At 63.0% G+C, this 41092-nt stretch carries 27 protein-coding genes and 4 pseudogenes; 5 read left to right on the top strand and 26 right to left on the bottom strand.

Annotation, left to right across the window (positions count from 1 at the left end):
- Window positions 1-267: 267 nt before the first annotated feature.
- The 7 genes from X739_RS138105 to tagH (X739_RS138135) form a co-directional block, all read right to left on the bottom strand.
- Window positions 268-2685, bottom strand: coding sequence for a M23 family metallopeptidase (locus tag X739_RS138105; protein ID WP_023796351.1), 2418 nt, complete (start codon window positions 2683-2685; stop codon window positions 268-270).
- A complete protein-coding gene (locus X739_RS138110; RefSeq protein WP_023772850.1) occupies window positions 2682-3092 on the bottom strand; it encodes a DUF1036 domain-containing protein in 411 nt (136 codons plus the stop codon). Before X739_RS138110 ends, X739_RS138105 begins: the two co-directional genes overlap by 4 nt.
- A gap of 108 nt (window positions 3093-3200) precedes the next feature.
- Entirely contained in the window at window positions 3201-5774 is a 2574-nt protein-coding gene (locus X739_RS138115; RefSeq protein WP_023772851.1) for a serine/threonine-protein kinase, read from the bottom strand.
- Entirely contained in the window at window positions 5761-6516 is a 756-nt protein-coding gene (locus tag X739_RS138120; protein WP_245273969.1) for a protein phosphatase 2C domain-containing protein, read from the bottom strand. The genes X739_RS138115 and X739_RS138120 overlap by 14 nt, the downstream gene beginning before the upstream one ends.
- 195 nt (window positions 6517-6711) lie before the next feature.
- Window positions 6712-10275, bottom strand: a complete 3564-nt coding sequence (gene tssM, locus X739_RS138125) for a type VI secretion system membrane subunit TssM (RefSeq protein ID WP_023796350.1) — start codon at window positions 10273-10275, stop codon at window positions 6712-6714.
- A gap of 22 nt (window positions 10276-10297) precedes the next feature.
- The gene (gene tssL, locus X739_RS138130; protein WP_023783690.1) at window positions 10298-11782 is read right to left on the bottom strand and encodes a type VI secretion system protein TssL, long form; all 1485 of its coding nucleotides are present in this window, start codon (window positions 11780-11782) and stop codon (window positions 10298-10300) included.
- A gap of 294 nt (window positions 11783-12076) precedes the next feature.
- Window positions 12077-13126 carry a type VI secretion system-associated FHA domain protein TagH gene (gene tagH, locus X739_RS138135; protein WP_023772856.1) on the bottom strand — a complete coding sequence of 350 codons (1050 nt, stop codon included), beginning with the start codon at window positions 13124-13126 and terminating at the stop codon, window positions 12077-12079.
- Here tagH (X739_RS138135) and tssI (X739_RS1000000167385) point away from each other — a divergent pair.
- From tssI (X739_RS1000000167385) to X739_RS138150, 4 genes and pseudogenes are all read left to right on the top strand, one after another.
- Window positions 13077-14378: pseudogene (gene tssI, locus X739_RS1000000167385) on the top strand (type VI secretion system tip protein TssI/VgrG); the annotation flags it as partial. The gene tagH (X739_RS138135) and the pseudogene tssI (X739_RS1000000167385) overlap by 50 nt on opposite strands.
- A 16-nt stretch (window positions 14379-14394) precedes the next feature.
- Window positions 14395-15873: pseudogene (tssI, locus tag X739_RS138140) on the top strand (type VI secretion system tip protein TssI/VgrG); the annotation flags it as partial.
- 7 nt (window positions 15874-15880) lie between these two features.
- On the top strand, window positions 15881-16306 hold the full coding sequence (locus tag X739_RS138145; protein ID WP_031252571.1) for a DUF6484 domain-containing protein: 426 nt from the start codon (window positions 15881-15883) through the stop codon (window positions 16304-16306).
- 7 nt (window positions 16307-16313) lie between these two features.
- Window positions 16314-17480, top strand: coding sequence for a hypothetical protein (locus X739_RS138150; RefSeq protein ID WP_023796346.1), 1167 nt, complete (start codon window positions 16314-16316; stop codon window positions 17478-17480).
- Window positions 17481-17498: 18 nt separating this feature from the next.
- Here the strand turns inward: X739_RS138150 and X739_RS138155 are convergent, their stop codons facing one another.
- From X739_RS138155 to tssA, 18 genes are read right to left on the bottom strand one after another with little or no spacing between them, the layout of a single operon-like run.
- Window positions 17499-18542, bottom strand: coding sequence for a hypothetical protein (locus tag X739_RS138155; RefSeq protein ID WP_031252569.1), 1044 nt, complete (start codon window positions 18540-18542; stop codon window positions 17499-17501).
- Window positions 18539-19627 (bottom strand): DUF2169 domain-containing protein, encoded by a 1089-nt coding sequence (locus tag X739_RS138160; protein ID WP_023796344.1) that lies wholly within the window; start codon window positions 19625-19627, stop codon window positions 18539-18541. Before X739_RS138160 ends, X739_RS138155 begins: the two co-directional genes overlap by 4 nt.
- A 3-nt stretch (window positions 19628-19630) precedes the next feature.
- Window positions 19631-20071, bottom strand: coding sequence for a hypothetical protein (locus tag X739_RS138165; protein ID WP_156940030.1), 441 nt, complete (start codon window positions 20069-20071; stop codon window positions 19631-19633).
- Between the two features lie 47 nt (window positions 20072-20118).
- A complete protein-coding gene (locus X739_RS0135980) occupies window positions 20119-20520 on the bottom strand; it encodes a hypothetical protein (RefSeq protein WP_031252567.1) in 402 nt (133 codons plus the stop codon).
- 11 nt (window positions 20521-20531) lie between these two features.
- Window positions 20532-21371 (bottom strand): PAAR-like domain-containing protein, encoded by an 840-nt coding sequence (locus tag X739_RS1000000167380; RefSeq protein ID WP_023796341.1) that lies wholly within the window; start codon window positions 21369-21371, stop codon window positions 20532-20534.
- Between the two features lie 3 nt (window positions 21372-21374).
- The gene (gene tagF, locus X739_RS1000000167375; protein WP_023796340.1) at window positions 21375-21899 is read right to left on the bottom strand and encodes a type VI secretion system-associated protein TagF; all 525 of its coding nucleotides are present in this window, start codon (window positions 21897-21899) and stop codon (window positions 21375-21377) included.
- Complete coding sequence (gene tssM / locus X739_RS138170) at window positions 21896-25432, bottom strand: type VI secretion system membrane subunit TssM (protein WP_023796339.1); 3537 nt, start codon at window positions 25430-25432, stop codon at window positions 21896-21898. The genes tagF and tssM (X739_RS138170) overlap by 4 nt, the downstream gene beginning before the upstream one ends.
- 1 nt (window position 25433) lies before the next feature.
- The gene (gene icmH / locus X739_RS138175; RefSeq protein ID WP_023796338.1) at window positions 25434-26756 is read right to left on the bottom strand and encodes a type IVB secretion system protein IcmH/DotU; all 1323 of its coding nucleotides are present in this window, start codon (window positions 26754-26756) and stop codon (window positions 25434-25436) included.
- A 4-nt stretch (window positions 26757-26760) separates the two neighbouring features.
- On the bottom strand, window positions 26761-28095 hold the full coding sequence (tssK, locus tag X739_RS138180) for a type VI secretion system baseplate subunit TssK (protein ID WP_023772867.1): 1335 nt from the start codon (window positions 28093-28095) through the stop codon (window positions 26761-26763).
- 40 nt (window positions 28096-28135) lie between these two features.
- On the bottom strand, window positions 28136-28588 hold the full coding sequence (gene tssJ / locus X739_RS138185) for a type VI secretion system lipoprotein TssJ (RefSeq protein ID WP_023772868.1): 453 nt from the start codon (window positions 28586-28588) through the stop codon (window positions 28136-28138).
- Window positions 28589-28591: 3 nt separating this feature from the next.
- Window positions 28592-30061 (bottom strand): type VI secretion system-associated FHA domain protein TagH, encoded by a 1470-nt coding sequence (gene tagH / locus X739_RS138190; protein WP_031252564.1) that lies wholly within the window; start codon window positions 30059-30061, stop codon window positions 28592-28594.
- Window positions 30058-31161, bottom strand: a complete 1104-nt coding sequence (tssG, locus tag X739_RS138195; RefSeq protein ID WP_023772870.1) for a type VI secretion system baseplate subunit TssG — start codon at window positions 31159-31161, stop codon at window positions 30058-30060. The genes tagH (X739_RS138190) and tssG overlap by 4 nt, the downstream gene beginning before the upstream one ends.
- Window positions 31125-32999: a type VI secretion system baseplate subunit TssF gene (gene tssF / locus X739_RS138200; protein WP_023772871.1), complete on the bottom strand. Its 1875-nt coding sequence runs from the start codon at window positions 32997-32999 to the stop codon at window positions 31125-31127. Before tssF ends, tssG begins: the two co-directional genes overlap by 37 nt.
- 1 nt (window position 33000) lies before the next feature.
- Entirely contained in the window at window positions 33001-33756 is a 756-nt protein-coding gene (gene tssE, locus X739_RS138205; protein ID WP_023796336.1) for a type VI secretion system baseplate subunit TssE, read from the bottom strand.
- Window positions 33743-34198: an Hcp family type VI secretion system effector gene (locus X739_RS138210; RefSeq protein ID WP_023767750.1), complete on the bottom strand. Its 456-nt coding sequence runs from the start codon at window positions 34196-34198 to the stop codon at window positions 33743-33745. The genes tssE and X739_RS138210 overlap by 14 nt, the downstream gene beginning before the upstream one ends.
- A gap of 48 nt (window positions 34199-34246) precedes the next feature.
- Entirely contained in the window at window positions 34247-35752 is a 1506-nt protein-coding gene (gene tssC, locus X739_RS138215) for a type VI secretion system contractile sheath large subunit (RefSeq protein ID WP_023772873.1), read from the bottom strand.
- Between the two features lie 3 nt (window positions 35753-35755).
- A complete protein-coding gene (gene tssB / locus X739_RS138220; RefSeq protein WP_023772874.1) occupies window positions 35756-36295 on the bottom strand; it encodes a type VI secretion system contractile sheath small subunit in 540 nt (179 codons plus the stop codon).
- Between the two features lie 6 nt (window positions 36296-36301).
- A complete protein-coding gene (tssA, locus tag X739_RS138225; protein WP_023796335.1) occupies window positions 36302-37474 on the bottom strand; it encodes a type VI secretion system protein TssA in 1173 nt (390 codons plus the stop codon).
- A gap of 332 nt (window positions 37475-37806) precedes the next feature.
- On the opposite strand from tssA, the pseudogene tssH reads away from it, so the two are divergent.
- Window positions 37807-40727 (top strand): annotated as a pseudogene (gene tssH, locus X739_RS01000000166785) (type VI secretion system ATPase TssH).
- Between the two features lie 212 nt (window positions 40728-40939).
- Here tssH and X739_RS1000000170940 read toward each other — a convergent pair.
- Window positions 40940-41092: pseudogene (locus X739_RS1000000170940) on the bottom strand (capsular biosynthesis protein CpsI); the annotation flags it as partial.

Below are 41092 nucleotides of genomic sequence, written 5' to 3'. Positions count from 1 at the left end.
CAACATCCCCGAGCTTTGGGACGCAATCCGCGACGCCTTGCCACGCTTCACCGCCGAGGAGTGCTCAAACTACTTCTGCGCCGCAGGATACGAGCCTGAGTGATCAGATTCTGCTCTAGGTTTCGTCAGCGACTGCGTCGCCTGTGCCAAAATTAGCTCCTGAGCGTATGTGATCTTGACCGCGGTTTTGGTTCACAAAAGTCCCCAAAAAAGCTGGCATAGGCAACACCAAAAGTGGCTGACAGACTGATGTCGTGACGGGCAGGTTCAAAGCGTGGTCTGAATCGAGCTGATGAGGGCGGTGACGGCCTGCTTGTATTTCTGGAACTCCGCCGATGTCTGACGGATCTCCGTGGTCGCTGGTGGCGGGGTGGCGTCGGTGGCCACACGGCTCAGCTTCTGGCCCATCTTCCTTTCGGCCCAGTCCACCACATAACTGGCTGTCTTGCCGGTGAGAAACGGGTTGGCCTGGATGACGGCCGACCCCAGCACGGCGCTTAGTTGCGCCGAACCCGACGCCGACAGCACCTGATGCGCGCCTTCCATGCCCAGGAAATGGCAGAGATAGAGCCGGCCGGCAGTGATCTGGTGACCGCGCGCCCGCAGATAGGCTTCGCCTTCGCGCGCCAGATTGCGCACCATCTCACGCGAGATCGTGGCGTCGTAGCGCAAAGCCAAGAGGTCGGCGGTCGACAGTGTGCGCGCAAGCTCCGGACGGTAGGTATTCATCATCCGGATCCAGGTCTTGGTTATGAACTGGCCAGCGCCGGTCGCTGAAGAATTCGGGTTCTTGGCGCGGGCGCTGCCGCCACTTTCGACATGAACGATACGCTCAGTCAGCGTTTCGACGGCAACATCGCCGGAATCGCCAGAATTGCCAGTATCATAGGTGGCGACCGTGGTGACCGTCCCCAGCGGATCGATCGCCTCGCCGTTCTGGTAGAGTTCGAAATGCAGGTGTGGGCCGGTCGAAAGCCCGGTGGTGCCGATATAACCAATGACGTCGCCGGCCCTCACCTTGGTGCCGACGCCGCTCGCGATGGAGAATTTTTGCATATGCGCGTAGCGCGTCTCGCGCCCGTTCGCATGCGAAATCTTCACCAGATTGCCATAGCTGCCGCCATCGCCTTGGAAGCTGATCTCGCCGTCGAAGGCCGCCATGATCGGCGTGCCGACAGGGGCTGCCCAGTCGACACCCTTGTGGATACGAACGACGCCGAGGATCGGGTGCTTGCGTGGGCCGAAGGTCGAGGTCATGACCCCGTTCACCGGCGTGACCATGCCGTTGGCGACAGTCAGCGAACGCACCTCGTCATTGCCGGTGACGCAGGCGAACTGGCCGTCGCTCTGCTGGAAGACGAAACAGTCGATGGTCTTCTCACCGCCCTGGACGCCAACATAAAGGACCCGCCCGGCCGTCTCGTCCTTGCCGCGCGGCGTCTGCGAGTAGATCAGCACCAGGCGCTGGTCCTCGCTGGCGAAAGCGTCGAGGTCCTGTCCTCGCGATAGGTACATGATCGCCTCGCCGATGACGCCGGTTGGAACCTTGTTGCGCGCAGCCGTCGAATAGATCGCGTCGAGCAGGCGGTATTGCCGCTTGGGCCCGCCTTGATCGGTGCCGGAATAGTTGAACAGGTCCTCGCGAACCCAGGGATCGACACCCGACACGAACGCGCCCGCGGCGTTGCGCGTCAGCGTGCCGACAAAGACGTTCTTGGCGTAGATCGACACCTGCATGAGCGACATCGTCGTCGTCTCGCGGTTCGGCCGGAATCCGCGCATGGCAATGACATAACCCGGTTCCAGACCGTCCCGGTTGAAGAGCGTCTTCAGCGCTTCACCGGCCAGCTTGGCGTCGTCGGCGGAGAAATGCGCGTCGACGGCGACGCTGTCCAGGCTGCGGTCGTTGAGGATCTTCACGAATGTGTCTTCGGTCGCCTCGAAGCGCTGGTACTCGCTGGTCTCGGTCGTGACGGTCGTATTGTTCTCTATCTGGGTCTTCTTGAAGGCGGGCAGCGCTGCCTCGCCCTGATCGATGGTCTCTCCCCATCCTGCCTCCGGGTCGTCGGCATCCGGCTTGGGCATCGAGCCGGCCGGGGCTTCGCTCGCATCGGGTGCCGCCAGGTCATTATCCAGGTCGCCCTGCTGGTCGTCCGGTGCCGCCGCCGGGGCAGGCGGAGCGGTCTGGTCAGTGGGTGCGGCGGCCGCCGGAGATGTCGGAGCGGTGCGCCGCTGTGCCTGAAAGAACGCGAAGTCCTCCTGCGTCGACGGGATCGTCGTCATGAACTTTTCGCTGGCACTCAGCATCACGTCGGAGCGGATCTCGATCTGCGGCGAGGCGCCGGAACTGTCGAGCTCGGCCGGGCGCACTACTGCATGGCCCTTGCTTGCCGTGTCGGCATCGGGCGCAAGCGTGATCCACATCGGGTCTCCCGCCAGATCGATAATGGCCGGCACATAGACGGATGCATCGGCCGGCACGTCGTCCGCGCCTTCGACCGCGTGCAACTCCTCGTCTTCGTCGCCGAACGACCAATAGTCCGCCGTGAGGTAGAAACCGGCGGCGATCGAAAGCAGGACAATTACAGCGAAACCGGCAATGAGCCTGCGCCAAAGCGTGCGCCTGCGCAGCGCGGCGCGCGCCTTCTTTTTCTCTCTGAAGCTGGTGTCGATACTGTGCGTCACGGATTGCTTCCGGTCAGAAAGAAGGTCCACCGCACCTGTTCAAGCGTATCGACTTCGAGAAATTGCGCCGCGATATGGCCGCGCTGCCAGCATTCGTCGATGCCGCGGATCGAAAAACGCCGCCGCTCGATGCACATCTCGGTCGACCCGGTGAGGATCGCATGGCCAAAGACGTCCGTCGCGTAGATGTAGATGTAGCGGTTTGTCAGTTCCTCGCGGATGACGTTCACGCATTGATTTGCGCCAATAGTCCACCAGCCGTCGGTCTGGTCGGCATTGTCGACCTTCTGGCCGACGGTGAGATTGACGACATCGAGTGTCTGGTTGCAGACCGTGAATTCGGCGTGTGCTTCGCTGGACGCCAGCACGGCCAGCAATGCCGCTCCCGCTATGACGGCAAGCTTCATCCGGCCTGTCAGGGCGAGCAGGGCTCGAGCTGGATCGCGCTGCCTTACGGGCAAGCCGGCAGACGAGTGAGGCAAACGCGCGTGGCGGAGTTCCATCGGGCGCTCATGCTATCCGCCGAGCCGAAAGTACTTGGCAGTGGCTGAAAATTGCGATCCGTCGGTTTCGATCTCTTCGAGAATTTTGGGCAGCAGCACCGCAGCCGGCGTCGGCGTCGAGAACGCTGCCGCCTGGATATCCTGTGGCCCCGTGATCACCATGATGATCTGCGGCACGGCCTTCCCGGCGACCTTGTCGGCGGCGCCGAGGCCAATCGGGATGCTGAAGGTAGCCTTGTCGGATTGTGCGACGATGCGGTCGTCGAGATTGAACACCATGCCCTTGTGATCGATCAGCAGCACGCTGGAAATCAGCCCCCCGTGCGTCACTAGCGTGCCGCTGATCGGCGTACCATCGGGCACCGATGTCCGGTCGAGAACAAGCTGCGGCTTGTCGGCCGCGGTCTGCCCCAGAAAGCGCAGAAAGTTAGTGACTTCGCATTGGCTCGGCTCGATGAGGCGGACGCTGATGTCCGGCTCGACATGGAATTTAGCCTGGAAATCACCCAGCATCCGTTCGAATGGCTGGACCGCCGGACCAAAACCTTCGATCGCGGCGGCCTTGTCGGTTGACGACGTCATGTTGGCGTAGAAACAGTCGCCGCCGCCGAAGTCGCGAACCCAGGAGACACGTTGCGCGATGTCGTCGACGACCGGGGGTATCGCCGGTTTGGGCACGTTCAAGGCGACGACGGCCTGGTCCGGCTTTTTGGCCGGCGGTGACGAGGCGTTTTGGCCTTCGGCGTTCGCGGCATCCGCCTGGCTCGCAGAGGGCGTTGGTACGACCGCCTTGGGCACCGCCGGCTGGTTGATCCGCGGCTCGGGCTTTACGGCCTCCACAGTCTTCGGCTGGGTCGGCGGCGGCGTTGAGACCTTCTCGGCTGGCGGGGTCGGAGCTGTCGCCTCAGGTGCCGGAGCCAACGTTTGATTGTTGCTGGCCATCGTATCCGGCTGGGTTGCCGGCGCTGTCTTTTCCGAAGGCTGCGCGTCCGTTGCGGAAGGCTTCAGGGGGGCCTGGGTTTGCGAGGGAGCAATGGGCTTCGCTGGCTCGGGCGCTCGTACCGGCTTTGCATCTGCCTGGCTTTCAGCCGGCGGCGCGCTCCCCTCTGTTTGCGGTTGCGCTTCCATTGCCGGCGGCTTCGGGGGTTCCGAGGCCGGCGAGGGGGCTTCGGCGGGCTTGGCCGGCCGCGGCTTTTGAGCTGCCTCTGCTGCTGGTTGATTTTCGGCCGGCGCTACGTTGGCTTCCGGCTGCTCTGGCGGAACCGGCCTTGCCGGCTGCAGGTCGTTCGCGACTTTGTCCGCCGCGATAGGCTTTGACGTTTCCGCTGCAGGATTTGGTGGTTCGGGTGAAGGCGATGTCTTGCCGGCGGACGGCGTCGCCGGCGTCATGAAGCCGCTCAGATAAAGGCCCGCACCTGAGGCGACAGTCAACGCCGCCAAGACAGCGATCGCGATGGTTCGGGCCTTCATGGATTTTCCAGGTAGATCCGCCGCGACGCGCGCACGCGACGGCTGGGCGACCGGCGAAGGCTGCGGTTCGGACAAATGCGCGGGCCGGACATGCGGGACGAAGCGTTGCTCGCCCGGGCCCGTTGCCACAGGCGCGCTCTGTCCGGCGACATTGAATGGCTGGGGCTGTGCCCGGGGATCAGGAACAAGGGTATGTCCCGCCGCTGGCAAAGCCGGCCGGTCGCGAGGTATCCTGGATGGCGGCGGCGTTGTTGCTTCGTCTTCGTCGCGCGTCATCCTGGCGATATCAGCCATGCTGACCGGCCGGTCTTGCGGATCCGGCTGCAGCATGGCTTCGACAGTGTCGCGAAAATCGTCGTCGATGTCTGAGAGATCAGGAACGGTGCGGCGCTTTTCGATGATCTCGTACTGCGATCCGCTCATGTCGATCGGCTTTCCGCGCAGAGCGGCAGCCAGCACCAGCCCAAGGCTGTAGATGTCGGACTGTTCACTGACGTCGCCGCTGTACAGCCCCAGCTGTTCGGGCGAAACATAGTTGTATTTTCCGGCGAACTTTCCGCCGATCAGCGTCTCCCCGCCTACGGTCGCAGATCGCGCTATACCGAAATCGATGATCTTTGCGCGGTCGACCCGGCCCCCCGGAAGGATAATATTGTCGGGCGAGAGGTCGCGATGGATTGCTCCCGCTTGATGCACGGCGCTCAGGCCGGATGCGAGGCGATGGCAGAGCTTGCGCACCTCTTCCGTCGGCATCGGCCCACGCCGCATGATGTCGTACAGCGACTCGCCGTCAACGAATTCCATGGCAAGGTAGGGACGGCCGATTCCGGGATCGATGGTGAAGACGTGGTATCGCACCACCGCGTCATGCGACAAATGGTTGAGGATCGAGGCCTCCTTGCGGAACAAGGACAAGATCGTCTGGTCACGGGCAAACTCGGGCAGGACGATCTTGATCGCGACATGGTCGCCGGTCTGGATGTTGTGGCCGCGATAGACCTCGCCCATGCCGCCGAATGCGATCCGCTCGTCAAGTTCGTAGATGCCGCTGAGCTGCGTACCGACGGCGGTGTTGGCCACCTGCGGCGATATTCGCGTCTTGTCATCGGCGCTCATCAGCCTCGGCCCTCCGCTCTGGACAGATCAGGGTGGATGATTGTCCATTGCGCCCGTTTCCGATCTTTACCAGCACAATGGTGACATTGTCCGTTCCGCCTCGCGCCAGAACCGTTTCCAGCAGGTTTTCTCCGGCCGCCTGAGGTGTTGCCGACACCACAGCGGCCTCGATCTCGGCGTCGGTGACATGTGCCGTCAGCCCATCGGTGGCCAGCACGAAAATGTCTCCCGGCTTCAGTTCGCCCTGCTGGAAATCGATGACGAAGTCGTCACTGACGCCGACCGCATGCGTGATGACATTGCGGCGTGGCCAGGTGAGCGCCTCGGCCGCGCTGATCATGCCTCGATCCAAGAGTTCCTGCACTTCGGTGTGGTCCTTCGAAATCTGTGAGATCGCGGCGTTGCGGATCAGATAAACCCGGCTGTCGCCCGCCCACAGGCAGGCAAACCGTCCGTCCATCGCCAGCAGGGCGGCGACCGTCGAGCCGATGGTTATGCCGCGCGATTCCGATATGCTGCGGATTTCGGCATTTGCCCGGCTCAGCCTGTCCTCGAAACGCGCCCGAAGGTCCGGAGCCGAGCTTGCGATGCCGATCGTGGCTAGATGGTCGACAATGCTGGCTGAGGCGACCTCTCCGGCCTCATGCCCTCCCATTCCGTCGGCCACCACCCAAAGGCCGGTACGTGGCTCAAGCAGATAGCTGTCCTCATTGTGCTCGCGCACACAGCCTTTGTGGCTCACGCCGAAACTCTCAAAGGGAAGGGCGACATCGCTCAACTTGCCACCAAGCGCTTCTTAGGCGTCCTCTGCGGCGCGCTCCCAGGCACTCGCTCGCGCCACTTTGCCACAGGCTCGGCCATTAGAGTATCGAAATTAAGGTCTGGGCGCCCGCGGCTCATAAAGGGTGTCACCGCGCTGAAGAGTTCGAAGCCCATCTCAAAATGCCTTCGGACAGCTGAATCCGGAAAGTGCGGCAAGCAAGAAGGGGTTGGGGCCGGAACCAGTCTGGATCGTATAGGCGACGTCCCGCCCGCCGATTACGAAGCGTGCTTCGACATTGCTGTCGTTGCCGGTGACGGTTGCCTTGTCCAGCAGCCGCTTCAGCGCCCACGGCCCCTCGAACTTGATGGCGGATTCGCGGCCCGGCATTTCCGGCGTCAGGCTCAAGCTGGCGGACCCTGAGGCCGTGCCGCTCGGCCAGGTCACGGTGCTTGGGGCGTTGCCCGCTTGGCTGCTCTGGACGGTCTGACCATCGACGTCGAGCACTGCCGCATCGGCATCGCCATGCAGTGAGAACGGCGTGAAGATGATGCTGATCGCGGGCGCCGAACCGCCCTGGGGAAAGAACGCGCTGCGGATTTCGGCCGCCTGCTGGAAGCTTTTCAGCGTCGATTTCGACAGGTCGCGGCCGAAGCGCGCATCCTGCTTCCAGCTCCAGTCCTGACTGCTCATGTCGATCAGCGATGCGAGATTTTGCGCGAAGAACCGGTCCATCAGCCCGCCCGGAGCGAACAATTTCGCGAAATCCGCCATCGCCATGTCCTCGGCGCCATTACCGGAGAACGGATAGCGGCCGTTGACGACGGCCTCGCACGGAGCCGTGACCGTCTGGTCGAGCATCTGGTTCAAATTGGCCACCGACGTCTCGGCGACGTTGCCTTCGAACTCGTCCGCCGTCGCATTGACCATTCTGGCGAGTGGTTTGGGCAGTCGCGAGGAATTGGCACGAAGGGTGGCGATCTGCAGCTGCAGATTGGCGTTGACGCGTTCCGTCTGCGAAGGCACGTCGGCAGCCAGTTGCAGGCTCTGGTAGATGTCGCGGAAATTCTGGGTCAAGGCATCGATCGGGCGGCGTCCGGCAGGGCCGCTCACCAGGGCCTGGAACGACCTGAACTGCGCTTCGATGTTGGCCCCGGGGCTCTGGTTTTGCGCTGCTGCCGATCCCGTGCCGGCACGGCTTTGCGATTTTCCGGTGGTGATTTGTATGCCGATGCGAGCCAGACCCTTGGCCATCCTTGCTGCGTCTGGAGACTGGCCCTGAACCGTGCCTCCTTCAACCCCGGTGCTCGTGTCTTGTCCGGAAGCAGCGTCGCGCGTCAGCACTGTTTCGTCGGCGATCGCCGTAAACAGCTGTTCGATCGGCGAGGTGGGCGAGGCGACGGCGGAAAGCACGACATAGTGCGGCTTGTCCTTCAGCATCGCTTTGAATTTCAACCCGTCGAGAACGCTGTTCCACGCTAGTGCGAACTCCTTGCCGTAACGATCGAGAAGTTCGGTGCCGAGCTTGAGCAACTCCTGATCGATGCCGCCTTGCTCACCGCCGCCGCCAAGCACCCATTGGTCGTCGACGAGCATCTGCGCAATGTGTGAGAGCTGTCCGAGATAAAAATGGTTGAAGCCGTTCCAGCTATAGAGGCCGGGAACACGCAGGCCCGACAGATCGCCGCCATCGACACGCTCGAACAGCAGCCGCGCTTCCGGGCCGCCTTTGACGGAAACGGAAAAATCATCCAGCGCTGCCGAATTAACCGCGGACTTGATCAATGCGGAGGCGCGGTCGGTAAGGCTCATGCGCCCGAGCGAGCGCTGAGCGGCTTCGATGAGCGGCTGGTTGAGTTCGAAAACCGGATCATAGGCGTCGTCCAGAGCAAGCATGGCCCGCAAATGCTTTTCGAGCTGCTCGCGTCCTTCTCGGTTGTTTTCGCCTGGATAGCGGTTTTGTTCCCAATCCTGCTTCATCCACGAAACGATCAACGCGTCGTCGACCTTCGGTGCCTTGCCGCCAAGCATCAGATAGATTTTCAACGGCTCGTAGAGCGCGGCGGGATCGGCCATCTTGGCTTGGATCGTCCGCTCGGCCTGGATCAGCAGGCGTGATCGCAACATGCGTTCCAGGGCCTGCCGGTAGGCTGTCTTCGATGCCGAAAGCAGTCGCTCCCGCTGGCTGAGGCCGAGTGTCTCCTCGATCGGTGTCGGCGCGTCGCCAGTTTCGAACCCGGCCGGAAGATTGCGCAGCTGATCGAGCGGGCCAATGACGTTTTCGAGATCGACATCGGTCACCTCCGTGCTTTTGAGCAGTGTGTCCGCCGTCGTACGATACTGGCCCATGGCCTGCGTGGTGGAGGCGATCAGCGACCGGTTGGCGGTGAAGCTCAGGGCGAGCGTTCCGAGAGCCGCCGCGGCGATCAACGCGATGACGCCAAGTCCGGCAAACCGGGCGATCGCCACACGCCTTACCGCCAATTTGTCGTACGAAACCCATCCGGATTCGGCAAAAATGACGCCAGTCAGCAGATCATGCAAAAAGAAGCTTTTGCCGCTTCCCGACAGATGGGCGCGGGAATTGCTGCCGAAGCTCCGGCCGATCGCACCCAACACCTGATCGATGGGCGTTCCCTCTTGGGTGCCTGACGAGAAATAGAGCCCACGCAGGCTGGCATTCACCTGGCTGCGGGTCGGATCGAACAGGCTGTCGATAAAACTCGCAATTCGGCCCTTCAGCGCGCCAAACTGCGCCGGAAAGCCAAAGACCGATATGCGCGCGACTGGATCAGCCTCTTCCTGAAGGCGGTCGGGCATCTCATCGACCAAGCGTTTTGCCAGCGCATCGAATTCGGCCGGGGTCTCGGCGGCCATGTTCTTGGTGCGATCGGCGGTCTGGAATGTCGCGCCCCAGACCTTGCGCCGGCGTGGCTCGTCGAAACCGCCGAAATAGTCCATGAACCCGACAACAAGATCAGCCTTGGTGAAAAGCAGATACACCGGAAACTGGATTTTCAGCGTCTCATGGATTTCCCGCAGACGGCTCCGTATCTCGACGACGTGGGCGTCAAGCTGCTGGTCGTCGAGGCCAATGAGATCGGCAAGGCTGATCGCCAAGATGACGCCGTTTATCGGTTGGCGTGTGCGGTATTTCTTCAGCAGCGACAGGAAGGCGAGCCAGCTCTTGCTGTCGCTCTTGGCATTGGAATCCTGCGTCGTGTAGCGTCCGGCGGTGTCGATCAGCACGGCCCGGTCGGTAAACCACCAGTCGCAGGCGCGTGTTCCGCCAACGCCAGCGACCGGCTGGGCGTCACCCGAACCGGCCAGCGGAAAATTCAGGCCCGAATTGACCAGTGCCGTTGTCTTGCCTGCGCCGGGCGGACCGATGATGATGTACCAAGGGACTTCATAGAGGAAGTTGCGCTTGCCGCTCGACCGTTTGAGCGCGGTGATCGCCTCGTTCATCCGCGTCTCGAGCAACCGCGAATCGTCATCCCAGTCGTCGTTGCGGGCAACGGCCGTCTCCAGCGCCTTTTGCGCCTTGCGCATCCGCCAGAAACGCAATCCATAGAAGAGCGCCAGGGCCGCCACGATCACGCCGATGATTGTCGCGCGCAGCCACGCAGGCCCGAGAGGACGGCTGTCGGCGAAGCGGACCAAAGGTCCGGCAAACCACACTGCCGCCGAAAAACCGGCCAGCGCGATCATGCTGAATATCCGCGGCAGCCAACGCGTCATCGGCGCTTCCAACCGACCTGGCTCACAATGTTTCCTCCTTGGCGATCATCACATCGACACGGCGGTTCCTGGCGCGGCCTTCCGGCGTCGCATTGTCGGCGATCGGCTCGTCCTCGCCCTTGCCGTCGACGGTCAGTCGCGAGGGATCGCGGAATTTCGGAGCCATCATCGTTGCGACGGCCTTCGCCCTTGCGACGGACAGGTCGAAGTTGGACTTGAACGGGCTCGATTTTCGCGGCTTCACGTTGTCCGTATGGCCGACGATCCTGATCGGTCCGCGCTCGGGTTCCAGGGCGGCTGCGATATCAGCGGCTATGGGCTGGAACTCTGGTTTCGCATCGGCCCGGCCGGACTGGAACAGCACAAGATTGTTGATTTCAAGGACGATGAAGTTGCCCTTCGTGCCGACGGTCAGCCCGCCGTCTTCGACGTCCTTGGCCAGTGCCGAGCGGATGCGGTCGATCTGCGTGGTTGTGGCGGCGGGAGGGGTGACCTTCACCGATTTCGCCAACGGCGCCACGCTGGCGCGCTCGATGGCGATCGGAGTCGATGGGTTGAGCGCCAGCAACTCGCCAGCGGTGGCATCGCCTTCATTGGTGATGAAGACCCGTAACGTGAAGAACGCCGCCGTCAGCAGTGCCGACGCCGCTGCCGCGACGGCCCAGAGCGGCAGGCGTGTCGAAGACTGCGTCATCGTCGCCGCCAAGCCCTGCCAGCGGGGCGAAATGTCCTCGTCGGCGCGAGGTTTGAAATAGCGAAGCGTTTCGTAGACGTCGCGCCGAACGCGTTCGAGATTGGTGTCTTCGCGCGTCAGGCCTCGATATTGGCCCTCATACCCCAGCGACAGGCAAACATACATCAATTCGAGCAGATCGTAGTGCGCCTCCGGGCTGGCCAGGATCTTGTTCAGCACTTCGAAAAAGCCCGTGCCGTTGGGCTCGACGTGGAAGAACTGCGACAACATGCTGTGCTGCACCCAGGCGTCTTTGGTTGGCCAGGGCAAGTTACCGATGAGATCGTCGGCTGTTTCGCAGAGCACAAATTTCGCAATCCGCGCATCCTCTTCGGCAACACCTGCTCTCTCCAGTGCCCTGTCAAACGTGTCGATTGCCTCAGTGACATGTTCGGCCAGCGGCCTCGCCTGTCTCTCGACAGGGACAAGCCTGAACTGGCCGAACAGCATCAGCAACGGTGCGGCCGCGGCAAGGATCGGGTTTGCCGCGGAATATCGGACACTGTCGGTGACATTGAGCAGAACCTCCTGCCGCACAGCCGACGTCGGCGCCGCCGCGGGAGTTCCCTGATAAAGCACGGTCCCGGATGTCCAACCCGGCGGTGTATGCCGGCCGACGCCGGGATCGAACACGGTCGATTCCTTGATCGGCGAGGGTTGTCCACCATCCGTGACGGGCTCCTCGGAGACGGGCGCCGGCTTTCGCTCACGCCGTGGCGTGGCGCGAATGACGGTCTTGCCCGCCGGGCCGAAAGGATCGTCCTTCGAGCTCATCGTCGGTCGTCCGTCCGCGCGTGGCGCCCGCGATCTCGCCGGACAGGCGCAGAGCGGTTCGCGGTCAGGTAAAGCAGGGGCAGGCCCTGCCGGTCAGGGCAGTGTCTTGAAGACGGTCGGCTACTCGTTACTATCCCGCCGTAAGATGACATTTGCCCCAGACCCCCAGGTCGATCAGCCTTACCCGCTTGGCCAATTGTCGTATGCGATCGTAATCCCGGAAACTCTTGATTGGAACTGGATACCGCGCGCCGAAGAGGTATCTTCGTCGGCTGCAACGCTTCCCCGAAGCGCCTATTTCTGCTTGTCGGCCTTGGCATAGGCTTCGCTGAAATAGGCCAGGAATATATCCAGCATGCCGTTCTCGTGGGCTTCCTCCATGGTTCGCCAGGTCGCGACAAAAGCATCCCAGGCCTGGCTCTTTTTCGACGAGAACGACGTCGGCGCAAGCTTTCTTCCGATCGCTTCGGGAGACAGGTCGTCAAGCAGCCGCGACAGCGCCGCCTGCATGGCGGCATAGGTGGCGAATTCGTGCGTCTTGAGATCGCGGAAGGCATCTTCGATGCTGCGCCTGGCGTCGAGATAGCCGGCACGGCGCCGTGCGAACATGATTTCGAGGATATCGTCGGTTCCCGGAACGAATTTCAGCGGGTTGTTGTCGGCGGCGCTGATCATCGTTCGCTGCGTGCTCTTGGCCAGCATTTTCGCCGCCGCGCGCGCTTTCAGCAGCAAGGTCAGTTCCTCGACCACCGTGCGCAGCACCGCGCCGATTTCGGCGGCAACTTCATGCGGATCGCGCGATTGAAGCAATTCCGGTGAAATGCCGGCTCCGATCGCGATCTCCCGCAGCACTTCGTCCTTGGTCGAGGGGAGAGGCGCGGGTTGCGACGAGAACGCCGGAGCAGGAACCCGCTGCCCGGACTGTCGCTCCACCGGAGCGAAGAACGGCTCGGCGGCGAGCGGCCGGCCTGTCGCGGCCGGCATTTCTCGCTGAGTCGCGCCGCGACTGGGGTGACCTGTCGCGGCGCGCTCCTCGTCGATCGACACGAAGATGACATAACGGCCGATCAGCATCCGGTCGCCATGGCCCAGTTGATGCGGGCCGGTCATGCGTTGGTTTGATCCGTTGATGTAGGTTCCATTGCGCGAGACATCGTGGAGCCAGAACGCGCCTGCCTCGTATCGAACCTCGCAATGTCGGCCCGAGATGAACTTGTCGGGATCCGGCAAGGTCCAGTCACAAGCCTCGCGTCCGATTTCGAAGCTGCGATCCCGCGCCGCGTAGCCGGTCGAAATGCCAGCTGGCAGCGCGTCGACATTATTGACTTGCAGACTAATGTACATCCAGGATCGCCATCGAACGACTGATCGACACTCCAACATCCTAGCAGCTTGCGCGCAAAACAGGACAGCGGCGTTTCGAGCCGATGCATCGACGGGGCAAGCTCCAATCACTGTCGCCCTCTTGGGTCGGCGGGACAACATGTGGTACGCTCAAAATGGCCTGGTGCGGCGGGTCCGAAAAGTTTCCGGAGAGATACCGGGACCTTCAAATCCACCGTGCCGGCGGCCGCGTCCAGGAGGGGCACGACCCATGCCGAACGAACGTGCCACCGTTGTCCAGACACCGGTTGGCTCTGAACTGTTGACCTTCACCCATCTTGTCGGACGCGATGAGATCAGCCGCTGTTTTGCTTACACGGTCGGGTTCGTGAGCACGGATCACGATATCGATCCGCTGAAGATGCTGGGCGGTATGGTTTCGGTCGAAGGTGAATCCGATCCGAAGCGTTGGTTCAGCGGCCTGGTGTCGGAATTTCGCCTGACCCGCATCGAGGACCGGTTGGCCTACTACGAAACGGTCGTCAGGCCGTGGCTCTGGTTTCTGGGAAATGCGACCGATTGCCGGATATTTCAGAACATGACCGCTGTCGAGATCGTCGAAAAGATCTTCTCGAAATACGGCACGGCGAAGTTCGAGAAGCGGCTGCAAGGGTCGTACCCCTCGCGCGAATACTGCGTGCAGTACGACGAGAGCGATCTGGATTTCGTGCAGCGCCTGCTCGAGCACGAAGGCATCTTCTATTTCTTCGAGCATGACGAGGGCAAGCACACGCTCGTGCTGTGCGACGCGATGAGCAAGCTGAAGCCGGCGCCGGGCTACGAGAAGATACCTTACAATTTCGAGGGACATGCCTCTCGGCGCGATGTCGAATACATCACCGAATGGATTCCGGGCAGTTCGGTGCGGCCGGGGGCCTATGCCCATACCGACTATGATTTCCAGAAGCCCGGCGCCGATCTGATGGCGAAGTCCGCTGAGCCGTTCAGCCACAAGGAAGCCTCCGGCGAGAATTATCGCCAGCCCGGCGCCCATCTCGATGTGGGGCGCGGCGACACCCTGGCCGGTATCCGGCGCGAGGAACTCCAGGCCGTGCACCAGCGCATCACGGCGGTCGGCACCGTTCGCGGCCTCCATTCTGGCTGTACTTTCAAGCTGGAAAGCTTTCCGCGCGACGACCAGAACCAGGAGTATCTGGTGGTCAGCGCCGAATACAGGCTGTTCGATCCCGGCTACAGAACCCAGAACGAAGCCCACAGCGGGAATNTCTCGCATCGCCGCTGTCGGCACTGTGCGCGGCCTCTATTCTGGCTGCACGTTCAAGCTGGACAGCTTTCCACGCGAAGACCAGAACCAGGAATATCTGGTGGTCAGCGCCGAATACAGGCTGTTCGATCCCGGCTACAGAACCCAGAACGAAGCCCACAGCGGGAATTTCAAACTCGTGCTGGGTGTTGCGCCGACTGCCTTGCCCTATCGCCCTCCGCGGATCACGCCGCGGCCGATCATGCGCGGGCCGCAGACGGCGACGGTGGTCGGCCCTTCCGGCGAGGAGATATTCACCGACAAATATGCCCGGGTGAAGGTGCAGTTCCACTGGGACCGCCTGGGCAAGAAGAACGAAAACAGTTCCTGCTTCGTCCGTGTCTCGCAGACCTGGGCCGGCAGCGGCTGGGGCTTCATCCAGATACCGCGCATCGGCCAGGAGGTGATCGTCGACTTCCTCGAAGGCGACCCTGATCTGCCGATAATCACCGGCAGGGTCTACAACGCCTCGCAGATGCCGCCCTACGGCTTGCCCGGCAACGCAACGCAATCGGGCTGGAAGTCGGACTCCTCCAAAGGCGGCGGCGGCTACAATGAGCTGATGTTCGAGGACAAGGCCGGCTCCGAGCTGGTCAACTTCCAGGCGCAGAAGGATCACAACCTTCTGATCAAGCACGACCGCACCAAGCTGGTCCAGCACGACCAGTCCGACCGCATCGACCACGACGCCAAGCACTCCGTCGGCCACAACCTCGATGAGGACGTCGGCAACAACAAGACGGTCAAGGTCGGCGTCGACCAGACCACGAATATCGGCAACAACGACACCGAGACAGTGGGCGTCAATCGCTCGCTGACGGTCGGATCGAATGAGACGATCGGCATCGGTTCAAACTCCACCGAGACGATCGGCGCCAACCACACCCAGACCGTCGCGATCGTCCAGACAGTGAGCGTTGGCGCGGCGCGTGTCGATTCCGTCGGCGCATCGGAGACCCGAACCGTGGGGGGCCTGCAGGCGAATACGATCGGCGCGAGACGGTCGGTCACCGTCGGCGCGGCGCAGAGCCACGACATCGGGGCCGCGGACAGCTGGACGATAGCGGCGGCGCAGAGCGTCAAAGTCGGCGCCGATCAGAGTTTCGCCGTCGGCGGGGCGCAGTCGTCCGAGATAGGCAAGGCACGAACCGCCAAGATCGGCGCGGATGACGCCACCGACGTTGGTGGAGCGCATGCGCTCAAGGTCGGCAAGGGCAGCGGCATTCAGGTCGCCGAAGACAGCTCGATCAAGGTCGGCAAGAAACTTGTGATCGAAGCCGGCGACTCCATCACGCTTAAATGCGGCGATGCGTCGATCACGATGAAAAAGGACGGCACCATTGTCGCGGACGGCAAGGACATTACGATCAAGGGCAGCGGCAAGATCACCGTCAAGGCCGACGGCGACGTCATCGTCAAGGGAAGCACCATCAACAACAATTGAGGGCGTCATCATGGAAGTGCTGGATCGTATCGACGGCGTCGTGATCGGCCTGCTCATCGGTTTCGAAGACGGGGCGCCGCTTGTGGTGTTTGTAGGCAATCCACGCGAAACTGCGATTGCAGCGCGCAGCCTGACCGAACTGGACGTTTCGGCGATCGGTTCGGAACTGGCCCTCCTGTTCGAGGATGGTGATCCGGCACGGCCGCTGGTCGTCGGACGCATCGTCGACCCCGCTCACAAGGTCAGGAAACTGTCAGTTGTCCGCGACGGCGACCGTGTCGTCATCAGCGGCGAAGAACGCGTGGAACTGCGCTGCGGCCTGGCGTCGATCATCCTGGAGAAGGATGGGCGCATCACAATTCGCGGCAACCAGGTAACGAGCCACGCCAGCGGCACCAACCGCATCCGTGGCGGAGCCATCCATCTCAACTGAGGCGTTCATGATGCTGCGGATCGCGTCTATCGCCGCCATCGTGGACCAGCACGCCAGCGACGCAGCCTTCCTCTGGTTCCGGCGCCGCCTTGAGATCGATGGTCCGATCCTGGGCGAGACCGATATCGGCCGCATCGACCAGCGCCTTAATGCAAATCTCGAAGGGCTGATGGCTTCCGGAAAGGCCGGCTGGGAGGCTGCCCAGGCGCATTTCGCCGATTATGCCGAGCCCGGCGAGCTTTTCGTGCTCGGCGTGCTGGCGTTGCGCTGGGGCGAGGCCGAAGCCGTTGCCTCGGTGGTCGACGCCGCGGCGACGCTGGGCGAGGTTGGTGTGTCGGGCCTGTCCGGCGCGATCGCGCGCACGCCGCGCGAAAATCTGAGTCCGTTCGTGGCGGAATGGCTGGACGCGCGCGATGCGCGGCTGCGCGGCCTCGGCCTCGCGGCACTCTGGCATCATCGCGTCGATCCCGGTGCACGCCTCGGCGGTTTGCTGAGCGATCCGGACCCGGATGTTCGCAGGCGTGCGTTTCGGCTTGCCGGCGGGCTCAAACGGCGCGATCTGCTTCCGGCGGTGCTGGACGGACTTGACGGCGACTCGCCGAAGGAACGCCTGACGGCCGCCCTTGCGGCTTGCCTTCTTGGTGAAGCGCGCTCGGCTCACCCGGTGCTTGACCGGATCGTGCTGGCAGAGCCGGGGCTCGCGCCGCCTGCGATCGAGATGCGCCTTTTGACGACGCCCCTAAAGACCGGCAAGGGCTGGTTGCAGGACCGTCTGAAGCAGCCTGCCTTGCGCGCCGCCGCGACAGCGGCAATCGGCCTCTTTGGCGACCGGTCGGTCATGCCCTGGCTGATCGCCAAGATGCGTGAGCCAGAGCTTGTCTTCGCCGCCGGGCTGGCCTTGCGCGATCTGTTCGAGGTGGATCTCAATGATACCGACCTGTTCACGACAGACCCGGCCGTGCTCGGCAAGGAATTTGAATCCCTGACCGCCAGCCCGCTTCCGGTCGCCGATCGCGTGACGGCATGGTGGGACGAGGGGCGCGGCGGGGGCAATCACGAGACCTTCCATTCGATGCGCAGGCTTCGGCTGGATGAAATACGCGCCGCACTCGCCAAACCGGATGCGCCGCTGACCGATTGGCGCAGGACGCGCCGGTTCCCGGCCTGGATGTGAACGAACGGCGTTTTGAGTTCAGCGGCGGGTCATACCGGCCATCACCGCAGCGGCACGCAGGCCGCCTTCGGAAGCCACCTCGCAGATGGCGGTCGGCCCCGGCGCATAGTCGTTCACAAAACTGTCAGCCGCCAGCATCAGGGCCATCGCCCCTCCGGCAGCGCCGATATCGCCGATCGTCATCGCCGGATAGGCAGTGGGCAGGATTTCACGGCGGGTGCGATAGAAGCGGGGACGGGCGATCAGCATTTCCCAGCCGCTGTACCGCTCGCCATTGCCGTTGCTAACGACGAAATTGATATCTGGTTCCGATGGTCCCGATCCGCTCACCGCATCGCGCAAGGCGCTGAGCATGGCGCGGCCCTGGCTATAGCGGTCCGAAAGCACCCTGTCAGTCTCCTGGGCTGTACCGACGCCATGAATGGCAGCCACCACCGCGGCCTTTCCTTCCGGCTCCCGCGTCAGCCGAACGAAAGCGGCGGCCTCGCCAGGCACGAGGCCTTGCGCGTTTTCCGAACCTTTGAGGCGACCGGCTTTGCCAAGTCGGGAAAGATCGGTCTCGTTGACGAGGCTGTCGACTCCGCCAAGCAGGACCTGTCCGACGTCTGGCTGCTCCAGCAGTTCCACCGCTCGATCGAGAAGGCCGACGCTTGCCGCCGCGCCACCATCGATCGCACGCGAGCCGGCGTGGAAGCGATTGCCCGTTGCCTTGATCACGGCCGCAAGAAAGCCGGATGGCGGGATATCATTGTATGCCGGATGATTGCGGAAGCTTTCGGGCGGGGCAAGCAGGATCGCCGTAGCCGCCGGGCCGGCCACACTCTTTCGCAACGCCTCGACAATGGCGCGCGACGCCATGTTGACGAGCCATGCGCCGTCGGTAGGACGCAACTGGTAATGGGAAGGGATTCGGGAAACGATTTGGACGGCACCAAGTGGCTCCAAAAGCGTTTTCTCCTGGAAGGCGGAGAGGCTGGCGCGGATCGCCGCCATGGTTTGCGGCGCATTCAGACCGCCGGGGGTAACCGCGCCGGCGCCGGCCACGTAAAGCGGGCGCTTCACGGCTGCCAAACCGGCTTGTCGCGCAACGACCCATCGCCGCCACGAGGAGACAGGTAGGCCTTGCGCTTGCGACGTGCGACAAGGAATGCAGGGGTCACATGTCCGAAGACGATTTCGCGCAACGCAGGGCCATTACGGCGGGTCACGAAGGATAGTCTGGCCTTCAACGTTACCCGTCGCAGATCGGGTTCGATGACAATCGTGTCGGCTTGAAAAGCACGCTCTTCCATCCGGTCGTCGAAAAGAAGCCTGATGGGCGCCACGACACTTGGCAAGCGAAAATCCCAGCGTCCATTTGGCGTAAGTCCAAGCAATGTTACATCTTCACCGGCCGCTACTTGTGGTAACCGCTGATCCGCCGGCGCGCACAAATGATGCCTCGGATCAAAATCTTTTGGCGGCAACGGCCATTGAGTGTCTATCCAATTCTGATCGTAAGTCCCGGCGAAGCCGAGGCGCGGCTGCCAGCCACGGGCGATCGCGCTGAAGCCCGCTGGTTTCGGTCTGTCGGATGGATTGAGAAAAGGCTCGCCGGGATAGGTAATGTTGGGGGCCTGGGTCCTCACCGCTGAATCCGCCGAAATGGCGTGATGGAAGCCGACGCCAACAGGATTGCGAGGATCCATCCTGCCGTCGGACGTACTGCCGCCGTAAGCACGTTCGTAAACGATCGGCATCGTCCTGAACGGGTTTGGCGCACTGTAGCTGCCCGCGTCATAGATTCGATCGCCGACGACGTTGAGCACTTTTCGGATACCGCCGACCCTCAAGCCAATCTGCATTTCGCGTACCGGCTTGTCGCTCGGGGCGTGGGCAGTTCCGTTAACGATCACTTCCGCATTCGGCTTCACCGGCGCAATGTCGGCCTCGTGGCGGATCGATGAAAGACCGGGCTCGCCAAAGGGCTCGTCGCCAAAAAAGACTGGCAGTTGCTCGTCAGCTGGCCTTAGGGACGCTGCTTGTTCCGGCGCTTCGAAGCTTGCGGAGAACATAGCGACCAGAATCTCCTGACCATCCGCGTTCGGCTGCACATGGGTGGCGGCGGCGAAGGGTGTTCGATTCTCGACCCATACAGCAAAGACCATCGTTCAGCACCAATGGCCATTCTCATCGAGGCCAATCGGCCAGTAAGGCATGCAGGCGACCAGACGGACCAGCTCTGTGTCATTCGAATCGATCAGCCATTGCAGCAGGAACTTGTCCGGTGCGACGCGCTGGCTAGGCGGCAGAGTTTCGTTGATGATTTCGGATGAGAGCCAGAATTTGCGTATGACCCAAACCACGTATGGGCTGGATGCGGCGCCGGCTACCTGCTTGTTGAAGGCGTCTTCTATCGCATCTTGGCGGCCTCCGCCTAGCGCCGAGCGATTTTCGATGATGGCCTCCCACCACGGAACCGCGATATCGAAAGCGCGTTGCAGATAGCCGCGGTATTGTTGGAACAGCTCAGCATGAGCGCGCCCGGACTGCTCGATGCCTATGGGATCACCATATCGGCCAGCGGGATAATAGTTCTTGACCTGCGCCATCAGACGCCTGATGCCGAGGTCGGTGCTGTAGAGAGTTATGAGCGGCATCAGACCACTTCTTCCTCGTCGTTCAGGCCGACGGGAATGAAACAAATCCCGTCGGTGAGTTCCTTCAAGTCCGGTGCGACGGCGGCGATATCGAAAAGCAGCCAATCGGCGGGACTCTGGATGTCTTCCTCTTCTCCGTGATCGTCGACTCCCCAGCGTTCCGACGCTTCCTGTTCGGATGGATTTTCCAGGACTTCGTCATTGGCTGCTTCGATCCGCAGATAGTATTTCCGGAAAACCGCAAGCACACGAGGATGCGCGCCCGGACCTGTTGGCCAGCGTTTCCATGCTATCTCTGGGGTGAGTTCGGCCTGAACGCCGTCCCACCATGCTTCCACGGTTGGAAGTATGCTTCGGAGTTCCTCGACATACTGTTCGCGAATCTCGCTGGTGGTTGGCATCGGCGACGTCCTCAGATCGGGCCAGGTACGGTATCGATGAAGTTCTTCGCATATTTTGCCGCGGGCGAGCCCTGAGCCTGGTAGCAGCTTCGGCAATGCGGCTTGACGGATTCAGCTGTACTGAAATGCTCCTTGAAAGCGCCCGGGCTCGGCTGCATGTTGCATCCGCCCATCTCCCACGCAACCGCGAGCGGTGGCTGATGGTCGTGGGTCATGTAATTCTTCATTTCCGACGTGCCGTCCGGATTGAAGGTCTTTTGCCTCTTGGCCTTGCCCGGCGCCCATTGCGTTGCCTTGGGCCTGCATTGCCAACACGGCTTGCCGTTGACCGCGTCGCGCTGCTCCGCCTTTCGGGAGGGCCGGCACGCTTCGGAATAGGGCGGGTCGCATTTTACGCTCTTCTCGGCGGCAGTGAGCTTCTTGAGGAATTTGTTGAACGCAGCCGTATCGATGCAGTTTAGCGGATTGCTCGCCTCGTTCTGACCCATCATGTCGCCATGACGGCCGACACCCTTGCCTTCCACCTTGACGACGAACGACCAGAGCTGGAAGACGCCTTTGCCCTTCGTCTTGTGGGTAATGACACCGCCGCCCTGTGTGCCCGCTTCGTTGCCCGTGCTCGTGGAAATCTCGGACGCATCCTCGAGCGCTGTCGGGTTGCCCCCATCGAACTTGACGCTCTTGCTGCCTTTGGAAAGATCGCTCGAAGAGAGCATATTTACATAAGGGACAGGCACCGGTCCGGTAGGCGGAGGCGGCGGACTGAGGCAGACATCGCCGGGCGCAATGCCTTTGCCGTCGCTTCCCTTGTGGAAGAAGCCCATGCCCTCCGCGTAGACGGTGAGACCCATGTCTTACAGGCCCTCTTTTTCAAGCCGCGCGCTTCGCATGGCCGGGAGGCCGTGCGCTGCGAGATCGTGGATGTCGGCGAAGCCAAATTCGTTTACTTGCCAATCATCCGACCAGAAAGCGATTGCCGACGCATCGCCTTGTGTTGCCGGCGGGGCAAGTGCTGCAAGCTTTTCACTCAGTTTTACCGTCATCCAATGGTCTTCGATAGTGCCCTTGATAAAACCGGCTATCGCATCGAACCACGGATCGCCGGGCTCGGGCGGCGGGCCAAGCCGCACGATCGCGAACGGATAGCGCCGGCCGACCCGATCCTCACTCATCCGCCACACGCCGGCGCAGGGCTGGTCGCCGAAAACACCGGGCTGCACAATGAAGCGCCAGGCACGCGGATCGAGGTCACCTTCGTCCGGCCGCGCCAGCAATTCCAGCGAAATCCAGCGGTCCCAGCGGTCGATGAAAGTCCGCGGCAGGTTCGCGGCGACGAAGTCTCCGGTCGCCGGAATTTTGCCGAAGAAGCCAACGATCATATCTGCGGTGGACATGAGAATTTCTTGAACATTTGCAGATTGTAGGGATTTTCGACGCTGGCGGCCTTGAGTTCGAAATCAGCCCACATTCCCTTCGTGCCTAGGCGCAGGCTGTAGACATCGGACAACGACGTGGCGGCGAAACGGCCGTTGCGCAGCATCCTCAGCCACGCCCAGCTGCCGGTTTCGTTGAGCATGATCTCGGGCGATCCGTCGATCGGCTGGAAGGCGAGCGAGATGACCCCGGTGCCGTCCTTGCCGGGCCACGTCATCGGTTGTGGCCGCGTCGCATTGTTGAAATAGACGAGGGTCTGGCCATCGAGATTGAGCGTCACGCGCGTGACGTTGGGAGACAGGTCTTTCGGTTCGAGCGTGAAGCTCATCACCGGCCCGGTGCCACCCGGAAAGAGATCGTCGCGGATATGCCTGGCCTGCTCGAACGCCGCCAGCGCCGAAGGATCGAGGCCGAAATCGGCGCGCCATTTCCACGGCTGGCTGGTGGTGTCGACATAGTTGATCAGGTGGTCGTTGATGAAACCGTCGATCAGTCCGGCCGGCCCGAACAGGCGGGCGAAATCACGCACATTGACGTCCACCGCGCTGTCGGGGCTGAACGGATAGCGGTCGTTGAGCGCCGCCTGGCAGAAAGGCAATATGTCCGCCCGCCAGATGGCGTTGAGCTCCGAAGTGACCGCTTTCTGCGTCAAATTACTGGTGTCACCGGCAATGCCTCCCAGCCAGGCGTTGATGGGGTCGGGCAGGATCTGTGCTTGCCTGGCGACCGCGCCCGTCAGCTCGGCAAGGCCGCCCTGCTTCTTGATGGCATCTTGCGGATTGGGGTTCGCGGTGACCGTCTGCAGGACGTTCGACAGCGCGGTCAGCGCGACAACGGCGGCGTCCAGCGCCGGCGGCTGGCCGTCGACCTCGGCAATGGTGCTCTTCAGCGGCTTGAAATGTTCGGCCACCAGATTGCCGGTCAGATCCACCTCGCTGGCTGACCCGGCGCGGGGAAGCAGCTTCGCACCTGATGTCGCCAGCTTGCCGAGCTTGCCAAGCTTGCCGAGCAGTTTCGAGGCGCCCTTGGCCGCTGCCTTGTTGTCGGCGGATGCGTCGTCGGAGCGCGTCAGTTCGGTCTCCTGGACGACCGCCGTCAGCAGCCGCTTCAGCGCTGAATCGGCACTCGACAGATCCTTCAGATTTTCGCTGGCGACATTGAGATCGGTCAATGGCGCGAGCCGCATGTCGCGCAGGAAGCTGTCCCATTGCGCGATGTAGTCGTCATAGTAGAGCTTCAGAATATCCTCGGACAACGCCGAGACCGAGGTCTCGGAATTCTCCGAGCAGCCGCCGGCGAAAACCGCACGATCGAGTGCCGCCTGGGCGGCGACATCGTCGATGCGGTCGAGAATGGCGTCGTGGAAGCCGGCATAGGTGAAGGCTCCGGAAATGCCGACGCGAAGCGTCTTGTCGGAACGCCGCGCAAACACCTTGCCGCCATTGGGGCCGGCGAAATTGGCCGGGATCCACTCCTTGAGCCCGGACACAGCCGGATCGGCCAGCAACTGCTTGTAGGCGCGCGCCGGCAACGAGATCGTGCACACCGTTTTCAGCGCTTCGGCGACCAGCGCCTGGTCGGGTGCGACATAGCTTTCGTCGACCGCCATGCGGCGGATGGCGGCAAGCTGATGCTCTTCGGCATCGGCGGTTGGAAATGGTGCCGCGGCCGCGAATTCCGGCAGGCTGTTCACCCACCAATTCTCAGCGAAATCGGGGTCCATCTGCGACAGGCCCGTCATCATGCGATAGGTCTTCAGCGCCCCGAGCATGAAATCCGGATCGCGGATCTGCCGCCACATGGTCGCCTCGAGCAGCGCGACCATGCGTGGCTCGAGCACGTTGCGCAGGGCGTGGTCGTAAGTGTCGGTCTGAGCCCGCACCAGTTCCGCCGAGGCCGATGGCCCCAGCAGATCCTGGGGTGCGCCCGGCGGTGCCGTCCGGGCGCTTGTGACCGCGTCCATCGCTTCGAGCGCTCCGTCGATGGCGGGCTGCTGCACCGATGCCGGGCTTGCTGCAGTTGCGGTCAGCGGCGTTTGCAGTGCCTCGAACTGGCTTGCCTGGGCCGTGATCGCGTTGCGGTTGTCGAAATAGGACCAGGTGAACAGCCCTCCGGCCAGCAAGGCCGCCGCGGCACATGCGGCCGCCGCCCCGCGCCACATCCAGGCGCGACGGCGTTGCGCCAGCGGGTCGAACGTGCCGAGGCCGGCTTCCCTGAATATGACGTCGGTGAGCAGGTTCTTCAGGAAGAAGCTGCGTTTCTGGACCCTCGGCGCGGGGAGGGCCCGCCGTGGCGGCAGGCCGAAGGACGATGACAGCGCCGCGGTCAGCCGATCGATGGGCGCGCCTTCCTGCGTTGCCGATGTGAAATAGAGGCCGCGCAGCCAGGCGGCCTCTTCATACCGGCTTTCGCCGAACATCGTCTCGACCAGCACCTGGATCGGTTCGGACAGGCTGGAGAGCTGGGCGGGAAACCGGAAGATCTCGGCGCGGGCGGCGAGCTTGTCTTCGTCTTCCAGGCGCGGCACCAGCCGCCGCTCGAGTTCCGTCGCCAGCGTTGAAATTTCGCGTTCGATGGTCTTGGCATCGACACGCGCATCCAGCGCGAAGGTCGTTCCCCAGACCTGTTCGCGCGAGGCGGTGGAGAGGCCGCCGAAGAAAGCCTCGAAACCCCTGATCAGGTCGGCCTTGGTCAGCATCAAATAGACCGGAAGGCGGATTTCGAGCCGGTCGTTGAGTTCGGCCAGCCGGCGGCGGATCTTGCGGCCGTGTGCCTTGATGGCTTCGTCGCCCTCCGAAAGTACGTCGATCGAAAGCGCGACGATCACGCCGTTGAGCGCGCGGCGGCCGCGATGCTTCTTCAGAAGGTCGAGGAAGCCCAGCCATTCCGCCGCGTCGACATCGGGCTGGCTCTCCTGCTGGACATAGCGGCCGGCGGTGTCGATCAGAACCGCGTTCTCGGAAAAGAACCAGTCGCAGTTGCGCGTGCCGCCGACCCCTTGCAGATCGTCGGTGAGGTCGATCGGGAAATTCAGTCCGGACTGCCGCAAGGCCGTGGTCTTGCCGGTGGCCGGCGGCCCGACGATCACGTACCATGGCATCTCGCGCAGGAACTTGCGTCCGCCGAGCTTGCGGCGCTTCAGTTCGGCCATCACCTCGGCGAATTTGGCACCCACGGCGGCGACGTTCTCTTCGCCGGGGCTGAGCGGCTTTTCCGCCACGGGTGCTGCGATCTCGGCGACGAACATGCGGTTGGCGCGGATTGCCCGGCGCTGGGCGACGATCAGCCAGACCAGCCAGAAGATGACCAGCAGCGCGATGATGACGATGCGCACATTTTCGGAAGCGAAGGGTTCGTATGGACCGACCCTGACGATCGGACCGAACACCCAGATGACCAGGGAAAGCAGCGTGATGCCGATCAGCGTCCACAGCCAGCGCGACGTCAGGACCGCCCAGAGGAAGCGCAGGATGAACATCTCACAGCCTCTTTTCGACGAGCACCTCGACGCGGCGGTTCAAGGCTCGCCCCTCGCGCGTGCTGTCGCTGGCAACCGGGTCCGTGGCGGCGCGGCCCTCGGAATGAACGCGGTCCTGAGGCACCCCGTTTTGGACCAGCATGTCGGCGATCGTCTGGGCACGCGCCTCCGACAGGCGCTGGTTGGTCGACAGCGGATTGGTCTTTTGCAAGGGTACGCCGTCCGTATGACCGATCACCGTGATGTTCCCGATCAACTCCTGATTGGCGAGGATCACCTTGGCGATCGAACCGATCAGCGGCTCGAAGCCCTCGCTCAGTTGCGGCCGCGACGACTGGAACAGTTCGGGGTTGGAGGCCTGGATGATCAGCTTGGCCAGCGAAACGCTCTCGGTGCCGCTGAGGGCGGATTTGAGGTCGGCAGGCGCTCCGGCCTGGAATTCCGGCAACAGGGCAAAATCCACTTTCTCCGGCGGCGGGGCGTCGATCTTGGGCGAGGTCCGGGTGATGCTCCCCCGTTCAGGCGGCGGCAATGCGCGCACAAGGGCTGATAGTTCGACCGCCTGGCTGCTCAGTCCCATCGACAGCCCGATATGGATGGCCGTGGCGACGACGGCCGCGCCGACCGCCATGACCCAGATCGGTACGATGAAGCGTCGCGGCTCGTCGGATGCGATCACGCCCTTCCAGTTTGGCGACAGCGGCGCGCCTTCGGCGTCGGCGTCGCGCAGAAAGCGTGCCGCCGCCACGCGAACCGCATTGAGCGAGCGGTCGCCTGAGCGGCCGGGCACGCGATATTTGCCGCGAAAGCCGAGCGCCATGCAATTATACTGCAGCTCCAGCAATTCGCGGTCACGGTTGGGGTGGCGCTCGAGTTCGTCGAGACGCGTGAAGAACTGCGTGCCGGCATCGACGTCGCCGCGCAGCATGACCACGAGCGGCTGGCGCGGCCAGGCGCTGGCGCCGCCCCATGGCGTGTTCAAGGCGAGATCGTCGAGCAACGCCGCCACCACCCAGGCCGCCTGGTCGGCCCGCTCCAGCGAGGACCCCGCCGCCATTGCCATGTCGCGTGCCCGAACCAGTTCTTCGAGCAATCGGGTGCGCAACGCCTCCGGGTTCTCCGGCGCCAGCGCACTTTCAAGCTCGGGCGCGAATTCGAGCAAGGGCGCGAATGCGTTGACGAGCGCGTTCGGGTGGGTTCGAGACCGCTTGACCGCCGCGCCCGGCAATAGCGGCGCCATCGGCCGCGGCATCGGCGCGCCGGTCAGCCTTATGCGGGTGCGTTCGCGATCCTCCGACAGTCCGAAAGGATCATCGCGGCTCATGATCTCACCTGTTCACCGAATAGCAGTCCACCTGCGGTTCGCTCGGCAACACGCCCGAAACGCCGATGACGAAGCCGGGGGCATCGAGCAGCGACGCCCAGTGCTCGCTTTTCTGGTCCAGCTCAAGGCATAGCCGATCGCCGTCGTAAGGGATCTCGCGCGGCTGGGAATGAAGCGGTTTCAGCGGAATGCCGGGCAAACGCGATTTCCACAGCCCCTCGAACTGGTCGGCCGAGCCGACAGTCGCCTGGTTGACGAATATCTTGCGCAGCGCGTCTTCCGACAGCTCCGAACCAACCCGGATGACGATGCGGCTGGCGACCAGCAGCTTCGGGTTGTCGATGCGAATTTTCCAGACATTGGTCGAATGCCGCATGACCGGCAGCGCCCGTGATTTCGGCTCGATGTAGCGCAGGCTGAGGATGAGCGAGCGCAGCGCATCCGCCAGCGCCATGTAGGCTGGGCCTGGGGCCATGTGATCATACGCGGGCAACTCACCCAGCCGCCGCGCGCTTGAGCCATAGGTCGCCATCGAACCGGCTAGCCCGGCAAGTTCCAGGTAGAGCTCGGCCGGATGGAAGACGTCCTGCGCCAGCATGTGGACTAGCCGCGGCCGTGCGGCATTGGCGAGGTTGAGCATCAGCAGGTCTTCGACGCTGCGCCCCGGTCCGCCCATCACCATCTTGCCATGCGCCTCGGCGATCTGGTCTAGTCCCGTGACGACTTCCTGCAGCAATTGCCGATACCAGGCGACCGCGCCTGTCACCAGCGTCGGCGGCAGGAAGGTCTCGTCCAGCGAGACGCCGCCATCGGCTCGAACCCCCTTCAGGTCGGCGATCGGCAAGGCGGTGTAGCCGCCAACCGATTTGCCGGGTGCCAGCAGCAGCGCCTGCGGACGGGCGATTTCGATTTCTTCAGGATCCGAACCGCCCTGGACGGCGTCGCGCACCGAAACGATCCGCCCATGGTAGCGCGCGCCCGAGGCGGCGGCGTGTGCGGGATCGAAACCGATACCGCCGGGCGGCTCGAGCGGCAAAGCGACCAGCACCGATCCGGCGCCTGTGTCCGGAGTGACCGGCAACGGTCGCGGTGCGTCCATCATCTCTGGAATGGCGAAGGGTGTCCCATCCGGGAAGATGCCGCGAGCCGACAGGATGGCGACCTGGCCGGCATCGAGCAACGCCTGGTCCAGCGTCAGTTGTTGAAAGCCGAACGTATGCAACTGTCCGGCTTGCAACGCGCCGCGCACCGTCGCCTCGAAAAAGCGATCCTGCTGCTGGAAATGCTGGGTCCGCAGGAAAAGCCCTTCGGACCACAGCACCCTATTTGCATCGCTCATGCCGCTACTCTCCGCATCGAGCTTCCCCTTGCCCTGGCCGCTAGGCGGAAATACCGCCGCTGCCAAGTGTGACATTGATCGTGAATTTTGATCCCGACGACACCGACTTGGTCGTGCGCCAGTTTCTGCCGGTCGGCTCACGGATCAGCGCAACGAAGCCCAGCGCCGCCGCGTCCGGTTCGACGGTGATGGTCTTGGACGCCGATTTCCCCGGCCCGACGGCGATCTGGTCGGATCCGATGAGATCGCCTGCCAGCGCCGAGCCGGCATCGCCCTGCAGGGCAAAGTAGTCGGCGGAATTGAATTTGCCGGTGCTGCGGAGCCGCATGACGAGAACTGTCACCGGCCGGTCGCCGCCGCCTGGTCCCGGGTTCATGCCGGCCCCCCCGGACACGTTGACGGTGATCACCGAAGGTTTCGGCGGACCGCTCTGGCAAGCCGCAAGCAGTCCAGTCGCGCCAAGGGTAACAACGAATTGACGTCGATCGATCATGTCTCACTCCTCCTCATATGCATCCCGAAAATCAGCGCCGATTTCGCCAAGGAAGCTTTTCTCGGCGCTCTCGGCGATTTCACGATGGCGTTTCTGGTAAAGCTCCCACAGCTTGGCGCTGCGCCCGCCCGCAAGCAGGTTGCCGAGCGCCGAATTCGACTTCAGCTCCTGCTCGATCGCCGCCGGCTCAAAACGGTCGACCATACGTCGCAAAGCGGCCTGCACGCCGCGCCAGGCGCGCACGTGGTGTTGCGCGAGATCGCGAACCGCGTCGGCGATTGCCGCTTCGCCGGCGAGAAATCCGGGGCTGCGCTCGGCGATAAGCGTGACGATGGCGTCGTCGACCGTCGGCAGGAACTTGAGCGGATTGACTTCGGATGCCCCGACCATGGTCTGGGCGACGCGGGCGTTGCCCTTTTCCTCGGCCCGCTTGCGAAGAAGCTGCATCAGGCCTTCCATCATCAGCCGGTATTCGCGGCCGAACTTCTCCATTTCCGCGATGCTGTCGCGTCCGGGGAAATCGGCTTCCTCGACACCCATGCCGCGCAGAAATGCGGAGCGAAGCGCCGTGTCCCCCAGTTGCGCCGCTGCCGGCAGGCGGGCAGGTTTTGCGGCAGCGCCCGTCCGCGCTGGGGCGTCTGCTGCCTGCACGGGCAGATCCCAGGGATTGGCGGATTGCGGCCGTGAGGCAATGCGCTCACGCTGTCCGTTCGAGCCGACGCCGTTTGCCGAACTTGGAGCGGCCGCTGGTCCGAAACCAAAGTCATCATTGAATTCGAACGGCTTTCCGGCGGCGGCTTCAGTTGGGCGGTTAAGAGAAGGCACCGGATCGATGCTGAACGGATCCGCGAAGCTTGCCGCACTGCCGGTTTCGGGATGAGGATCAACGCCCGTCGACCCAGGCGTCGAAACCGGATCGAGGCTGAACGGGTCATCGAAAGCAGGCGAGCTGCGCTGACTGGAAGCGGCACGCTCGAATGCGCCAGCAACCGGCTGCTCGAACGGGTTGGGCAGATCGGCCGGTCGTGGCCGTCGCGGCTCTTCCTCGACCTTGGCGGAAAAGAAGTCGTCACCGCCGATGCTTATGGGCCCCCGCGATGCCTGCGGCAGGCGTTCGGGAACCGGCTGGCTGGCTGCTGCCGGTGCCTGGGCGGTTGGCGTCTGCAGGTCGACATGGACGACATAGTCGCCAAGCCTCAACCGCATGCCGCTTTGAAGGCGCGTTGACTGACCGGCACCGAGCGGGCTGTCGGAGTCGTTTATGTACAGTCCGCTGCTCGACGTGTCGGTGACGAAATAGCCGTCTCGCCCGCCCGTGATCCTGCAATGGGCGCGGGAAACGAACATGTCGGGATCGTTGATCTGCCAGCCTGCGTCGGCGCTGCGGCCGATCACCAGTTCGCCTTCGTCCAGCCGGGTCTGCCGTACCGCCTGGGTGCGTGGCCCTTGCTCCAGCGTCAGCAGCAGGCTCATGCCGCGACCCCCGCCATTTCCGGCCGCCATCCGACAATTGTCCGCAGCCGCAGATCGTCAGCATCGCCCCTTTCGGCGGGGCGCGCAAGCCAGGCGGTCCGGCCGAGCTGGACCGCGCCGATACGCGGCGGCGGTACGGCTTCGCGCGCCAGCACGATGCGCAGGTCGACATCGAGCGTCTCCCCGACCATGTCGCGAACGGCCTGCTTGAACAGTTTGTGGCGCGAGCCTCCCGGCAGGAACGCCTTGAACTCGTCGAAGCCGAGAGGGCCGACGCGCAGTTCGATCCTGCTTTGGCGGTTGAAAACGCGCGGGCCGATCGTCGCTCCCCGGCCAAGCCCCGCATAGGCTTTCGCGAGGCGCGTCTGCAGCCCGGTCGGAATGGTTATCCAGGCGGCGATGAATTCCTTGATTTGAACCGGCACCCTGAAGGCTTCCGCCAGGAACAACGTCAGCCGTTCCGGACCATCGATCTGACTGGCGAGCGAAGCGGCTTGCCGAAGCTTGACGGTGTCGAGATCAGGGTTCTGGGTTCCGGGAAGCCCGATCCCCGCCATCGCTTCAAGCATGGCGCGAACGCGGCCGCCGACCGCGCGCTCGACCTGGACCGCCGGATGCGCATCCGCCCAGGCGCGGTAGTAGAGGGCGATCATGCGGTGCTGAAGGATGTTGACGAAGTCCACGAAGGTCGTGTCGCTGGTCTGCTGTGAATCGGCGCCGCCGAACCAGCGCTGCGACAGGCGGTCGAGCACCCAGCGCGTCAGATGCAGCGGCATTGGGCCCTCAGGTCCCAACAGACCGAGATTTGCAACCGTGACCCGGGCCGGTGCCTTGTCGCTGGCCTCGCGAAATTGCACCAGGTCCCGCGCGGAAAAGGCCAACCGCACATGCTGGCCGAGCCTTGCCGGCTCGCGGTCGGGGCGTCCGGAATGGCCGAACAGGCCGCTCCGCTGCTCGAGACGGCGCAGCAGTTCAAAAAAGTCGAATCCTTCAGACAGACCTTCGGCCCGGTCCGGGCCGGCCTTGTCTAGATCAGGCGTCTTGTCTAGATCAGGCGTCTTGTCTAGATCAGGTAGCGATTGCCGGGCGTCATCGGCCATGGCACATCCTCCTGCTTCTGCAGCAGCCGCGTGCGGGTTCGCACGAAGCCGTTTATTCCGGCATGACGGGCAAACAGCCGCGCCAGCAAGGCCGACAGCAGCAAGGTGCTTTGCCCGGCCAGCACCGACTGATCGACATGCAGCGTCACTTCAGTGCCACGTCCGAAGCACATCGGCCCGTCGATCTGCAGTCGCTCGATGACCGACCGCGAGTCGATGCGCACGATCGAATGCACGTTGCGGGCAAGGCTTGGATCGCCCCGATCGGCATAAAGATCGAGCAGCGCATGCAGCGGATCAACGCCCCGGCCATCCTTGGCAAGGCTCAAGAAATTGAGCGCCAGCTGCGCCACCAGTCGCCAGGCAAGATCGTCGGCTCGGGATTCACCATCGGCTCCGGCGGGCAGTGCCGCGGGGATGGCCGGCTGCGGTGGACGCAACGCGCCGAGCAGTCGGACGGATTCGACCGGATCACCGGCCTCCAGCGTCAAGGTCGGATTGTCGTCGAGGATCGGCAGGTCGCGGTTGGTGCAAAGCGCCATGATGTCGAGACGCTTCAACGGCCGGTTCGCGGGGTTTCCAAGCGGCCGCGATACGGCCAGGAAAACGTCGTCCCCGGTGTATGATGTGCGGGTCAGGCCGTCACGCCGTTCATCCTCCGTTGCCCGGCGTGGGCGCCGCTCCGTCGAATATACCCAGCCACTGCCGCGGTTCTGCCCGAGGCTGAACAGCTCCGGTATCTCGGCGTCGCTGCCTTCATTGTCGGCATCCTCGACGCGCAGGACCCGATAGATCTCAAAGTCGCGCGCCCGCGTGCGGTCGGCGTGCAGCACCTGCCGCGTCTTGCGCTGATCGAGCTCGACGACGTTGCACTCACGCTCGAACAGATTGATGATCGGCGTCGCGAAAAGCTCGAAATCCGCCGGCGTCAGGTCGGCGAGTTCAGGCACCCGGCGGCGGAACAGGAAGATGATCTCCAGTCCGGCCTCGCATTTGCGCACCACCTGTTGCAGTCCCATGACCCGCGCATAGTGAAAGCGCTCCGGCATGATGAAGTATTCGCGCAGCAGGCGGTAACCTTCGAATGTCGGGCGGGTGCGCGGCATCAAGGCCTCGTCGTCGCTAATGCCGACCATTTCGGGTGCCGGCAAGGGCGACAGCCGGTTGGTCTTGCCTTCCGGTCGTGCGCCAATGGCCACGCAAGAGCCGAAAATGGCGTCGAACAGAAGTGGCGCCTTGGTGCGTCCAGCAAAATAGAGGTCGAGCCGGTCGAGCGCCAATTCGTCGAGTTTGCCTTTTCCGGTCCGCGTCAGCGCGAGGCGCAGCGCCGCCTCGCCGGCGATGCCGTCGATCGGTCCGATGCCGGCCGCCGCCAGCGCGCTGCGATCCTGAAAATAGCTGACCGAAGTGATCGCTATCGGCCATAAGGTCATGTCCTGTGCGGTCGAGAACGTGCAGCGCGTTGACAGGCCGGGTTGCAGGCTGGAGACCAGCCGCGTGTTGCGCTTGACGACGTGGCCGGTCGGCATGGTCTGCACCTGCTGTCCGGGTTTCAGCACCGCCATTGCCGTTGCCGGCGCCGGCGTGACGAGATCGGGATAGAGGACATCGAGCACGCTGCGCGAAAATCGCGAGCGCTCGGCGTCGACCTTTAGTCGGGTACGCGCGGCGAGGAAGGCGACACCGTCCAGCAGCCGTTCGACATAAGGATCCGGGCAGGGCACCGTATCGAGGGAGAGGTTGCGCGCCACCGCCGGATGCATGTCGGCGAATTCCGCCGCAAGGCCGCGGATATGGGTCAGTTCCTCCTCGTAATATTCGACGAAGACCCGGTCCATCTCAGGCGTCCCTAATTTCGGTCCGCGCCAAGCCGTTGTCGAGATTGATCGTGGTGCGCAGGCGCATGCGTTCCGGTGTGGGCGTCATGATCAGCACGGCGTCTATCTCGATCTTCAGGCCCACGGTCTTGTCGCCCAGGGTGACGCTAACTTTCGTCGCGCTTTCCTTGAGCCGGGGCTCGAAGGTGGCGAGCACCGAGCGGATTTCGCGCGCCAGCACGTCACGGTCGAAGTCGCGGGACGACCTACCCGAGAAGGAAGGCACGCCGTAATTGACCACGCTTCGACGCACCTCCGGAAAATCGGCGAGCGACGGCGGATTGTCCGCCATCTGCTCGTTTTCCAGGTCGGAAATCAGCGGCGTGGCCTCGAAGCGCTCGGTGTTGAACAGCGCCTCGATGTCGCGCCGCACTGCTTCCCGGAGCACGCGGGCCGACACCACCACGCCACGGCTTTCGATCTCGACGCGGTGCTGGGTCTGGAAGGCCAGGCGATGCAGACGCCGTTTCTGATCGGGCGTCAGCTCCGCATCGGCATCGATGGTCCGCGCATTGCCGGCGACGAGGGTTTCGAGACGGTCCGCGCCAAGTTCGTCCAGCAGGACATGGCGCAGCCCCTCTATCTCCGAGGTCAGGCCCGGCAGGTCATTGACGAGACGATCCCAAAGCGACGGCTGGACGGCCTCGCTTTTCGCCCGCAAGCCACCGGCGATCTGTTGCTTGCCCGCGCCGGGCCGCCCAATCTCACTTGCCGACATAGACATCCATTTCGGCTTCATCATTGCCGTCATAGACGAATTTTATCTTTTTGTAGGCGAAGCTGACCTCTTCCTGGATCAGATCGGCCTCGTCCTCGGCCTGCGACATGTCATATTCCATGATCGAGGCGTCGGTGAGCGTGACGACCAGGTAATCCTTGGTCTCGCCATCGATGGTCCGGCGAGCCGAGAACACCACTTCATCCAAGGCCTTGTTCTCGAACAAAGCCTTTTTCAGGTAGGGCGAGGATTTGTCGTAGTGTTTGATGAACTTGATCATGCCCATGGAGACGCGGCCACGGCGTGACAGCGAATTCGGATCATAAGGTGCGACCATCTTGTAGTCGACGCCATGGATTTCGATCTCGTCATCGTGGCCGTCGCGGGTGCTGGGCCCTTTGATGTCGGGAACCTTCAGAAAACCATCAATCTTGACTGGCATTGTCTTTCTCCACCGCTTTCAAACAAAACAAGGTCTGGTTGCTGCAAATCAGGTCTTCACGGACGGCAGTTCCGAGACCAGCCGCAGCGAGGCGTTGATCCCTTCCAATTGGTAATGCGGGCGCAGGTAGAAGCGGGCGTTGTAGTAGCCCGGCCGGCCTTCCACGCTGTCGACCTGGACTTCGGCCGCGGCAAGCGGGCGCTTGGCGCGCGCCTTGTCGTCGGCGAAGGCCGGGTTGGCCAGCACATAGCGGTTGATCCACTCGGTCAGCCAGATCTGCATGTCGGAGCGCTCCTTGAACGAGCCGACCTTGTCGCGCGCAATGGCCTTGAGGTAGTGCGCAAAGCGCGACACCGGGAAGAGATAGGGCAGGTTGGCACTCAGCCTTTCGTTCGACTGCGCGTCGGGGTCGACCAGCCGGCCTGCGCGCGTTTCGTCGTCCTGCAGCGAATGGGCGCCGATGAAGGCCGCCAGATCGGTGTTCTTCCGGTGCAGGATCGGCATCAGGCCGAGCTTAGCCAGTTCGGCCTCGCGGCGATCGTCGATGGCGACTTCGGTCGGGCATTTCATCGCGATCGAGCCATCATCGGTCGGGAAGCTGTGGACCGGCAAATTGAGCACGGTGCCACCATTCTCGACGCCGCGGATCTGCGTGCCCCAGCCGAACAGCTTGTGGCTGCGGTTGATGTTGACGCCCATCGGAAAGGCGGCATTCATCCAGACATATTTGTTGTGATCGCCCTCCACCTCTTCCTCGAAAGTGAAGCCCTTCACCGGAACGGTGTCGGTGCCATAGGGCAGCCGCGCCAGGACGCGCGGCATGGTCAGACCGATATAGCGGGCGTCCTCGCTCTCGCGCAGCGACTGCCATGAGGCATAGGCCGGGTTGGAGACGATCTGCTGCAGGTCTTGCGGGTTGGGCAATTCCTGCCAGCTGTCCATGCGGAACAGGCGCGGCGAGGCCGCTGCGATAAACGGCGTGTGCGCTGAGGCGCAGATGCCGGAGATGTTGCGCAGCAGACCGACATCGCGCGGGTGGTTGGAGAATTCGTAGGCGCCGATCACACAGCCGATCGGCTCGCCGCCCAGCATCGAATACTCATCCGTATAGACTTTCTTGAAGATCGGGCTCTGGTCCCACATCTGGCCTTCATAGTCTTCGAGCGTGTCGGCCAGCTGCTCCTTGGAGATGTTCATCACCCGGATCTTCAGCTTCTGATCCGTCTCGGTGTTGTTGACGAGGTACCAGAGGCCGCGCCATGTGCCTTCCATCTCACGCACTTCCGGCGCGTGCAGGATCTCGTTGACCTGCGTCGTCAGCATCTTGTCGATGCCCGCGATCAGCGACTTGATTGACTTGATCGCATTGGATGAGATGCTCGTGGTATCGGAACGCGATTGCGCCGCGAGCGCGAGATTTCGCACGAGTTGCTGCAGCTTCTCGCTGTCGTCCTTCTTGACCTTGAAGTCCTTCTCGAGGAGCCCGCTGAATTCGTCGAGGTTAATGGCTTCGGCCTCGGCGGCGACGGCGGCGGTCTTTTGCTGTTCGGCCATGGTTTACTCCCCTGCCTTGTCGTCGTCGGCCAGTGCCTGGCTGGCGATTTTGCCAAGCAGCGGCTCGTTGTTCAGAAGCTGCGCGATGCGTTTTTCGGCGTCGACGCGGCCGTCCATGAAGCCAAGCAGTTCCTCGAGCTGGCGGCGCATCTTGAGGATCTCGGCCAGTTGCGGCACCTGCTCGGCAACCCTGTCGGGCGCGAAATCGCCCATCTTGGTGAAGGTCAGATCGAGCGCCAGTTCCTCGTCGCGCTCCTGGCCTTCGGCTTGCGGCAGCGTGTTCTTCACCCGGGCTTTGACGCGCGGCCCGAGCGCCTCCATGAATTTGGGGAAGCGGTTGGCGTCGGTCTCGACGAAGGATCGGTCCAGCACCGATTTTGACGCTTCCTTGGTTTGCGAAGCGCCGGAAAGGTCGGCCATCACGGCCATGACAAACGGCAATTCGATCGTCGTCGGGCTACCGTAGGTTTCCACGTCGTAGGCGATCTGCACCCGCGGCGCGCGATTTCGTTCGATGACCTTCGCTTTGCTTTCGGCTGGCATGTGCTGTTACCTTTCATCTTTCTGAGCCGCCTTCTTGACATCGGGAACGCCGGCAAGGAGCCGGAATTCCTTCAGCCCAGACGGGGCGAGATCTTCCATCAGTTCAACGAAATCCATATGCACCATGCGGCGCACGCGCCGCGCCAGATGCGGTATAGGGCTCGACGGTTCGGTGCGGTCATAGAAGGCGACGACCAGATCGAGGCACTTCACCACGTCGTCGCGCGAGGAGATCCGGTCGGGAAGCCCTGTGCTCGAGTCCGTGTAGCTTGCCGCACTTGCCATAGTCTCGGCTCCATGACCGTTTCGAGCAGGCGTCGCTGGTTCTGCCGGAATGGGCGGCTTGGCCGCGCCATTCGCCACCGCACCCGCTGCCGAATTCCGTTCGAGGGTCGTCAGCAAACGCTGCAGAAACCGCTTTAAGTCCGGAACCGGAGCGCCGCTGCCTTCGAGGCGGGCGTTGAGGGCGGTTTCGACCGCGTCAAGGGCCGCGATCGCCGCCCGGGCGGCGGCGACGAGCGAGATCATCTCCGCACCGGCCTGGTCAATCTGTGCAGCACATCCGGCGCGTACCCGGTTCAACAATTGTCCGTGCGCACTGGCCAGCGCGGCCTTTTCCGCCGTGTTTAAGCCCGAGGCGGCTTCCTGGAGCATGACACGGTCGTCGAGCGCGCTTTGTTCCAGGTCGCGTCCGCTGATCGACCCGATCGAGCGCGGCGTAAAGAAAATCATCTGGCGCAGGTTCGCTAACAACCCGTCCTGGCCATTCTGCAGGTCGAGCAGCGCGTTGATGCGGCGCAAGGCGGCATCGCGGGGCGAAGCGTTTGGCCGCAGTGCCGGATGCATGGTTTCCCAATGCTGATCGAAGGTCTGGGCGATGAGCGTCAGACCCTGCGCGAGTCCGGCCAGGCCGCCTTCATTGGCTAGCGCACGTGTGACGATGACGAGCAGTCGCAGGTCCCGGCCATGCGCGCGTAAGTCCGCCGCCTTAGCCAGCACCGCGGACCAGTCGACCGGAATCGTGCTTTGCGACGTGGGCTTGTTGTTGCCGTCGTGGACGACCTTGACCTCGGGCTCGGTCAGGCGCTCTAGCTCATGAAAAGCCGGGTCGTTGCGCAAATCCTCCCCTGACGGATTTTCACCGTCGATAGGATTCAGCCAGAGTGCGAGATCAATCACCCTTACCCCCAGCAAGCGGCCCTGAGATCGCCATGTTACGCTACGTTATCACACGGTCTTACTCTATCACAATTGAGCACCTGGCTCAAAACTAACGGAAGGTGAACCCGAACGTTCTTCTCCGCTTGCACCCATGGCGCGGTTGCCGGACCCGCAATGTGAAATGCGTCGCATAGCCCGGGTGGCAATCCGGTGTTTGTTGCACCGGTATGCAAGACTTTTGTAACCGGGAGGTGCCGCCGGCACATATCCAAGCGCCTTATCCGTCACACGCTTTGTCAAGTGGCGCCTTATATGGCAGGGTATGGCCGCAGATCTTGAGAACAGGTTCGATGGAACAGCGCCGGTCATCGCAGAGCTTCAAGCGCAAGGAACTGGTCGGCAAGCTGGATTCTCTCTGTCAGCGAGCCTTCAAGGCGGCAGCCGATGCGGCCAAGCTGCGCGGCAATCCCTATGTTGAGCTCGTTCATTTCATCGAACAGCTGGTGCTGTCCGAACGCTCGGACGTGCAGATGATAATCGCCGACGCCGGGGTGGATGCCAGCCGCATAACGGCCGACCTGACCCGCGCAGTCGACAAGCTGCCCTATGGCGCGACATCGATCGAGGAATTCTCAGACCATATCTTTCATGCCATTCAGGAAGGTTGGAACCTCGCGACGCTGGAATTCAGCGTCGAGGAGGTGCGCAGCGCTCATGTCCTGCTTGCCTGCCTGAAGACGCCAGTGCTGGAAGGCCTGGTGTCCAAGATCAGCGCCGAGTTTGACAAGATCGATGCCGATGGCGTGGTTTCCCGCTTCGCCGACGTCACCGAAGGTTCGCTTGAATCCGGTGCCCCGCCGGCCGCTCCCGCCACTGAGACGCCGATGAAGCGCGGTCCGGGCCGGGATTCCGCGCTGGCCAAATACGCCACCGACCTGACCCAACGCGCCCGCGACGGCAAGATCGATCCGGTCGTCGGCCGCGATCCGGAGATCCGGCAAATCGTCGATATCCTGATGCGACGCCGGCAGAACAACCCGATCCTGACCGGTGAGGCCGGGGTTGGCAAGACCGCGGTCGTCGAGGGCTTTGCCTTGCGTATTGCAGCGGACGACGTGCCGCCCACACTGCAAGGCGTCAGTGTGCGCATGCTCGATGTCGGATTGATGCAGGCGGGTGCAAGCGTGAAGGGCGAGTTCGAAAAGCGGCTGAAGGCCGTCATCGATGAGGTACAGTCTTCCGAAACCCCGGTCATCCTGTTCATCGATGAGGCCCACACCTTGATCGGCGCAGGCGGCGCTGCTGGAACCGGCGACGCGGCCAATCTCTTGAAGCCTGCGCTGGCGCGCGGCGAACTGCGTACGATCGCCGCAACGACCTGGGCTGAATACAAGCAGCACATCGAGAAAGACCCAGCCCTGACCCGCCGTTTCCAGGTGGTCAAGATCGACGAGCCTTCGGAGGCGGTGGCCGTTCTCATGTTGCGCGGCGTCGCCGGCGTTCTGGAGCAGCACCACAAGGTGCAGATACTGGATGAGGCGGTCGAGGCGGCGGTCGGCTTGTCGCATCGCTACATCCCGGCGCGCCAACTGCCCGACAAGGCGGTGAGCCTTCTCGACACCGCTTGCGCCCGTGTCGCCATTTCGCAGCACGCCACGCCGGCCGAGGTCGAGGACATCATGCGCCGCCGCCAGGCGCTGGAGGTCGAGCGCGGCATCATCGGCCGCGAGGCCGCGATCGGCATTGAGGTGACCGATCGGCAGGCGCGCGTCGAGACCGGGCTTGCCGAAAGCGCGGTCACTCTGGCTGCGGCGCAGCAACGTTGGGATCGTGAAAAGGCACTGGTTGCCGAGATCCTCGAATTGCGCGCCAGGCTGCGCGGCGAGGGCGTGCCGCTCGATGCGGCGACGGCTGCGGAGGCCGATACCGAAACGGCAGCGGCGGACGCAGAAAAGACCAAGGTACCCAAGGCCGAGCCACCCAAGGCCGAGCCACCCAAGACTGAGCCACCCAAGACTGAGCCCAAGCCCGAAACCACGAAGACCAAGGCGGCCAAAGCCAAGGTCGAGGTGCCAGTGGTTGCCGGTCCTGCGCCGTCGGATCCGGCGGCCGACCTGGCGCGTCTGCGCGAACTCATGCCTGAGCTTGCCGCCGCTCAGGGCGAGACACCGCTGATCCTGCCGTCCGTCGATCGTAATGCGGTGGCGGCCGTGGTCCAGGACTGGACTGGTATCCCGACGGGACGGATGCTGTCCAGCCAGACCGAAAAGGCGCTCAAGCTCGCCACCACGCTTTCGGAGCGGGTCGTCGGCCAGGATCACGCCATGGAGATGATCGCCAAACGCGTGCAGACCAGCCGCGCCGGGCTCGGCGCGCCGGAAAAGCCGGTCGGCGTCTTCCTGCTCTGCGGCCCCTCGGGCGTCGGCAAGACCGAGACCGCGCTGGCACTGGCCGAGACGCTCTATGGCGGCGAGCAGAACCTGATCTCGATCAACATGTCCGAGTTCCAGGAGGCGCATACCGTCTCGACGCTCAAAGGCGCGCCGCCCGGCTATGTCGNCTGATCTCGATCAACATGTCCGAGTTCCAGGAGGCGCATACCGTCTCGACGCTCAAAGGCGCGCCGCCCGGCTATGTCGGTTACGGCAAGGGCGGCATCCTGACCGAGGCCGTGCGCAGAAAACCCTATTCGGTGATCCTTCTCGACGAGGTCGAGAAGGCGCATCCCGACGTGCACGAAATCTTCTTCCAGGTTTTCGACAAGGGGATGATGGATGACAGCGAGGGCCGGCGGATCGATTTCAAGAACACGCTGATCCTGCTCACCTCGAATGTCGGCTCCGAAGTCATCATGGATCGGACAAGGAATGGCACACTACGGGCCGGGCTTGACGACCTGGACATCGCCTTGCGCGGTCCGCTGTTGAAAGTCTTCCCTGCAGCCTTCCTCGGCCGGGTGGTGACCATTCCTTATTACCCGCTCTCGGATTCGATGATCGAATCGATCACCCGTCACCAGTTCGCCAAGATCGCTCGCCGGCTGCGGGCAACCAACGACGCGGAATTGGTGATCGGCGATGGTGTCATGGATTTGGTCAAGGCCCGTTGCACCGAGATCGAATCCGGCGGGCGGATGATCGATGCCATCCTGACCAACACGCTGCTGCCGGAATTGAGCCGCAACGTGCTGAACCGCTCGCTCGATGGCGAAAAAATGACAAAGGTAACCGTCGGCGCCTCCAAGGAGGGCTTCACCTATTCCTTCGAGTAAGGAATGTTGATGACGATTTGTTTCGGCTTCTTCGTGCGTAGGCAAGCTGAGCCGACTAGCCCGGGAGCGGCCGGTGGCGGTGAATTCGTACGACGCAATCGGTTAGAGAATGACGGTATCCTTACCTGCCACGACACCTGATCCGCGCGTGGCTTTGGTTACGCTCGCTCTCAAATCGTCGGCCGCGGCCCGGACCGAGCAGCCCCGACTCGTCAGCTGTAGAAATCCTGGTACCACTCGACGAACCGCCCTACCCCCTCGGTGACGGAGGTGCGGGGGCGATAGCCGACGGCCGCCTGCAGCGCCGAAGTGTCGGCGAAGGTGTCGGGCACGTCGCCGGCCTGCAGCGGCAGCAGCTCGATCAC

This window comes from Mesorhizobium sp. LNHC209A00, from assembly GCF_000502915.1.
Lineage (GTDB): Bacteria > Pseudomonadota > Alphaproteobacteria > Rhizobiales > Rhizobiaceae > Mesorhizobium.
The sequence above is the reverse complement of the archived record's forward strand: the minus strand, read 5'-3'. Positions and strand labels throughout refer to the sequence as shown.

What these genes read in the sequence shown, in the direction of transcription:
- X739_RS138110 (WP_023772850.1), bottom strand. Translation starts at nt 3,092, where the DNA reads ATGAAGCTTGCCGTCATAGCGGGAGCGGCATTGCTGGCCGTGCTGGCG.
- X739_RS138115 (WP_023772851.1), bottom strand. Translation starts at nt 5,774, where the DNA reads ATGAGCGCCGATGACAAGACGCGAATATCGCCGCAGGTGGCCAACACC.
- tssM (WP_023796350.1), bottom strand. Translation starts at nt 10,275, where the DNA reads ATGACGCGTTGGCTGCCGCGGATATTCAGCATGATCGCGCTGGCCGGT.
- tssL (WP_023783690.1), bottom strand. Translation starts at nt 11,782, where the DNA reads ATGAGCTCGAAGGACGATCCTTTCGGCCCGGCGGGCAAGACCGTCATT.
- tagH (WP_023772856.1), bottom strand. Translation starts at nt 13,126, where the DNA reads ATGTACATTAGTCTGCAAGTCAATAATGTCGACGCGCTGCCAGCTGGC.
- X739_RS138150 (WP_023796346.1), top strand. Translation starts at nt 16,314, where the DNA reads ATGATGCTGCGGATCGCGTCTATCGCCGCCATCGTGGACCAGCACGCC.
- X739_RS138160 (WP_023796344.1), bottom strand. Translation starts at nt 19,627, where the DNA reads ATGGTCTTTGCTGTATGGGTCGAGAATCGAACACCCTTCGCCGCCGCC.
- X739_RS138165 (WP_156940030.1), bottom strand. Translation starts at nt 20,071, where the DNA reads ATGGCGCAGGTCAAGAACTATTATCCCGCTGGCCGATATGGTGATCCC.
- X739_RS0135980 (WP_031252567.1), bottom strand. Translation starts at nt 20,520, where the DNA reads ATGCCAACCACCAGCGAGATTCGCGAACAGTATGTCGAGGAACTCCGA.
- X739_RS1000000167380 (WP_023796341.1), bottom strand. Translation starts at nt 21,371, where the DNA reads ATGGGTCTCACCGTCTACGCGGAGGGCATGGGCTTCTTCCACAAGGGA.
- tagF (WP_023796340.1), bottom strand. Translation starts at nt 21,899, where the DNA reads ATGATCGTTGGCTTCTTCGGCAAAATTCCGGCGACCGGAGACTTCGTC.
- tssM (WP_023796339.1), bottom strand. Translation starts at nt 25,432, where the DNA reads ATGTTCATCCTGCGCTTCCTCTGGGCGGTCCTGACGTCGCGCTGGCTG.
- icmH (WP_023796338.1), bottom strand. Translation starts at nt 26,756, where the DNA reads ATGAGCCGCGATGATCCTTTCGGACTGTCGGAGGATCGCGAACGCACC.
- tssK (WP_023772867.1), bottom strand. Translation starts at nt 28,095, where the DNA reads ATGAGCGATGCAAATAGGGTGCTGTGGTCCGAAGGGCTTTTCCTGCGG.
- tssJ (WP_023772868.1), bottom strand. Translation starts at nt 28,588, where the DNA reads ATGATCGATCGACGTCAATTCGTTGTTACCCTTGGCGCGACTGGACTG.
- tagH (WP_031252564.1), bottom strand. Translation starts at nt 30,061, where the DNA reads ATGAGCCTGCTGCTGACGCTGGAGCAAGGGCCACGCACCCAGGCGGTA.
- tssG (WP_023772870.1), bottom strand. Translation starts at nt 31,161, where the DNA reads ATGGCCGATGACGCCCGGCAATCGCTACCTGATCTAGACAAGACGCCT.
- tssF (WP_023772871.1), bottom strand. Translation starts at nt 32,999, where the DNA reads ATGGACCGGGTCTTCGTCGAATATTACGAGGAGGAACTGACCCATATC.
- tssE (WP_023796336.1), bottom strand. Translation starts at nt 33,756, where the DNA reads ATGTCGGCAAGTGAGATTGGGCGGCCCGGCGCGGGCAAGCAACAGATC.
- X739_RS138210 (WP_023767750.1), bottom strand. Translation starts at nt 34,198, where the DNA reads ATGCCAGTCAAGATTGATGGTTTTCTGAAGGTTCCCGACATCAAAGGG.
- tssC (WP_023772873.1), bottom strand. Translation starts at nt 35,752, where the DNA reads ATGGCCGAACAGCAAAAGACCGCCGCCGTCGCCGCCGAGGCCGAAGCC.
- tssB (WP_023772874.1), bottom strand. Translation starts at nt 36,295, where the DNA reads ATGCCAGCCGAAAGCAAAGCGAAGGTCATCGAACGAAATCGCGCGCCG.